This window comes from Azospirillum sp. B4 (assembly GCF_000333275.1).
GTDB lineage: Bacteria > Pseudomonadota > Alphaproteobacteria > Azospirillales > Azospirillaceae > Nitrospirillum.
The window spans coordinates 1-40,974 of record NZ_BACU01000023.1; the positions used below are offsets into that span (position 1 = coordinate 1).

Sequence of the window (40,974 nt, forward strand, 5' to 3'; positions counted from 1 at the left end):
CAGCAGCAGGGACCCCATGCCCAGGATGAAGGTGTCGACCGGATGCACGTGCCGCTTCTCCCCCCGGGGTGGCCTCGCCAAGGACGCCCCACCCCACGCCGTTAAACGCATGGGCAGAGGCTTACCCCAGCCCCAAGCCCCTGGACTAGCTGTCCGTTGGACCAGCGTTCCTTTTTGGGTTCCCATGCGCTGGCCTGGCTTGTCTTGTCGCCGCCCATTGTGTCCGCCGTGCGGCGGCGGCCTGTTAAATTGCGGGCGGATGCCTTTCCACGCCTAGAAGGCGGCATCCACCATCAGATGATGGACGCCGAATCCCCAGCCCGCCGCCATGTCGGCGGCCACGCGGGAGCGGTGGCAGATGTGCGGATCCTCTTCCAGGCACAACAGGCAAGCGGGCCCTTGGTTCAACGCCGTGGCGGCGGCCACGCCCAGCTCATATTGCGCCTCCGGCCGGGCCAGCGCCGTGTCGACGATGGACCAGAACAGCGGCTGGTTGCCGGCCCGCCCGGCCATGCGCCCCTCCTTGGGCGTGCCCAGCGCCTTAAGGTGCAGGTACTCGATGCCGGCCTGGCGCAGGGCGGCCGACAGCGGCCCCTTGGAAAAACCGGCGCGGCGCGACAGCGGCAGCTCACGCACATCGATCAGGGTACGCACCCCTGCCCGCACCAGGCGCTCCACCAACGCCGGCTGGCCCGCCTTCTCATACCCTATGGTGTACAGCTCGGGCATGGACGGGTGCCTCCTCTTGCTGTCTGGATTGAGTCCGCTTGACGGACAGGAAAATGAATTTCTGGTTTGCATACCCACTACGATCGTCCGCTGGATTGCAGTCGCTGATCATGGCCAGATCTTGACATCGTATCTGAGCAGTCCACACTTAACGTATTAATTGTGCGCCCCGTTTCCAGAACAGACAACAGGGGCGCAATAGCCTTTAATGCATGCCTCACCAGCCATGAGTTAATACTCGCGATATGAAAAAAACCAAAGAACAACAGAGTATTATATGGGAATTCTACAAACCGCGCCAAGTCCACGCTTGGAACATGCTCGTCTTATCGTTGGACTCTCTGGAGCATCTTAGTCATGAGGATGAACGAGGGTTCGAAGCGGAGTACGCCTGGGAAAATGTTATTATCCGGCTGTGGCTCTACCGTACGACCGTTCAGACGTTAATCAAGATCGACAGGGTGGCAATCGACGCACAGCAGGCTGTGAAACGCTTCGATGCCAACTTTGACATAGGCGGACGCAACGGCCTGAAAGCCCTCCGCGATATGATCGAACATTTTAATGACTACGCAGCTGGGGCAGGTCACGGTCCCGCAAAAAGGGACATCGATCTTGATCCGTGGCGCACTTTCACGAAGGACTGCTACGAACGAGGCAGCTTCCGTTTGGAACGGATGAAATCGTTGGAAGCCGCGATTGCGCTGCAGGCGGACGCAAAGAAAGCTAGCGACGAATTCATAGCGTGGTTTCGCTCTTCCCCCCAATGACCATGGTCGTGGGACTGCATATGCATTTGATGTCCCGTCGGCGATAAACGCCTCACTTGGCTACCTCAAAATCAATCGAATCGTTCCCGCATCACCAGACCTACATATCTCCCTCCTTCTACCGCTTCCGTCCTTAATTCGGCCATTAACGGCCGCCCCGGAACCTGTCCATCAATCTCCGTTGACGATGGCTTTCCGATACAACGGCGTGTGTCTCAACGTCAGGCGTTTTCCAGAAATGGGCCCCAGCCCTGTGTCCGGCAAGGGGCGGAAGTGCCTGGAAATGAGTCATTCCGCCGCGCTCGGCCCTTGCCAGGCGTCGCATCCGCGTGTACAAACCGCGCTTCATTTTGGCGGCGAGGCCGGACCGAAAGGTCCAGGGCATGCCCACCCGCTCAAATGAGTCCACCGCCGTCCTTCGGGGCGGTTATTCTTTCGTGAGGAACCAAAATGCCCAAGCTGAAGAATCACAGCGGGACGAAGAAGCGGTTCAAGCTGACCGCCTCCGGTCTCGTTCGCGCCCAGGCCGCCGGCAAGCGCCACGGCATGCGCAAGCGTCCGCAGAAGATGAAGCGGAACGCCCGCGGCATGATGACCCTGTCCAAGCAGGACGGTATCATCATCACCAAGAATTTCATCCGGGTACCGTAAGGAGGGCTGATCCATGGCTCGCGTTAAGCGGGGCGTGACCACCCACGCCCGTCACAAGAAGATCCTGAAGCTGGCCAAGGGCTACCGGGGTCGTTCCAACAACTGCTTCCGTATCGCGATCGAGAAGGTCGAGAAGGCGCTGCGTTACGCCTACCGCGACCGCCGCGCCAAGAAGCGTAACTTCCGCGCCCTGTGGATCCAGCGCATCAACGCCGGTGCCCGCATCCACGGCCTGACCTACAGCCAGTTCATGCACGGCCTGAAGCGCGCCGCCATCGACGTTGACCGCAAGGTCCTCGCCGACATCGCCGCGCGCGAGCCGGAGGCGTTTAAGGTCCTGGTCGATCAAGCCCAGGCCGCTCTCAAGGCCGCTTGATCCTACCCGGATCAACGGCTACCGAAAGAAGGGGAGCAGGCACGGCGGGCCCGCTCCCCTTTTTATGTATTCTTATTCCGCTCAAGCAGCGGGTGCAGGCATCCGGCTTGTTGAATTCGTCGCTGCCACCTGCGGTATTCGCTGCCGGCTCGACGTTCGCCGGGCACAACGGCATGAGTCAAAGCCTGATGCCGTTGATAGTATCGCCCCGAGTTTGCCCCCACTGCCCCCGAGAAGACGGATCGTCGCGATGAACACCCTCGACAGCCTGAAGGCCGACCTGCTGGCCGCCGCTGCCGCCGCCCCCGACCTGGCCGCCCTGGAAGAGGTGCGGGTGGATGCCCTGGGCAAGAAGGGCCGCATCACCGGCCTGATGAAGGACATGGGATCGCTGACGCCGGATGAGCGGCGGGAACGCGGCCAAGCCCTGAACGCCGTGAAGGAAGAGATCAGCGCCGCGCTGGACGCCCGCCGCCAGGTGCTGAAGGCGGAAGCCCTGGCGCAAAAGCTGGAGGCCGAACGCATCGACGTCAGCCTGCCGGCCCGGCCAGAGGTGGAGGGCCGGGTCCACCCCATCAGCCAGACGGTGGAGGAGATGATCGCCATCTTCGCCGACATGGGCTTCACCGTGGCGGAAGGGCCGGACATCGAGACCGACTTCAACAACTTCACCGCCCTGAACATCCCGCCGGAGCATCCGGCGCGCCAGATGCACGACACCTTCTACCTACCCAACGGGCCGGACGGGGGCACCCGCGTGCTGCGCACCCACACCAGCCCGGTGCAGATCCGCACCATGCTGGCCGGCGAACCGCCCATCCGCATCATCGCGCCGGGCCGCACCTACCGCTCCGATTATGACCAGACCCATACGCCGATGTTCCACCAGATCGAAGGCCTGGTGATCGGCGAGAACATCCACATGGGCCACCTGAAAGGCACCCTGCTGGAATTCTGCCGGGCCTTCTTCCAGGTCGACGACCTGCCGCTGCGCTTCCGCCCCAGCTTCTTCCCCTTCACCGAACCGTCGGCGGAGGTGGACATCGGCTGCTCGCGCAAGGGCGGCGAGTTGAAGCTGGGCAACTACGGCGACTGGCTGGAGATCCTGGGCTGCGGCATGGTCCACCCCAAGGTGCTGGAGAACTGCGGCATCGACAGCACCCGCTGGCAGGGCTTCGCCTTCGGCATGGGCATCGAGCGCGTGGCCATGCTGAAGTACGGCATCCCCGACCTGCGCACCTTCTTCGAGGCCGACCTGCGCTGGCTGAAGCACTACGGCTTCGTGCCGCTGGACGTGCCCAGCCTGGCCCAAGGTCTGACCCGATAACCCACCCTTAAAGAGCGGCAGCCGGCCTTGAGGCCAGGCGCCCCACCCGAAGAACGGCAGGTAGCGATGAAGTTCACCCTTTCCTGGCTGAAGCAGCACCTTGAAACCGACGCCCCGCTGGACGTCATCACCGACAAGCTGACCGCCTTGGGCCTGGAGGTCGAAGGCGTGGAGGATACCGGCAAGGCGCTGGCGCCCTTCGTCATCGCCAAGGTGCTGTCGGCGGAGAAGCACCCCAACGCCGACAAGCTGCGCGTCGCCATGGTCGACACCGGCAAAGGCGAGCCCATCCAGGTGGTGTGCGGCGCCCCCAACTGCCGCGCCGACATCACCGTGGTGTTCGCCAGCCCCGGCGCCGTCATCCCGGCCACGGGCGACACCCTGAAGGTCGGCGCCATCCGCGGCGTGGAAAGCCGGGGCATGCTGTGCTCCGAGCGCGAACTGAACCTGTCGGATGAGCACAATGGCATCATCGAGCTGCCGGACGACGCCCCCGTGGGCACCGGCTTCGCCGCCTGGCGCAAGCTGGACGACGCCGTCATCGAGATCTCGCTGACGCCCGACCGCGTGGATTGCGCCGGCGTTCACGGCATCGCCCGTGACCTGGCCGCTGCCGGCGTCGGCACGCTGAAGCCGCTCAACACCGCCCCGGTACCGGGCGCCTTCCCCGCCCCGGTCAAGGTGGCGCTGGAAACGGCGGCCTGCCCGCAGTTCGCCGCCCGCGTGGTGCGCGGCGTGCGCAACGGCCCCAGCCCGCAGTGGCTGCAGGACAAGCTGACCGCCGTGGGCCTGCGCCCCATCTCCGCCCTGGTGGACATCACCAACCTGATGACCCTGGACCAGGTGCGCCCCCTGCACGTCTTCGACGCCGCCAAGGTCCAGGGCGACCTGACGGTGCGGGAGAGCAAGGCGGGCGAGACCCTGCTGGCCCTAAACGGCAAGGAATACACCCTGCCCGCCGGCCTGACCGTCATCGCCGACGCCAGCGGCGCCGTCCTGTCCCTGGGCGGCGTCATGGGTGGGGAGACCACCGGCGTGTCGGAAACGACCACCGACGTCATCATCGAATCCGCCCTGTTCGAGCCGGCCAAGGTGGCGGAAGCCGGCCGCGCCCTGCAGATCGACAGCGACGCCCGCTATCGCTTCGAGCGCGGGGTGGACCCCGCCAGCGTCGTCAGCGGCATTGAGCAGGCCACCCGGCTGGTGCTGGACCTGTGCGGCGGTGAGGCTGGGGAGCTGTTCGTGGCCGGTGCCGAGCCCGCCTGGCAGCGCCCCCTGACCCTGCGCCCCGCCCGCGTCGCCAACCTGGGTGGCGTGGATGTTCCCGAAGCCGATCAGGTGCGCATCCTGACCGCCCTGGGCTTCCAGGTCAGCCAGAAGGACGGCCTGATCCACGCCGTGCCGCCATCGTGGCGCGCTGACGTCCATGGCGAGGCCGACCTGGTGGAAGAGGTGCTGCGCATCCACGGGTTCGATGCCATCCCCACCACCAGCCTGCCGCGTGACGAGGGCCTGCCCAAGGTCGCGGTGACGCCCAAGCAGCGCCGCACCGCCACCGTGCGCCGCCTGCTGGCCGGCCGTGGCATGCTGGAGGCCATCACCTGGTCCTTCCTGGCGCCGGAGACGGCCAAGCTGTTCGGCGGGGCCCCGGATGAGTTGGCGCTGCTGAACCCCATCAGCGCCGATCTCGCCATCATGCGCCCCTCGGTGCTGGCCAACCTGGCGGCGGCCGCCGGCCGCAACGCCGCGCGCGGCTACGCCGACCTGGCGCTGTTCGAGGTGGGCCCGGCCTTCCGCGACGGCAGCGAGAAGGGCCAGGACCTGGTGGCGGCCGGCGTGCGCGCCGGCCTGGCCGTGGCCCGCCACTGGGCCAAGGGCACCCGCCCCGTGGACGCCTATGACGCCAAGGCCGACGCCATCGCCGCGCTGGAGGCCGCCGGCGCCCCCACCGCCAATCTGGTCGTGTCCACCGACGCGCCCGGCTGGTACCACCCGGGCCGTTCCGGCTGCCTGCGGCTGGGCCCCACCGTGCTGGCCCGCTTCGGCGAGTTGCATCCGGCGGTTCTGGAGGCCTTGGGCCTGACCGGTCCCCTGGTGGCGTTCGAGGTGTTTCTGGACCTGATCCCCACCCCGAAGAAGAAGGGCGGGACGGAGAAGCCGAAGCTGGAGCTGTCGGCCTTCCAGCCCATCAGCCGCGACTTCGCCTTCGTGGTCGAGGCGGGCGTGGAGGCCGACCGCCTGATGCGGGCGGCCAAGGGTGCGGACAAGGCGCTGATCACCGGCGTCCAGCTGTTCGACGTCTACCAGGGCCCCGGAGTCGAAACGGGTTTCAAATCGCTGGCCCTGTCGGTGACTTTGCAACCGGTGGACAAGACCCTGACGGACGCGGAAATCGAAGCCGTGGCCGCCAAAGTCGTCGCCGCCGTCACCAAAGCGACGGGCGCCGTGTTGCGCGGCTGACACAGAGGCTTCAAGCCCGCAGTAGGCGCCCCTTGGCTTTCAGGGGGCGCCCTTATCTTTAACCAATTTATTGTGAATTTTAGACTACGTTAACCACTTGCACAGCCTGTGCCCCCGCCCCTTACTATCTTTGCAAAGATAAAAAGCGGAGACTGATGCCTGCACTTATGGGCGTCACCCGTTGGGGAGGACAGACGGCATGAAGTTTTTCCGTAATCTGCCCATCATCCAGAAGCTGCTGCTGCCCTTGATCCTGATGGGTCTGGTGACGCTTGGCACCTCCCTTTACACACTGTCGCAGATGAACACGGGCGCGGTCGAATACCAGCACCTGCTGCGCGGCGAGGCGGAAGCCCTGAAGGCGATCGATCGCGCCAATGGCGCCGCCGCCAACATCGGCCGCATCAGCTACATGATGCTGGCCGAGACCGACAAATTCATCATCGACAGCATGAAGGATGAGATCGGGCAGCAGGCGGCGGACCTGGGCAGGTACCTGGACGCGGTGGCGCGGCTGAACCCCGGCACCAAGGACGACCTGGCCATGGCCAGGGATGAGTTCAAAGCCATGATGAAGTTCGCGGAACAGGCGCGCGAACAGATGCTGGCCGGTAACACCAAGGCCGGGGCGGCCACCCTGACCGACGAATTCGACATCAAGCTGTCCAAACTGCTGGACCGCCTGACCGTGATCACCAAGGCGGTGGACGAGAGCCTGAGCAAGGGCGAGGCCGCGGCCAAGGCCCGCAATGAGCGCACGTATTGGGTGACCCTGGCCGGCGGCCTGTCGGGCGCCGTGCTGGTGATGGCGCTGGCGCTGTGGATCGCCTGGGCCTCCGTGTCGCGCCCGCTGAAGCGCATCGTCGACACCATGACCGCCCTGGCGGATGGTGACCGGACCGTCGAGATCAAGGCCACGGAGCGCAAGGATGAGATCGGCGCCACCGTGCGCGCGCTGCGCATCTTCCAACACACCATGGATGAGGCCGACACGCTGCGCCATGAGCAGGAAACGCTGAAGGCCCAGGCGCAGGCGGAGCGCCAGGCGGCGCTGGCCAGGCTGGCCGACGAGTTCGAGGCCAGCATGAACCAGGTGGTGGAAGGGGTGGCCGGGGCCGCCGACCGCATGCAGGGCAACGCCAAGGGCCTGTCCGCCATCGCGGAACAGACCAACCACCAGACCCTGGCGGTGGCGGGGGCGGCGGAGGCGGCCGCCGGCAACGTCAACACGGTTGCGGCAGCGGCCGAGCAGTTGTCGGCCAGCATCCAGGAGATCGGCCGGCGGGTGGAGGAATCCTCGCAGATCGCGCAGAACGCGGTGGTGGAGGCGGAGCGCAGCAACCACACCGTCAGCGGCCTGGTCGAGGCGGCGCGCAAGATCGGCGACGTGGTGCGCCTGATCAGCGACATCGCCAGCCAGACCAACCTGCTGGCGCTGAACGCCACCATCGAGGCGGCGCGCGCGGGCGAAGCCGGCAAGGGTTTCGCCGTGGTGGCCAGCGAGGTGAAGACCCTGGCGACCCAGACCGCCAAGGCGACAGAGGAGATCAGCGCCCAGATCGGTGAGATCCAGTCGGTGGCGGGCAACGCCGCCGGCGCCATCCACGGCGTCAGCGGCACCATCGGCCGCATCAGCGACATCGTCACCACCATCGCCGCCGCGGTGGAGCAGCAGGGTGCGGCCACCAACGAGATCGCCAGCAGCGTGGCCCAGGCCGCCGCCGGCACCTCCGACGTGTCCAGCACCATCGGCCAGGTCACCCGGGCCGCGAGCGAGACCGGCACCATGGCGACCGACGTGCTGCATGCCGCGCAGGACCTGGTCAACCAGTCCGACCGCCTGCGCCATCAGGTGGCGGGATTCGTCACCAAGGTGCGGGCGGGGTAGGATTGGACCCGATGCCGGCACACCGGTGAAGGGGAGGGTTCAATGGCGGTGACACTGGCCTTTGACGTCTATGGCACGCTGATCGACACCCAGGGGCTGGTGGCGATGCTGCGCGCCATCGTGGGTGACCGGGCGCCAGACTTCTCCCGCGCGTGGCGGGAAAGGCAACTTGAATACACCTTCCGCCGCGCCCTGATGCAGAACTACGTCCCCTTCGCCGTCTGCACGGCCCAGGCGCTGGACCACACCTGCGACCGTTTCAAGGCCCCGCTGACGGCTGAGCAGCGGGCCGCTGTGCTGGAAGCCTATCGCACCCTGCCGGCGTTCGACGACGCGGCGGACGGGCTGGCGCGGCTGCGCGCGGCGGGCTTCCGCCTGTACGCCTTTTCCAACGGCACGGCCGAGGCGGTACGCACCCTGCTGGACGCCGCCGGAATCGCCGAGCTGTTCCTGGGCATCGTCAGCACCGACGACCTGCGCTCCTACAAGCCCAATCCCGCCGTCTACAGCCATTTCCTGCGGGCGGCGGGCGCCGCTGGCGCGGAGACCTGGCTGGTGTCCAGCAACCCCTTCGACATCATCGGCGCCCTGTCCTCCGGCTGGCGCGCCGCCTGGGTGCGACGCTCCCCCGACGCGCCGTTCGACCCCTGGGGCATCCAGCCGACGGTGACCGTTCCGGGCCTACGCGATCTGGCGGCGGCCATCGCCGGATAGCACATGCCGGATAGCACATGAACGCCCCGCCAACCCCGCGGTTGCGCCAGAACGCCGGGCATCCTATGGTCGCGGGACTTTTTCCAGACCGGCCCGTCATGACCGACCTTTCGCACATCCGCAATTTCTCCATCATCGCCCACATCGACCACGGCAAGTCGACCCTGGCCGATCGCCTGATCCAGTATTGCGGCGGCCTGGACGCCCGCGAGATGCGCGAGCAGGTGCTCGACAGCATGGATATCGAGCGCGAGCGCGGCATCACCATCAAGGCGCAGACTGTCCGCCTGAACTACAAGGCCGACGACGGGAAGACCTATCAGCTGAACCTGATGGACACGCCCGGCCATGTCGACTTCGCCTATGAGGTCTCACGCTCGCTGGCGGCCTGCGAAGGCTCGCTGCTGGTGGTCGACGCCTCGCAGGGGGTGGAGGCGCAGACGCTGGCCAACGTCTACCAGGCCATCGACCACAACCATGAGATCGTCCCCGTCCTGAACAAGATCGACCTGCCGGCGGCCGAACCCGACCGCATCAAGCAGCAGATCGAGGATGTCATCGGCCTGGACGCCAGCAACGCCGTCATGATCTCGGCCAAGACCGGCCTGAACATCAAGGATGTGCTGGAGGCCATCGTCACCCGCCTGCCGCCGCCCAAGGGCGACCTGGACGCACCGCTGAAGGCCCTGGTTGTCGACAGCTGGTACGATCCCTACCTGGGCGTGGTCATCCTGGTGCGCGTCGTCGATGGCGAACTGAAGGTGGGCCAGAAGATCCGCATGATGGCCACGGGGGCGGCAAAGGAAGCCGACCGCGTCGGTCACTTCACGCCCAAGGCCGTGCAGTCCGGCCGCCTGGGCCCGGGCGAGATGGGCTTCATCACCGCCGGCATCAAGGACATCCGCGAAACCAAGGTCGGCGACACCATCACCGAGGAGCGCCGCCCGGCGACCGAGCCGCTGGAAGGCTTCAAGCCCAGCGTGCCCGTGGTGTTCTGCGGCCTGTTCCCCACCGACGCCGCCGAATTCGAGCATTTGCGCGAAAGCCTGGGCAAGCTGGCCCTGAACGATGCCAGCTTCCAGTTCGAGGCGGAGACGTCGGCGGCGCTGGGCTTCGGCTTCCGCTGCGGTTTCCTGGGCCTGCTGCACCTGGAAATCATCCAGGAACGGCTGGAGCGCGAGTTCAACCTGGACCTGATCACGACGGCGCCCAGCGTCATCTACAAGGTTCACATGACCGACAAGTCGGTCATCGACATGCACAATCCGGCCGACATGCCGGACCCCATCCGCATCGATCACATCGACGAGCCGTGGATTCGCGCCACCATCATGCTGCCCGACGAATACCTGGGCGGCATCCTGGCGCTGTGCACAGAGCGGCGCGGCCAGCAGATCGACCTGACCTATGTCGGCGGCCGGGCCATGCTGGTCTACAAGCTGCCACTGAACGAAGTGGTGTTCGACTTCTATGACCGGCTGAAGTCCATCAGCCGCGGCTATGCCAGCTTCGATTACCAGATGGACGGGTATGAGACCGGCGACCTGGTGAAGATGTCCATCCTGGTGAACGCGGAGCCGGTGGACGCCCTGTCGACCATCGTCCATCGCAGCCAGGCCGAGCACCGCGGCCGCCTGCTGTGCGAGCGGTTGAAGGAGCTGATCCCCCGCCAGCTGTTCAAGATCGCCGTGCAGGCCGCCATCGGCAGCCGCGTCATCGCCCGCGAGACCATCAGCGCCATGCGCAAGGACGTGCTGGCCAAGTGCTACGGCGGCGACATCAGCCGCAAGCGCAAGCTGCTGGACAAGCAGAAGGAAGGCAAGAAGCGCATGCGGCAGTTCGGCGAGGTCGAAATCCCGCAGAGCGCCTTCATCGCCGCCCTGAAGATGGGTGATGGCTGAATGGGTAACGGCTGACAGCCAGCCTCAAAGCTCAAGTACGGCACCGGCCGCCCCACCAGGGCGGCCGGTTCGCGTTTCAGGGGGTGTCGTCGTCTGACGGAATATGTTGTTCCAATTCCATCGCATCGTGAAGAACGCGCACGATGCCAACAAAACTGGGGCCAACCCCATTGGGTTCCAGCCGATAGAGCAATAGATGACGGGGGTTGTGAACGGCTTCGCCAGCCACACGCGCCCGCTCCCGACTGTAGCGCAAATGATAGGTCCAGCCGCGCAGCTCCGGTCGCTCAACACTGCCGAACCGATGCGGTGCCGCGGCAATGTCGCGAATGGCCTGGACGATAAGCGCCTCATAGCGCTGCCGCGCAAAACTTCCAAATGCCTGATTTGAATGGGTCAGAATGGCACGGATATCCGCGCGGGCCAGTGGCGCGATCCGATAGCGCAGCATGTCGTCAGCGTCCGCCAGCCGCTTCCCTGCCAAGCGCGGCGACGTATTCTTCTAAATCGTCGTCCGTGACCTCATCGAACCGTCCTTCATCCAGCTCGCGGTGGCCAGCTTCTGCCGCTTCCCGCAACGCCTTCAGCTTGGCGTCATGCTGCGCCTCCTCGCGCTCGACAAGCCGCAACCCCGCCCGCAAGACTTCGCTGGCGTTTTGATATCGGCCGGACCGCACCAAGTCTTCGATGACCTGTTCATGATGATCGGTCAGCACCACGTTGCGTGTCGGCATCGGCGCTCTCCAGCGACTGGTTCGAGATCTGAAGCCTAACGCTGATTGGCATACTATGCCAATGCCGAATCCGCTAACCCAGCGGAAACCGCAAGGTGAAGCGCGTGCCGGGCTGAGTCGCCTCATAGCTGTAGCGGCCGCGCAGTTGGCGGGTGAAGGCATCGATCAGCAGCAGGCCCAGGCTCTGGCGGCTGGGAATCGTCCCCGCGTCTGGCATGCCCACGCCATCGTCGGCGACGGTCAGCACGCCGTCGTCCCCCTCCCGCCACAGGGAAACGGACAGCGTACCCGTACGGCCGTCCGGGTAGGCGTGCTTGAAGGCGTTGGACAGCACCTCGTTCAGCACCAGGGTCACCGGCACCGAAGCCGTCAGGTCGGTTTCCACCGGCTGGGCGTCCAGCGCCATGGCCACGGGGCGGGGCCGCCCCGCTTCGGCCTGGGCGTCATCGCCCTGGTGGATGTTGTCGATCTCCCGCGCCAGGGCGGTGATCACCCGGTCCAACTGCACCACATCGACATTCGACGCGCGATGCAGCTGTTCGTGCAGCAGGCCCATGGCCTGTATGCGCCGCAAGGCGTCGCCCAGCAGGGGCCGCAAGGGGGGGTGCATGCCGCTTTGCAGCTGCAACAGGCTGGAGACGACCTGCAGGTTGTTCTTCACCCGGTGGTGGGTGTCGCGCAGCAGGACCTCCCGCTCGGCCAGGGCGCGGTCCAGGTGGCGGGTACGGTCGGCCACCCGCGCCTCCAGCAGGGTGTTGGCGTGGCGCAGAATCCGGTCGGCGCGGGCCAATTCGCGGGAGCGGCGGAAAGCGATCCCCGCCACCAGCATCAGCGCCAGGGAGGCCGGCCCGGCCACGGCGGCATAGACCAGGGTCCGGTTCCGCCAGTCGCGGACGATACTGCCGGTGTCGATGCCATAAACGACGAACAGGGGCAGGTCGGGCACCTTGCGCCGGGCATAGAGACGCTCCACCCCATCGACAGGCGAGGTCAGGATGAAGGTGCCGGTGGCGTCCGCCGGCGTGCGCAGCAATTCCGGGTACGAGCCCTGCTGCAGGCCATCGGATGCTGCCGGTTCGCGCAGCAGCAGGGCGCCGTCCTCCCGTATCAGCATCATGGTCTTCGGATCGGCCGAAAACAGCGAACGATAGAAGGCGATGAAGTAGTCGGGCTTCAGCGACAGCTGGGCCACGCCGTTGAAATGGCCGTCCAGGGTTTCCATGCGCTGGCTGACGGGCAGGAAGGGGGCGCCGGACAGGCGGCCGCGCAACTGCTGGCCGATGTAGATGCCGGTGCCGGGGTTGAGATGGACCCGGAAATATTCCCGGTCGCTGACGTCCAGCACCGGTGCCGGCCATTGCATCGTGTTCACCCGGACGATGCCGCCGGGGTCCACCACCCACACGCCCTCCAGCTCCGGCGAGGCCTGCCAGATCTCGCGCAGGCGGTCGTAGAAGCGGCGATCGCCTGCGATCTCCTTCCAGCCGGCGTCATCCACCAGGCGCTCCACATAACGCAGGCTGGCGGCGTGGATGCTGAAGATCTTGCCCGCATGCTCCTCCAGCACGTGGGTCACATCCACCACCTGGTCGCGGGCGTCGTCCCAGACGCGGCGGTGGTGGTCCCAGGCGGCCCAGCCGAAGACCAGCAGGGTCAGCACCAGGCTCATGACCAGCAGGGCCGCCACGGGGCGGCCAGCGGAGGGAATCAGGGGGACGGATGCCGCATCATGGACGACATCGCCCGGCGCGGGTGCCGTCCCGGCGAGGACCGTGGAAGAAACGGCGCCTGCCGGTGCGGCATGGTCTGGCGCGGAGGCGGTCATGCGGGCAACGATTCCTTATTGGCCCGGGCAATTCCCCCACGAATCCCCGGGCATACCCCTCAGGTCACCGCCACCCCCGGCCTCGGATGAGGCATGCGCCGGGGATGGCCTGATCCCTTGATACGGATCATCCCCGGCGTTCCTTCACCCGTCAGTGACGGAAATGACGCATCCCGGTAAATACCATGGCCAGGCCACGCTCGTCCGCAGCGTCGATCACCTCCTGGTCGCGCATGGAACCGCCGGGCTGGATCACGGCGGTGACGCCGGCCTCCGCCGCCGCGATCAGGCCGTCGGCGAAGGGGAAGAAGGCGTCGGACGCCACCACGCTGCCCTTGGTTCCCGGCTCGGCCAGGCCCGCGGCCTCCGCTGCCTCGCGGCTCTTGATGGCGGCGATGCGGCTGCTGTCGACCCGGCTCATCTGGCCGGCGCCGATGCCAACGGTGGCCAGGTCCTTGGCATAGACGATGGCGTTGGACTTCACGTGCTTGCCGACGCGGAAAGCGAACAGCAGGTCGGCCAGTTCCTTGGGCGTGGGGCCGCGCTTGGTCACCACCTTCAGGTTGGCCGGCTGGACGCGGCCATCGTCCCGACTCTGCGCCAGGAAGCCTCCGGCCACGGTCTTGATCAGGGTGCCGGCCTGGGCCGGGTTGGGCAGGTCGCCGGTCAGCAGCACGCGCAGGTTCTTCTTGGACGCCAGCACGGCGCGGGCGGCCTCATCCGCGTCCGGGGCGATCACCACCTCGGCGAAGAGCTTGGCGATGGCCTCGGCCGTCGCGGCGTCCAGGGTGCGGTTGGCGGCGATGATGCCGCCGAAGGCGGAGACGGGGTCGCAGGCCAGCGCGCGGGCATAGGCCGCCGGCAGGTCGTCGCCCTCGGCCACGCCGCAGGGGTTGGCATGCTTGATGATGGCGATGGCCGGACGCTCGAACTCCGCCACCAGCTCGAACGCCGCGTCGGTGTCGTTCAGGTTGTTGTACGACAGTTCCTTGCCCTGCAGCTGGGTGGCGGTGGCGATGCCGGGGCGGCGCTCCCCCGTCACGTAGAAGGCGGCGGTCTGGTGCGGATTCTCGCCATAGCGCAGGGTCTGGCGCAGGGTGCCGGAGAGGGTCACGCTTTCCGGCCAGGTCTGGCCCAGGCGGTTGGCGAACCAGGCGCCGATGGCGGCGTCGTAGGCGCCGGTGCGGGCATAGGCCTTGGCGGCCAGGCGGCGGCGCAGATCCAGCGTGGTCTGGCCATCGTGGGCGGCCAGCTCGGCCAGCAGCGGGGCGTAATCGGACGGGTCGGTCACCACGGCCACGAAGTCGTGGTTCTTGGCGGCGCCCCGGATCAGGCTGGGGCCGCCGATGTCGATATTCTCGATGCAGGTCTCGAAGTCCGCCCCCTTCGCCACCGTGGCCTCGAAGGGGTAGAGGTTCACCACCACCAGGTCGATGCCGGGAATGTCGTGGGCGTTCATGGCGGCGACATGGCCCTCGTCATCGCGGCGGGCCAGGATGCCGCCGTGGATGCGCGGGTGCAGGGTCTTCACCCGGCCGTCCATCATCTCGGGGAAGCCGGTGTGGTCACCCACCTCCGTCACGGGCACGCCGGCCTCGGCCAGGCGCTGGGCGGAACCGCCGGTGGACAGGATGTGCACGCCGCGCGCGGCCAGGGCCTGGCCCAGCTCGATCAGGCCGGTCTTGTCGGACACGGAGATGAGGGCGCGGCGCAGGGGAACGAGATCGGGGCTGGTCATGATGGCAATCCGGCTTCGGTGGGATTTGGGAATGAGAAAGCCCGGCAAGATGCCGGGCTCAAGGGAAACTTGGGGTCACGGGTGGGTCAGGGGTCGGCGCCCTCGGCCTTCTTCTCGCGGCGCAGGGCCCATTTCACGGTGGCGCCGCCCGGGGCGGTCTCCCCACGCACGGTGACCTGCAGGGTGCCGCGCGGCTCGGGCCCGTCGCCCAGGTAGACGCTTTCCTCCAGCCCCACCGTGCCGCCCGACAGGCGCAGGCGCCAGCCCGCGCCGGACGGCAGGCGCAGCAGGACGCCGTCACCGCCCTGGGACAGGCTGGCGTGCACGCCCGGGTGCAGATGGAACCGCAGGGTGTAGGTGTGGCCGCCGGCCCCGCCCTCCAGCCGGTCCTCGCCGCGCATATCCTCGCCGCTCTCGGCCAGGTAGAGGCGGCGGTGGTGGATCAGGCCGAACGTGTCGCGGTAGCCGTCATGCGCGGCCTCGACCAGGACGGCACCGCCCGTCTCCCGCCGCTTGGCCTCCACCGGATGCGGGCGGCGGCCCAGGCCACCATCCTCGCGCACGGAGGCGGAGTTGGTGTCGGCCACCACCAGGGTGGAATGCGCGGCGGTGGAGGCCAGGGCCCCACGCCAGGCGCCGGTTTCCGATGGATGGCTGCCGCAGTTCACGATTAGGCGCTCCCGCCCCACGCTCATCTCGAACGACAGGGTGCCGGCATGCGCCCGGGCATCCAGGCCGGCGGGCGGTGGGGCGCCGGCGTCCAGCAGCACGCAGGTGCGGCCCGCCGCCAGCCGCTCGAACCCGACATGGGGGGCGGAGCGCAGGGGCCGGCCCCGGGCGTCCGCCTGGCTCAGCACCGTATCGATGAAGGCGGGGTCTTCGGCCCAGCCGCCATTGAACAGGGCTAGGCCGCCATCGCCATGGCGGAAAAAGCGCAGGGTGGGCGTCAGCCGGTCGATGGTGTGCTGCAGGGCGTCCGGCATGTCGGCCTTCGCCGCGCGCAGCACGCCACGGATGTCGATCAGGTGGCGCAGGGCCTGCAATTGCAGCGACGGGCTGCGTTGAACATGGCCGCCGTCGGGCGTGACCTGCCGGGCCAGTTCGCGGTTCAGCAGCCACAGGGCCCGCTGGGCCGCGCGCTCCCGTCCGGCCAGGCAATACCCACCGTAGACCAGACCCTTGATGCCCAGCAGCAGGTCCACACCACGCAGGCGGCCGGGAACCAGGCGGGCCAAGTGGCGGATCTGGCGGGCGAGGCTGTCGAAGACACGGGCGCGGAGGCCGTCGTCGGCGCTGGCCAGGAAGAAGTCGTGCGCGCCGATCCAGGCGACGATGCGCTGGGCCGTCACCTCCGGCGCCCACGCCACGGCATGCCAGGAGGAAAAGCCGTCCAGCCAGCTGGTGACCAGCACGCGGGCCTGGCGGCGGGCGGCATCGCCCCCGGCTGCCTTCAGGTGGCGCAGCCAATCAAAGCCATGCAGGGCCGTCAGCCAGGCCGACCCGGCGCTGAGGTCCAGCCAGGGCGGCAGGTCCGCCTGGCGCTCCTCGCCGGCGAAGCGGAAGCGGCCTTCCAGCAGCGCCTGGCCCTGGCGGGTGTCGCCCGGCCACGGGTCGACGGGCACGACGCCCAGCGCCTGGGGCGCGCGCCCCTTCAGCAGCACGCCGTAGAGCGGCGTCCGGTAGACCAGCGCGCCGGGGCCGGCGCGGAACCGTCTCATGCCGGATGTGACACGGGCCATGCGCCGTTCGATCCCTTAGACCAGCGGGCCGCGCAGGCGGCGGATGTTGTCGGCGTAGGCGTCCGGGCCGCCCTGGAAGGTGGCGGTGCCGGCCACCAGCACGTCGGCGCCCGCAGCGATGGCCACCGGCGCCAGCTCGGCGTTGATGCCGCCGTCGACCTCCAGATCGATGACGCGGTCCGTCCCGGCGGTCATGGCGTCGATGCGCTGGCGGATGGCCCGGATCTTTTCCTTCTGGCTGTTGATGAAGGACTGGCCGCCGAAGCCGGGATTGACCGACATGACCAGGATCATGTCGACGTCATCCATGATGTAGTCCAACACCGAGACGGGGGTGGCGGGGTTCAGCGCCACGCCGGCCTTCTTCCCAAGGCTGCGGATCAGCTGCAGCGTGCGGTGGGTATGGGCGCCGGCCTCGGGATGCACGGTGATGATATCGGCGCCGGCCTTGGCGAAGGCGGCGATGAAGTTGTCGACCGGCGAAATCATTAGGTGCACATCGAACACCTTGGCCGAATGCGGGCGCAGCGCCTGCACGACCATGGGGCCGATGGTCAGGTTGGGCACGAAATGCCCATCCATGACGTCGATGTGGATGTAGTCGGCGCCGGCGGCGTCCACCGCCCGCACCTCCGCGCCCAGGTTGGCGAAGTCGGCCGACAGGATGGAGGGGGCGATGCGTACCGGCTGCTGCATGATGACTTGGTTCCTATCAACTCGAACGCGCTTTGCCAACCGCGAGGCGTCGACCGCTAGGCGGTGCGGCGCAGGCGGGTCATGAAAAATCCGTCAAGGCCGCCCAACCCGGCCCAGTGGCCGGGCGTCGTGCGCACGTCGCCGCTGTCGGTCACCAGCGGCGCCAGCGATGTCACGTCGGCATCCGGATCGTAAGCGAGGTCCACGGGGATGACGGGTTCCACCATCACGTCCAGACGGCGGGACAGCAGCTTGGACAACTGCTCCTCCCCCTCCTCCGGCTGCAGGGAGCAGGTGCAGTACACCACCAAGCCGCCGGGCTTCACCATGTCGATGGCGCGATCCAGCAGTCGGCGCTGTACGCCGGACAGGCGGCCCACATCCTCCGCCGTCTTCAGGCGCGCAACGTCGGGATGGCGGCGGATGGTGCCGGTGGCGCTGCACGGCGCGTCCAGCAGCACGGCGTCCACCAGCGCGTCCGGCGTCCACTTGGTGGCGTCGGCCACGACGGTGGTCGCCGACAGGCCCAGCCGTTCCATGTTGCGCGACAGCCGCTCCAGCCGGGGGGCGGAACGGTCGACCGCCGTCACCTTGGCGCCGGCGGCGGCCAGCTGGGCGGTCTTGCCACCAGGGGCGGCGCACAGGTCGATGACGTCCAGGCCGGCGACATCACCCAGCAGGCGCGCGGGCAAGGCGGCGGCCGCGTCCTGCACCCACCAGGCGCCCTCCTCGAAGCCCGGCAGCTCGGTGACCGAACCGCCGGGGGCGCGGCGCAGGGTGCCGGTGGGCAGCACGGTGGCCTCCAGCCGTTCCGCCCAGGCGTGCGGGTCGCCCTTCACGCTGATGTCCAGCGGCGCCTCGACCAGGTGGGCATCAACGATGGCGCGGGTATGGCCGGTGCCGTAGTGCTGGCGCCAGGCCAGCCACAGCCAGTCCGGCGTGTTCAGGCGGCCGGCGTCCTGGGCGGCCAGCAGCTCCGCCCCCTCGCGCGCCACGCGGCGCAGCACGGCATTGATCAGGCCCTTCATGCCGGCCAGGCCCTTGGCCACGGCCAGCTCCACGCCCGTGTCCACGGCGGCGTGGGCGGGGGTGCCCAGGAACAGCAACTGGGCGGCGGAGACGCGCAGGATGTCCAGCACGCCGCCCTTGGGCAGGTCGGGCCGAGTCAGCAGCGACATCACCACCGCGTCGATCTGGCCCAGACGGCGGATGACGGTGGCGGTCAGCAGGCGGGCGAAGGCGCGGTCGCGCGGCTCCAGCCCCGGCAGTCCCCGGTGCTGGTCCAGCGCGTCATCCAGCGGCACGCGGCGGCGCAGCACGCTTTCCAGAAGGTCCAGGGCCACCCGGCGGGCGGCCAGCGTTTCGGTGTTCATGGGGGCGGGGTGTACCCCGGAAAAGCCGCGCTGTCATCGGCCCCTTTCGGCCACCCGCCCCCCGTTTCCGGCATGGATTCGCGGGGGTGGCGTAAAACCCCTTGGCGGCGGCTGGCAGCGGCGCCAATTATAACCTTATGAGCAAGCTGCCCCCCCTGCCCCAGCCCAAGGCCCCCGTGTTCAAAAGCCACGTGGCACCCACGGCCCCCGAGTCCAAGACCGACACCGTGGCCCCCAAGGCCGAAGCGGCCAAACCCGAAACGGTGCGTGAGATCGGCGGCCCCGCCGGCCCCGAACCCACCCGCTACGGCGACTGGGAACGCAAGGGCCGCTGCAGCGATTTTTGAGGCGAGCAACACGGCGACCGGCGTACCAATGCCCCTGCGCCCATGGGCGTTCGTTGGCGCCTACCTCGCTCTGGCGCTGGTTTCCCTGCTGCTCCCCTCAGGGGATTTCCCTGTGACCCGCGGCCTTGCCCTCTGCGCAGCGGGCGTCCTGGTACATTTGGTCTGGATTTACCGGTTCGCCGTCCAGGTTCGGAACCGACGTTCGACAGATACGGCCGATGCCCGGGCTGATGTCTCAAGGATCAGGCGAACCGCCCAGGGCTTGGCTCTGCTATGGGCCGTGACCGTCGGCCTGGCCCTGGCCGCCAACCAGGAGCAGACCAGCCTCTATGCAGTCGTAGGCAAGGTCGCCCTAATGGCCATCGTCGCGACCTATGCTCGGCTTTTCCACATAACGGCCCGATTGCTGGTCAGCACGGAGGCCGCCCACAAAGGCGCGCCTTCCAGCATGCCGGCCCTAAGGGTACTCGACACCGTCGTCACCCTGCTTTTCCTGCCCGTGTCGTCTTTCCTACTCTACCGCCGGATGGAACGACTGTCGGCCACCGAATAAAGCGCCAACCGCCACACCACCGGAGGAGCGTCGGCGACGACTAGCCCGCGACTGCGGGCGCCGGAGCCTTTTGGGGAGCGAAGCGGACTGAAAGGCGAGGATAGCCAAGGGGCCGGATGCCCGCGCCCGGCGCTTGAGGGAACCCCCGGAAACTCAAGTCCTCGGCGCGTGCTTGTTCAGGATCCGCTGCAGGGTGCGGCGGTGCATCTTCAGGCGGCGCGCGGTTTCCGAGACGTTGCGGTCGCACTGCTCGAACACCCGCTGGATGTGTTCCCAGCGCACGCGGTCGGCGGACATGGGGTGTTCCGGCGGCGGTGGCAGGGGGCCGTCGGTCAGCAGGGCCGCCTCCACCGCGTCGGCGTCCGCCGGCTTGGGCAGGTAATCGACGGCGCCGGCCTTCACGGCGGCCACGGCGGTGGCGATGTTGCCATAACCTGTCAGCATGACGATGCGGGCTTCCGGCCGGGCGTCGCGCAGGGCCTTCACCACGTCCAGGCCGCTGCCGTCAGCCAGGCGCAGGTCGACCACGGCATAGCGGGGGGCCGCCTCCTGCGCCACGTCCACGCCCAGCGCCACGCTGTCCACCGCCACCACGTCGAAGCCGCGCTTCTCCAGCGCGCGGGCCAGGCGGATGCGGAAGGGGGCGTCGTCATCCACCACCAGCAGGCTGCGCGAGGCGTCCCCGGTGAAACCGAGGCGCATGGGATCGATCACGTCGGCGGTCTCAATAGTCATCTCTGGAAAACCCCTTCATTCCCGGCCAGTGGGCGCCAAGACGGTCGCAAACTTGTGAACGACCTTCTTACGCCCCTGTAGCGGCATTCCTGGTGGTCGCGACACGCGGCAAAAGGACGCCCCTTCCAAATAGACATGGGCGGGACCCCGGCCAAGGGGCGCCGCCGTTATACAAGGGCGGCATAATGCCGCCCTCCATCATGCCAGGATTTCGCCGTGCCGGTGTCATGGCGATGGCGGCGGGCCACTCCACCGCACCATGACACGCGCGCCGGTGCCCAATGGCGTGCTGCCCGGCGGGCCGTTGGCATAGGTGACGGTGGCGCCGGTACGCTCCAGCAGGATCTGGGCGATGAACAGACCCAGGCCCATGGTGCCACCGCCCCCGGCCCGCACCGGCACCTGCTCCAGCCGTTCATCCCGGTCCGAGACATAGGGTTCGCCCAGTCGTTCCAGCAGGCTGACGGGGAAGCCGGGGCCGTCGTCCGCCACAGTCATCATCAGGGCGGCGCTGTCGCAGTGCAGGCTGACATCCACCCGGCTGTGGGCGAACTGCATGGCGTTCTGGAGAATGTTGCCCAGGCCGTGCTGCAACTCCGGCGTCAGCGGCAGGGGGGAGGGCGCGCCCTCCTCCGCCCCGGTCACGGCGACCTCCAGCGCCACCTCCGCCCGGCGGTGGGGGGCGGCCACCGCCTCCACCACCTGCACCGGCCCTAAGGGGGCGTAGGGCTCCATCTCCCCCTCCGCGTCCGGGCGGCGGGCTAGGTCGGCCAGGATGTCGCGGCAGCGGGCGGACTGGCTCTGCAGCAGCTGGATGTCCTCCGCCCAGGGGCTGTCGGGCGGCAGGTCGCGGGCCAGTTCCTTGGCCACCACGGCGATGGTGCCCAAGGGGCTGCCCAGCTCATGCGCCGCCGCCGCCGCCAGGGCCCCCAGGGCGGATGCCTTCTGCGCGCGGGCCAGCGACACTTGGCTGGCGATCAGCGCCTGCGACAGGTCGCGGCCTGACTGCGCCACCTTGTAGACGTAGGTGGCGATGAAGATGGCCGACAAGGTCAGGGCCGCCCAGATGCCGTCCAGGTAATAGGGCGGCAGGGTGACGCCGTAGCTGGCTGGCCAGGACAGCGGCATGGCCAGCATCCACACCAGGGTGAGGCAGGCGGCGGTCAGCGCCGTCAGCCCCGTCACCAGCCGGCGGCCCAGCATGCTGGCCCCCACCATCAGCGGCGCCAGCACCAGCACGGCGAACGGATTCTCCAGCCCGCCGGTCAGCATCAGCAACACGGTCAGTTGCACCGTGTCGTAGGCCAGGAAGATGGCGGCACCCCGTTCCGTCAGGAAGGGGCTGCGCCGCCGGCGGGAAATGGCGTAGAGGTTGATCAGCAGCGAGACCGCCGTGACCGCCAGGGCCGGCAGCAGGGGAATGTCGATGCCGACCAGATCCTCCACCGTCAGCAGGGTGATGGCCTGGCCGGCGATGGCGATCCAGCGGATGGTGTTGAGGGTGCGCAGGTTGACGCGGGCACCCGCCCAGCGCTCCCCGCCAAGCCGGGCGCCATCGGGCCGCGTACCGCCCGGCCGTGCGCCGGGGCCATCCCCGTCTCCGCCCCAGGGGCTGGGTTCCGCGTCCGCCGCCCTCGTCCACGCCTGCCGCGCCATCGCCCTGACAACCCCATCTTAGATGGCCCGATAAGATCAGCGGTACCGTCCCGGCTTCAAGCTATAGCGCACGGGGCACGGCGTCGCACCTGTCCGCTGGATGGGCGCGCGCCAGCCCCTTGCCCCCGGACGCGCGGCGCTGATAATTACCCTTGCCCTATGCGGTTGGGCCCTACGCCGGTGGAGAACAATCCGTGGAAAGCCAGCGCAAATTCGCGGTGCAGAAGCCCCAGGGCAAGAAGTGGGAGACGCTGGCCCTTGTCGACAACCTGTCGGCCGGCAAGCGCGAGTTCAGCGAGGCGGTGCGCACCCACGGCCGGGGCTATGTCCGGCTGATCCAGGTGGATTTCGAGAATGAGGAGGCGCTGTCCAACTACGACTGGCGCCTGGTGGAACTGCACGACCCCTACAAGGGCAGCGGCCGGCCCAAGCCCACGGTGGTGGCGGGCTCGGAACGCCCGATGAAACCGAAGAAGGGCAAGAGCCCGGGCGAGAAGGTGCCGGTGCCGCTGAAGACCTGGATGCTGGCCTGCCTGGTCGCCGTGGCCGTGGGCATCACCTGGGTGCTGACGTATCACCGGCCCTAACGGGCCTGTTTGTCTGTTTGTTCGCCTCAAGCGCCGGCGGGCCATCCGGCCCTTGGCTATCCTCGATTTCCAGTCCGCTGACGCTCCCCGGAGATCTCCGGCGGCCGCGGTCGCGGCCTAGCCCAGTTCCGCCAGAACTGGGCCTTGGCGCGTTTTGACTAGGCTGCGACCACAGCCGCCGGAGCGAGCACCGCAGGGCGGAGCGAGGAAGCCAAGCCGCCGGATGGCCGCGCCCGGCACCTGAGGGGAAATCGAGATCAGTGCGTAGCGCGCCCCTCGGCCCCGCGCCTGGACACGCCGGCCTCCGCGAACGTCGCCATGCCGGTGTGGCAGGCGACGGCGGCCTGTAGGATGGGCAGGGCCAGGGCGGCGCCGGAGCCCTCACCCAGGCGCATGCCGAAGCTCAGCAGCGGTTCCTGCTTGATATGGTCCAGCAGGCGGCGGTGCGCCGGCTCGGCCGACAGGTGGCCGACGATGCAATGGTCCAGGGCGCGGGGATCGGCCTTGAACAGCACGGCGGCGGCGGCGGTGCAGGCGTAGCCGTCCAGCACCACGGGCGTGCGGGCCATGCGGGCCGCCATGATGGCGCCGACGATGGCCGCCAGTTCATACCCGCCCACGGCGCGCAGCACGTGGAAGGGCTCGGACAGCAGGTCGGCGTTGGCGGCCACGCCGGCGGCGACCACCGCCGCCTTGCGCGCCATGCCCTCGGCATCCAGGCCGGTGCCGGGGCCGACCCAGTCCTCCGGCTGGCCACCGAACAGCGCCAGGCACAGCGCGGCGGCGGATGTCGAATTGCCGATGCCCATCTCCCCCAGGCACAGCACGTCGATGCCGGTTTCCACCGCCATCATGCCGTAGGCCATGGCCCGGGCGCAGGCCTCCTCGCTCATGGCGGGGCCGTGGGTGAAGTCGGCGGTGGGGTTGTCCAGGTCCAGCTCATAGACCCGCAGGTCGGCGTCGGCCTGGCCGCACAGCTGGTTCACGGCGGCACCGCCCTGGGTGAAGTTGTGCACCATCTGCGCCGTCACCGCCGATGGATAGGCAGACACGCCCAGGGCCGCCACGCCGTGGTTGCCGGCGAACACCGCCACACGCGGATGCTGCACCCGGGGGGGCGTGCGGCCCTGCCAGGTGGCCAGCCATTCGGTCAGGCTCTCCAGCCGGCCCAGGGCGCCGCGCGGCTTGGTCAGTTGCACCTCGCGCTGCATGACGGTGGTGGCGGCCTCCAGATCCGGGCCCGGCAGGTCGGCCAGAACGCGGCGGAATTCGTCGAAGGAGGGGATGTCGCTCATGATGCTCCGGCCCGATAATGGGACCCGCGATCAGGCGCCGGAGTGGCGCTGGCGGGCGGACGGGACTTCCCGTATACCGGAACCATGACTGATGCAACGGGGCCGCGCCTGGGCGGTGTCTTCGCCGAATTCATAGCCGCCGTGATCTTTTTGACACGGCTGCCCATCCGTTGGCGCGGGGCCTGGCCGCAGGACCTGGATTCCCGGGCGCTGACCTGGTTCCCCATCGTCGGCACGCTGATTGGCGCGCTGGGCGGCCTGGTCTATTGGGGCCTCAGTTCCGTCAACGTGCCGCCCCTGCTGGCGGCCCTGCTGACGGTGGGCGCGCTGATGGGCCTGACCGGCGCCCTGCACGAGGACGGGCTGGCCGACGTGGCCGACGGCTTCGGCGGCGGGCGCGACCGCGAGGCCAAGCTGACCATCATGAAGGACAGCCGGGTGGGCACCTACGGCGCCGTGGCCCTGGTGCTGAGCGTCGCCGCCCGCACCATGGCGCTGGCCGCCATCGGCAGCCCCCACCACGTGGCCGTGGCCTTGATGGGCGCGCACGCCTATGCCCGCTGCTTCCTGCCGGGGATGAAACTGCTGTTGCCGGAGGCGCGGCTGGTGGGCCACAGCGCCGGGGTGGGGAAGCCCAACAGCGCCCGCGCCCTGGCGGCCCTGCTGGCCGGCTTCGTCCTGGCCGCCACCACCCTGACCAAGCTGCCGCTGGACAGCGGCCTGACCCGCCTGGCCATCCTGCTGGTGGCGGGCGGCGGCATGATCGTCGTCGCCCTGCTGGCCCGCCGCCAGGTGGGCGGCGTCACCGGCGACGTGTTGGGCGCGGCGGAGCAGGTGAGCGAAATCCTGTTCCTGGTGGCCGTGACCGGCGCCCTGGGCGGCGCCGTCCCCATGCCATGAGCGCCATCGCTGCCACGACGCGCTGGTGGTGGGTGCGCCATGCACCCCTGGCCCAGCCGCATCAGATCGCCGGCCAGGCGGACGTAGACCTCGCCCCCTGGCCGGAAGCACAGGCCCACCTGACGGCCGCCCGCCTGCCCGCCCGCGCCCTGTGGCTGGCCAGCCCCCTTTCCCGCACCCGGCAGACGGCCGAACGCCTGGCGGCCCTGGTACCGGATGGCGCGACGGCACCGGAGGCCGACCCCCGGCTGATGGAACAGCATTTCGGCGCCTGGCAAGGCCACAGCTATGCCGGACTGGAGGAGGCGGGCGACCCGCACCTACCCCCCTTCTGGGCCGACCCCGCCGGCACCGCCCCGCCGGAGGGTGAGAGCTTCGTCGCTCTGTGCCACCGCGTGGCCGAGGCGGTGGACGACTGGAGCCCGCGGGCGGAGGGGGGCGACATCATCTGCGTCAGTCACGCCGGGCCGATCCGCGCCGCCGTGGCCCTGGCGCTGGACCTGACACCGGCCAAGGCCCTGGCCCTGGACGTGGCGCCCCTTTCGCTGACCCGCCTGGACCGTATCGCCACCGATGCCGGCCCGGTGTGGGCGGTGCGGTGGGTCAACCGCACGCCATAAGCAATATTGCCGCACGGCCGCCTTACTTTCCCTTTAGGGTCACCCCCAAAGGGCCGCCCGGCCTTGGACCCCAGGGGCCACACTCCTCTGGACCGTGGGCGGCGGCACCCAGATATGGTAGGAATTCTGCCAACAACCTCAAAGGATGGCTCGGCTGGGCGATACGCCCCCGAGGGATGACAGAAGGATGGAGACGATGATGGATCGGCGGCAGGTGTTGGCGGGCGCGGCGGCGGGCCTGGCGCTGGGCGCGGCCGTGCCGGCGCGGGCGGAGGTGACGGAGGCGCAACTGATGGTGGAGCGCGCGCGCCTGACCGCCATGACCCTGCTGGGTGACCCGCAATACGCGCCGCTGAAGAACCTGTTGGGCCGGGCCAAGGGCGTGCTGATCCTGCCCAACGTCATCCAGGCCGGCTTTTTCCTGGGCGGGGGGGGCGGCACCGGCGTGCTGGTGGCCAAGGGCAGCGACGGGTCGTGGAGCGGCCCCGCCTTCTACACCATGGCCGAGGCCAGCTTCGGCCTGCAGTTCGGCGGCCAGCAGGCGCAGATGATGCTGGTGATCATGACCGACAAGGGCCTGAACGCCGTCATGGACCGCAGCGTGAAACTGGGCGCCGACGCCAAGGTGGCGGTGGGCGAGCTGGGCACCCAGGTGGGTGCCGGCTATGGCGTGGGCATGGACGCCGACATGTACGTCTATGCCAAGACCAGCGGCCTGTTCGGCGGCCTGGCCGTCGACGGCTCCGTCATCACGCCGCGCAAGGAATGGAACGACATCTTCTACGGCCAGCAGACGACGCCCGAGCAAATCCTGCTGGACCGCGCCTTCTTCCGACCGGAAGCGCAGGCGCTGGCGGCTGTTCTCAGCCAGTAGACCCCTCAAAGTCTGGGTATATGGTGCCGTCTTCGATCCGCACGGCCACGGGGCTCAGGCTGCGGCCGGCGCAAGGGCCGTGGATGCAGAAGCCGTCCTCCACCCGGAACAGGGCGCCGTGGGTGGCGCACTGCAGGTGCCTGCCGTCGGCGCTCATGAACCGGTCGGGTGTCCAGTCCAGGGTGGTGCCGACATGGGGGCAACGGTTGCGGTAGGCGAAGGCCGCGTCGCCCCGCCGGGCCACCAGGATATCCTCCCGCGCCGGGCCGGCGCCCCAGCTGATCCCCTTGGCCTGGCCGTCGGGGATGTCGCTGAGACGGCACAGGGGCGCGGGGGACTGGTCAGGCATCGACGCCCATGCGTTCACAGGCGCCCTTCCATTCCGCGTCCGTGATGGGGCAGACGGACAGGCGGGACTGGCGGACCAGCGCCATGCTGGACAGGTCGGGGTCCGCCTTGATGTCCTTCAGGGTGAGGGGCGTCTTCACCGGCGCCACCGGCTTCAGGTCCACCATGACGAAGCGGCCGCTCTCATCCGATGGGTCGGGGTAGGCCTCGCGCACCACCTCGGCGATGCCCACGATCTCCAGCCCCTCGTTGGAGTGATAGAAGAAAGCGCGGTCGCCCACCTTCATGGCCTTCAGATTGTTGGCCGCCTGGTAGTTGCGCACGCCGTCCCAATGGGTGCGGCCATCGGCCACGAACTTGTCCCAGGAATATTTGAAGGGTTCCGACTTCACCAGCCAGTAGGACATGTTTGGTTCCTTGATCGTGTTCCCTCAGGCGCCGGGCGCGGCCATCCGGCCGCTTGGCTTGTCCTCGATTTCCAGTCCGCCTTCGGCTCCCCAGAAATCTCCGGCGCCCGCAGTCGCGGGCTAAAAAACGGGGAGGTTGACGGCGCGGGTGTCAGGCCTTCGGGTAGACGACGCGGAAGGGCTTGATCGTTACGGATTCGAATAGACCGGCCTGAGTGTATGGGTCGGCGTCGGCGAAGGCCTGGGCGGCGGTCTCGTCGGGGAATTCCACGACCAGCAGGCTGCCCGTGGGCTTGCCCTCGACGTCCAGCAGGGGGCCGGCGACGACGATGTGGTCAACCTGGGTGTCCAGGTATTCCAGGTGGCGCGGGCGGGTGGCCAGGCGCAGATCCAGGTGGCCGGGCTTGTCGGTGCAGGTGATGGCGAAGTGCATGGGAAACGGCTCTCCGGTGAAAGGTCACACGCCCTCGGGCTTGAGGGGGCGTGACAGCAGGGACTGGATGGTGGCGTTGACGTCGGCGCCCTGGTTCAGGATGGCGTCCACCGCCTGGCAGATGGGCATGTCCACGCCGCGCCGCGCCGCCAGGCGCACCACGGCCTCGGCGGTGTAGACACCTTCCGCCACGGAGTTGCGGCCGGCCAGGATGGTGGCCAGGGGCTGCCCCTGGCCCAGGGCGTGGCCCAGCGACATGTTGCGCGACTGCAGGCTGCCGCAGGTCAAGGTCAGGTCCCCCAGTCCGGACAGGCCCATGAAGGTCTCCGGCCGGGCGCCCAGCGACTGGCCCAGGCGGGCGATCTCCGCCAGGCCGCGGGTGATCAGGGCGGCGCGGGCGTTGTCGCCCAGGGCGCGACCAGCGACGATGCCGCAGGCGATGGCCAGCACGTTCTTCACCGCCCCGCCGATCTCCGCCCCCACCAGGTCGTCGCTGGCATAGGGGCGGAAGGTCAGGCTGCCCAGGGCCTGGGCCAGGCGCTGGCCGATATCGGCATCGCGGCAGGCCAGGGTGACGGCGGTGGGCAGGCCCCGCGCCACCTCCGCCGCGAAGGTGGGACCGGACAGCACGGCCAGCGGCGTGTCCGGCAGTTCACCCGCCGCCACCTCGGTCATCAGGCCGCCGGTGGCGATCTCGATGCCCTTGGCGCACAGCACAACGGGCGTGCCGGCGGCCAGCAGGGGCTTCAGCCTCGCCGTGGTGGCACGGATGTGCTGCGCCGGCGTCACCAGCAGCACGGCGTCGGCCGCCGCCGCCTCGCCCAAGTCGCCGGTGGCGCGGATGGCGGGGTCCAAGGGGACACCCGCCAGGAAGGGCGTGTTCTCGTGGCCACCGTTGATGGCGGCCACCACCTCGGGCTCACGCGCCCACAGGGTCACGTCGCGCCCGGCGCGCCGGGCGGCCATGGCCAGCGCCGTGCCCCAGGCGCCCGCGCCGATGACACCGATCCGCCGCATTGCCATTCCCCTCACCGTTTGCCCATACCCGTCACCAGGGCTTTGGCTTACCCCGGATGCCCTGCGGTCCGCAACGGTCCGGTGGCGGCGGGCGGGGGGCGATGGTACGGTTGCGGCAAGCCGTCGGGCCTGTGACCGGCGGAAGAACAGGGACATGCTTTCAGAATAAGGGGATGCCGAAATGGCTGTTGGTTTCTCGATGACGGCGGGTCGCCGTACCCGTCGCGCTGTCCATTCCTTTGCCCTGCTGGCCGGCTGCGCGCTGGCCCCTCTCGCCGCCCAGGCGCAGGACGCGGCACCGGCGGCCAAGCCCGTGGTGCTGCACTGCCCGGCGCTGCTGGATTCGGTGGCCGGCAAGATGCTGGGCCAGAGCAGCGTGGTCGTCCAAGGTGACCGCGTGACCGAGGTGGCCGCCGGCTATGTCACCCGGCCGGATGCCGAGGTGGTGGAACTGCCGGCGGGCGACACTTGCCTGCCCGGCCTGATCGACGCCCATGTCCACATCAGCATGGAATTCACGCCCACCATCTATAGCGACATGCTGCATTTCAACCAGGCGGACTGGGTGGTGCGCAGCACCGTGTGGGCCAAGCGCACCCTGCTGGGCGGCTTCACCACCGTCCGCAACCTGGGCGACAGCCATTATGAGACGGTGGCCCTGCGCGACCAGATCACCAAGGGTTGGGTCGCCGGCCCGCGCATCCTGACGGCCGGCCCGGCCATCGGCTCCACCGGCGGCCATGCCGACGATGGGGACGGCCTGCGCATGGACCTGCAGCCGGATGTCGGCGCGCACGACAGCATCATCAACGGCACGGCCGACGCCTGGAAGGCGGTGCGGGAGCATTACAAGCAGAACGTCGACACCATCAAGATCATGACCACCGGCGGCGTGCTGGATCTGTCGGGCAGCGTCGACAACAGCCAGTTGACGGAGGAGGAGACCAAGGCTCTGGTCGCCGCCGCGCATGAGTACGGCTACATCGTCGGCGTCCATGCCCACGGAGCGGAGGGCATCCGCCGCGCCGTCGTCGCCGGCGCCGACAGCATCGAGCATGGCACCTTCATGGACGCCCAGGACATGAAGCTGATGAAGGAGCACGGCACCTATTACGTGCCCACCATCTATACCGGCACCTATGTGACGGAGAAGGCCAAGGGCAACCCCCACGCCTATCCGCCGGCGGTTCAGGCCAAGGCCCTGATGGTCGGGCCGCAGCTGATGAAAACGGTGGGCGACGCCTACAAGGCCGGGGTCAAGTTCGCCTACGGCACCGATGCCGGCGTCTTCCCGCACGGGACAACTGGAAGGACTTCCCCTGCTGGTCCAGTGGGGCATGCCGGCGATGTACACCCTGCAGATGGCCACCATCAACGCGGCCACCCTGCTGAAGAAGGACAAGGACATCGGCAGCATCGCCGCCCGGAAATACGCCGACATCGTCGCCGTGCCCGGCGATCCGACCAAGGACATCACCTGATGGGCAAGGTCGACTTCGTGATGAAGGGCGGCGTCGTCTTCAAGAAGGGCGGGGCAGAACAGGTGTTCACCAGCACGGCGCATTGAGGCGCATGGCCCCTGGCTGGAGACGGGCGGGGGCGTCTCGTACCGCGGAGCCCCCGCTCTAATGGGACTCCGCTTCGGGCCAGAACTGGGTGTCCATGATCTGCTCGAACGTCCAGGGGCACGTCGTGGGAAACGTCGTTTCCGGTAAACCCGTTTCCAGGCTGGCTTCACCAATGGCCTTGCGGTAAGCGCGGGTCATGGCTTCGGGCAGATGCGCTTTCAGGCTGGGGTTATCGGCCAGGTGGTCCGTAATGTCGAGGCGCTGGTTGCGGATCGTTGTGCGCCATGATGCGCCCTGAAGCAGAGGCTGGAACCGCCACTTCAGCAGATGCAGGAGCAGGACCGTAAGCCGGCTGACGAGCTCACGCTTTTCGGTCTTGCCCATGCTCTCGATCTCCTCGGCGATATGCGCGATGTCGGCCGCCGCCAGCTTACCGGCACGGAGCAAGGCCGCCTGCTCATTGGCCCAGGCGTAAAAATCTCGATCGTACAGGCTGGAATCGCTCATGGTTATGCCTTCTCAAGGCGGCAAGCTTCAGAGGTCCGGATATTAGACACTCAAGCCCGCTGAGCCGCAACCTTGGGCGCCGAGCGACCCTTCACGCCTTAACCCCCGCGAACTTCATCGGCTTCGCGTTGGGGTCCAGCGGCCAACGGGGGCGGGGGGCGAAGTCCAGGCCGTCGGTCTGGCCCAGACGGAAGCGCTCCAGCCCCGCCCAGGCGATCATGGCGGCGTTGTCGGTGCATAGCGCCAGGGGCGGGGCGGTGAAGATCAGGCCGCGCTTGGCGGCCAGCTTGGCCAATTGCTCCCGCAGGTATGTGTTGGCGGCGACACCGCCGGCCACCACCAGGTGCCTGCCCCCACCGTGTTCATTGGCCGGATGCCGCTCCTTGAAGGCCTTGATGGCGCGGTCGCAGCGGTCCAGCAGCGACTGGCCCACGGCGTGGTGGAAGGCGGCGGCGAGGTCCGCCACATCCGCCGGCGTGGGCGCGCCCAGCTGTTCCACATGCCGGCGCACGGCGGTCTTGAGGCCGGAGAAGGAGAAGTCGCAGTCCGGCCGCCCCTTCATCGGCGCCGGCAGGTCGAACCGGCCGGGGTTGGTGGCACCTTGCGCCGCCTTTTCCAGCAGCGGGCCGCCGGGATAGCCCAGGCCCAGCAGCTTGGCCGTCTTGTCGAAGGCTTCGCCCACCGCGTCGTCGATGGTGGTGCCCAGGCGGCGGTACTGGCCCACACCCTCCACCTCCAGCAACTGGCAATGCCCGCCCGACACCAGCAACAGTAGATAGGGGAAGGCCACGTCGTCGGTCAGGCGCGCCGTCAGGGCGTGGCCTTCCAGGTGGTTCACGGCGACGAAGGGCAGGCCGCGCGCCGCCGCCATGGCCTTGGCCGTCATGACACCGACGATGACACCGCCGATCAGGCCGGGACCGCCGGTGGCGGCGATGGCGTCGACCTGGCCCAGATCCAGTTGGGCCTCCTCCAGCGCCTGGCGGATCAGGCCGTCCAGGTAATGCAGGTGGGCGCGGGCCGCCACCTCCGGCACCACGCCGCCATAGGGGCGGTGCTCATCCAGCTGCGACAGCACGACGTTGGCGCGGATGGTCCGCGCGTCATCGACGATGGCGCAGGCGGTTTCATCACAGCTGGTCTCGATACCCAGGACGATCATCACTCAAAACCTTCGGGCCAATTCCGGCGGTGGCCGGGCTTAAGCCATATCAAATCGGCATCATTTCCGCCGTTGTCACCGACCGGGCCCTTTCCCGCAACCGCAAAGGGGGATAGACAGGCAGGCATGACGACCGCGACGCCCTCCCATACTTCCATTGCTCCCCTGCGTATTGGTACCCGGGGCAGCCCCTTGGCCTTGGCCCAGGCGCATGAGACGCGCGACCGGCTGGGCGCGGCCCACCCGCACCTGGCCGAACCGGGCGCCATCGAGATCGTCGTCATCAAGACGACGGGCGACCGCATCCTGGACCGCACCCTGGCGGAGGCCGGCGGCAAGGGCCTGTTCACCAAGGAGATCGAGGACGCCTTGTTGGCGGGTGAGGTCGACCTGGCCGTCCATTCCATGAAGGACGTGCCCACGGTGCTGCCCGACGGCCTGGGCATCACCTGCCTGCTGCCGCGCGAGGATCCGCGCGACGCCTGGTTCAGCCGCTCCGGCGCCGGCCTGCTGGACCTTCCCGCCGGCGCCGTCGTCGGCACCGCCAGCCTGCGCCGCCAGGCTCAGGTCCTGGCCCGCCGTCCGGACCTGACCGTGGTGCCCCTGCGCGGCAATGTCCAGACCCGCCTGCGCAAACTGGCGGAGGGGGAGGTGGACGCGACCCTTCTGGCCATGGCCGGCCTGCGCCGCCTGGATCTGGCCGACCGGGTGACGGCGGTGCTGGAGGCCGAAATGATGCTGCCCGCCGTGGCCCAGGGCGCCATCGGCATCGAGACGCGGCTGGACGATGACGTCACCCGCGCCCTGCTGGCGCCGCTGAACTGCGCTGAGACCGCGTTGCGCGTGACGGCGGAGCGCGGGGTGCTGACGGCGCTGGACGGCTCCTGCCGCACCCCCATCGCCGCGCTTGCCCGCGTGCTGCCCGATGGTGAGATGGATTTGGAAGCGATGGCGCTCAGCCCCGATGGGCGCACCATCGTCACCACCAGCCGCCGGTTCCCGGCGGCGCAGGCGCTGGCCGCCGGGCTGGACGCGGGCCAGGAACTGAAAGATCGCCTGCCCGCCGGCATCTTCACCGTTTCTTGAAGCGGGAGGCGGGCGCCACCCATGGCCACCGTCCTCGTCACCCGCCCGCAGCCGGAGGCCGACCGCACGGCGGCGGCCGTCGCCGCGTTGGGCCATGACGTCCTGGTCGATCCGCTGATGACCATCCAGGACCTGGACGTCGCCTTGCCGCCGCCGCAGGCGGTGCAGGCCATCCTGGTCACCAGTGTCAACGGCGTACGGGCGCTGACGCGGCTTGGTGGTGACCGTACGCTTCCCCCATATGCATGTCCCCTGTACGCGGTCGGGGACCGCACGGCCGCCGCCGCGCGGGATCTGGGCTTCATCCAGGTGCGCTCGGCCGCCGGTGACGTCGGGGATCTGGTTCGGCTGGTGGCGGCCGAGGCCCAGGTGGATGGCGGCCTGCTGCTGCACGCGGCTGGGGAGGATGTGGCTGGCGATCCGGCGGGCGCGTTGGCGGCCCAGGGCTTCGCCACGCGGCGCCTGGCGCTCTACCGCGCCGTGGCGGCGGACGCCCTGCTGCCCGGCATCCGTGATGCTCTGGCGGCGGGGACGGTCAGCCATGTCCTGCTTTTTTCTCCCCGGTCGGCACGTACGTTTGTTAACCTTGCGGTACGGAACGGCATCGATTTGACCGCCGTTTCAGCCCTGTGCCTCAGCCCGGCGGTGGCGGGCGCCCTGGGCGAGGGTGACGGCGGAAGTCCCTTCCGCCACGTGGCAGTCGCCGCCCACCCGGATCAGGCGGCCCTTCTGGACCTGCTGGCGCTGGCGCCCGGTGTCTAGCGGGCCGGCAAGACGCGTTATCAAGGATGAAAGGATCGCCGTATGAGCGGTGAAGGTTCGGACGCGACGTCCCCCCAGGCGGGCTCGGGCCCCAATCCGCAGGTGGACGCCATCGTCGAACGGTTCGGCGGCATCCGCCCCATGGCGGCCAAGCTGGGCATTCCCGTGACCACGGTGCAGGGCTGGAAGAAGCGGGGGCACATCCCGCCCAACCGCCGCGCCGACCTGGAGGCCGCGGCGTCCCGACTGGGCATCCCGCTGGCGGCGACGGACCTGGACGCCGTGATGGGGGTGCCGGAAGGGCCGGCGACGCCGCCGCCTCCCGCCGTCATCATTCTGCCCGGTCCGGACGCGCGCGTCGCGGCGGCGCCCGGCCCCGCTGGTGAGCCGTCCCTGGACAGGGAACCTGCGGCACCAGCCAGCAGCTATCGCCTGGGCGCCCGGCCCGAGGACGCGGCGACGCCCCTTCCGCCGGAACCGCCGAAGGCCGATGCCTTCCGGGCGGAGCGGCCGCGCATGGAATTGCCGAGAGCGGAGCCGTCCAAGGGGGAAGCCCCGCGCCTGGACGCCGCCAAGCCTGATTCCCTCCGCCGCGATGCCCCCCGCCCGGCGGCCCCGCCGCCGCGCAAAGGGGGTGGTGCAGTGTCGGCCCTGGCCCTGCTCCTGTCGCTGGCGGCCCTGGGCGCCGGCGGTTACAGCCTCTACCGCGCCGGCGCCCTGGACCTGTGGCTGACCCGCGCCGGCCTGCCGGCCGCCAGCCCGCCCTTCCCCAGTCCGCAGGCGGCCGCGCCGATGCAGTCGGCGGAGCAGGCCGGGACGGAGGCGACGCTGGCGGAAATGGCCCGTCGGCTGAACACCGCCGGCCAGCGCCAGCAGGCGCTGGAGCAGGAGGTGGCGGACCTGAAGGCCAAGCTGGCCGCAGTTCCCGCCGTGACCCCCGACGGCACCGCCACGCCGGTGGCGGCCGACCCGGCCCTGGCCGCGCGGTTGGAGCAGATGACGGACCAGTTCAACCGCCTGACCGACCGCCAGCGCGCGCTGGAGCAGGCGCTGGCCCAGTCGGCACAGCAGCGGGAGGAACTCAGCGGCCGCCTGGCGGCACAGACCGCGTCGGCCGGGCGCGGCCAGGCCCTGCTGGTGGCGACCAACCAGTTGCAGGCGGCCCTGCTGTCAGGCCGGCCCTACGGGGTTGAGCTGTCGGCGGTGCGGGGCCTGGCGCCGGAAGACGACGCCCTGCGCCAGGCCCTGGACCGGCTGGCGCAAAGCCAGGCCACCGGCCTGACCGGCCCGGTGGCGCTGCGCGAAGGCTTCGACCGCGCCGCGGCGGCGGCCCAGCAGGCGGCACAGGTGCCGGAGGGGGCCGACTGGCTGGAGCGGCTGTGGGGCCGGATCAAGGCCCTGGTCACCATCCGGCGCAAGGACGGCCGCATGGAGGGCAACGCCCCCGACGCGGTGGTGTCGCGGGCCGGCGCCGCGCTGGACCGGGGCGACATCGGCACGGCGGTGGCGGAAATGACCGCCCTGTCCGGCCCGCCGGCGGCGACGCCCGAGGTCCAGGCCTGGCTGCGCGACGCCCAGGCGCGCCTCAGCGCCGACGATGCCATGGCCCGGCTGTCGCGCCGCGCCGTCAGTGACGTGCAGGCCGGCCTGCCCCCGCCCAAGGAGAAGCCGGCGGTACAGGCGGACAAGCCCGCCGAAAGCCCTGTCGCCCCCCCTGGGCCGCCGCCTGGGCCGCCGCCTGGGCCGCCCAGGGGGCCGGCTGACGCGGGCAAGGACGGCGGCGCCAAGCCGGAGGATGCGAAGCCGGTTGAACCCAGCCAACCCGACGCCGCCGCGCAGCCGGTGGAGGGGGGACGTCCATGAGACGGATTCTCTGGTTCCTGCTGCGGCTGGGCGTGGTCATCGCGCTGGCCGTCTGGGTGGCGCAGCGGCCGGGCACCGTCCGGTTGGACTGGCAAGGCTACATCATCCAGACGGAGGTCGGCGTGGTCGCCCTGGCGCTGCTGGCGGTGGGCGTGGTCGCCTACATGCTGGTGCGCCTGCTCCTGTTGCTGTGGCGCAGTCCCCGGCGGCTGGGCGCGGGGCGCAGGACCGGCCGCCGGACGCGGGGGTACCAGGCGCTGAGCCAGGGCCTGCTGGCCGTGGCGGCCGGGGATGGTCCCGCCGCCACGCGGCTGGCCGGCAAGGCCGACGGCCTGCTGAACGAACCGGCGCTGACCCTGCTGCTGTCCGCCCAGGCCGCCCAACTGGCGGGGGACGAGGCGCAGGCCGCCACCCACTTCGCCGCCATGCGCGACCGGGGGGCCACGCTAAAGCGGCCGGACATGGCCTTCGTCGGCGTGCGCGGCTTGGCGCTGCAGGCCCTGGCCACCGGCGACACCCAGCGCGCACTGACCCTGGCCCAGGAAGCCAGCACCCTGCGGCCCAAGGCGCGCTGGCCGCTGCTGACCCAGTTCGACCTGCAGGCGCGGGCCGGGGACTGGACGGCGGCGGCGGCCACACTGGACGCCTTGACCTCGGCCAAGGCGCTGCCGGTTGAAACCCTGCGCCGCCACCGCGCCGCCCTGCTGGTGGAACGCAGCCGCGTGGCGGAGGCCGAGGGCAATGAGGACCAGGCCCTGTCCCTGGCGCGCAAGGCCCATGACCTGGCGCCCGGTTTCGTGCCGGCGGCGGTGCAGGCTTCCCGCCTGCTGGCGGCCAGCGGCTCCGCCCGCGCCGCCACCCGCGCGCTGGAGCAGGCCTGGCGGTTGACGCCCCATCCGGCCCTGGCCGCCGCCTGGGGCTTGGCCGGAGAAAAGCCGGGTGACGCCGCCGACCCGCTGGCCCGGGTGAAGCGGTTGGAGGCCCTGGTGGCCCTGGACCCTGGCGTGCCCGAGGCCCACGCGGCCCTGGCCCAAGCCGCCGCCGAGGCCCGCCTGTGGGGCTTGGCGCGCGGTCACCTGACCCGCGCCCTGACGCTGCGCCCCAGTGCCCGCGTCTATCGCCAGCTGGCGGCGGTGGCGGTGGCCGAGCATGGCCCCGGCCCGGAGGAGCGCGGCCACCTGGCCAGCGCCGCCAAGGCGCCGGCCGACCCGGCCTGGGTGTGCGGCGCCTGCGGCGGGGTCAATCCCGCCTGGGGTGCCCGATGTGGCCATTGCGGCGGCTTCGACACCCTGGTGTGGCGCCTGCCCGGCGGCGCCACCGCCAGCCCGGCGGTGGACACGCTGGGCTTCCTGCCGCCGCCGGAACCGCCGGCGAAAGGGCCGGCGGAGGGGGATGATGACGGGGCGCAGCGCCGCCTGCCCACCTTCACGCTGGCCAGCCTGCGGCCTGGCAGGCGCTCCCCATGATCCCCCTGCCGTTCGCGCCGCCACGGGCGGAGTCGCTGCTGCTGCTGGCCCTGGCGCTGGTGCTGAACGCCTTCATCGCCGGCTTTCCGGCGGCGGACCGCTGGCTGCTGACGCCCCAGGGACAGATCGCCTTGGCCGTGCGCTGGGCGGACAAGCGGCTGAACCGCATCGAGCGGCTGGACAGCGTGCGCTTGGCGCGCGGCGCCCTGCTGGTCATCGTGCTGTGCGGTGGCATTGGCCTGGCGGCCCTGGTGCTGACCATCGCCGCCGTGCACCTGCGCGTGGCCTGGCTGCTGTCGCTGCTGCTGGTGACGCGGGCGCTGGTGTTCGGCCGCCTGCTGGTCACCATGCGCGGCCTGCTGGCGGCGGCGCCGGTGGCGGATGAGGAGGTGCTGCGCCAGGCGGTTGCGCCCCTGACGCACAAGCCCGTCTGGTCCATGGACCGCCACGCCGTGCTGCGCGCGGGCATGGAGGCGCTGGTGGGCCAGGTCGGCCGAGGTTTGGTGGCGCCCCTGTTCTGGTTCGTGCTGTTCGACCTGCCCGGCCTGATGATCTGGGTGGCGGTGGAGACGGTGGCCGTGACCGTGGGCCACACCTCCCCGCGCTACGCCGCCTTCGGCCGGCCGGCCCGCCGCGCCATGGCGATCATGGATTGGGTGCCCGCGCGCCTGACGGTGCTGTTCCTGACGGCGGGTTGCCTGTTCGTGCCTGGCAGCCGCCCCGGCACGGCCCTGGGCGCGCTGGGCACCCGGCACATCCAGGGCACGGCCGCCCTGCCGGTGGCCGCCGTCGCCCGGGCCCTGAACCTGGCCCTGGCCGGCCCGCGCAAGGAAGGGGAGCTGGTGGTTTACGAGGACTGGCTGGGCACCGGCCGGGCCCGCGTCGACGTCTCCGACCTGCGTGCCGTGATTGCCCTGACCGCCGCCGCCGGCCTGCTGGCCGTCTTCCTGGCGCTGCTGGCGCTTGTCTGGGCTTGATTGGTTATAATTAAGCCGACCGCGTCTTCATGGTGGCGGCGAAGTCCTCGGTGGTGGTGACCATGCGGCGGGCGATCACCCCCACCTCCCGCGCCACGTCGGTGAGGGTGGAGGCGGAAGGGTCGCCAACCACGGCCGCCGGCTGGGCCGACCCACCCTCGCCGGTCGCCAGGCCGGCCCCCGGCCGGGTCACGGCGGGATGGGCCAGCGCGCGCAGCACGCTGTCGATGGCCATCAGGCTGGTTCGGCTGCTGATCTGGCTCAGGCGGCCGATCAGATCCGTGGTGTCCAGTCCCGAACCTTTGTCCCCCGCACCCGTGTTCATGGGCGTCCCATCAGCGCCGGTCGGGCGCTGTCCCGCATGGTGGCAATATGCCGCTACCAATAACACAAGATGAACACAGGGCGCAGCAACGCCAAGGGGGTGCGACACGCAAAAATGTGCCCCCTTTCGCGTCACCCTGAACGGTTGGCGGGGTGATCCATATCATGGCGGCCGACGGGAACGCGCATAAGGATATACACGCGCAGACAAGGTCGGAAATATCGGCAAGCCCGTGAATTGCCGCGAATTTGCCGGTTGCGCGACGGTCCCGCGCTTGTGGAAAGCGGAGCCGCGAGGGATACTTGGCCTGGCAAGCGATGGCGATCGCCGCCAGGCCCAATTCGGCCCCGTGCGGGCTAGAGGACCGGTCAGGGCCCCCCGGAGCGGAGGGGCCGGGCCGGACACGGGCGGTGGCTTCAGGACGGGACCCCCGGGCCCCCTGAAGCCCCGGCCGGCGACAACACATCAGGGAAGGAAACCAAGGTCCCATGAGCAACAACACCCTGTTCCCCGTTCCCGACGCGGTGGCCGCCGACGCCTGGGTCGACGCCACCAAGTATCAGCAGATGTACGACCGCTCCATCAGCGACCCGGACGGATTCTGGGGGGAGCATGGCCGGCGGCTGGACTGGATCACGCCCTATACCAAGGTGAAGAACACCAGCTTCACCGGCGACGTCTCCATTCGCTGGTATGAGGACGGGGTGCTGAACGCCTGCGCCAACTGCGTGGACCGCCATCTGCCCGCACGCGCCGACCAGACCGCCATCCTGTGGGAGGGCGACAGCCCGTCCGAGCACAAGCACATCACCTATTCCGAGTTGTACGACAACGTCACCCGCCTGGCGAACGTGCTGAAGGCGCGCGGCGTGAAGAAGGGCGACCGGGTCACCATCTACCTGCCCATGATCCCGGAGGCGGCCTACGCCATGCTGGCCTGCGCCCGCATCGGCGCCGTCCATTCCGTGGTGTTCGGCGGCTTTTCCCCCGACAGCCTGAAGGATCGCGTGCAGGACTGCGGCAGCACCGTGGTCATCACCGCCGACGAGGGCCTGCGCGGTGGCCGCAAGGTGGGGCTGAAGATCAATGCCGACCAGGCGCTGAAGTCCTGCCCGGGTGTCGACACGGTCATCGTCGTGCGCCGCACCGGCGGGGCCGTGAACTGGGTCGAAGGCCGGGACATTTGGTATCACGAGGCGGTGGCCGCCGCCTCCCCCGACTGCCCGCCGGAGCCGATGAGCGCGGAAGACCCGCTGTTCATCCTCTACACCTCGGGATCGACCGGCAAGCCCAAGGGCGTGCTGCACACCACCGGCGGCTATCTGGTGTACGCCAGCATGACGCACCAGTACGTCTTCGATTACCACGAGGGCGACGTCTACTGGTGCACGGCCGACGTGGGCTGGGTCACCGGCCATAGCTACATCCTGTACGGGCCGCTGGCCAACGGCGCCGTCACCCTGATGTTCGAGGGCGTGCCGAACTATCCGGACAGCGGCCGGTTCTGGGAAGTCATCGACAAGCACAAGGTCAACATCTTCTACACAGCCCCCACCGCCATCCGCGCGCTGATGCGCGAGGGCGAGGGGCCGGTGAAGCGTCATAGCCGCAAGAGTCTGCGCCTGCTGGGTTCGGTGGGGGAGCCCATCAACCCCGAGGCCTGGCTGTGGTACCACTCCGTGGTGGGTGATGAGCGCTGCCCTATCGTCGACACCTGGTGGCAGACGGAAACGGGCGGCATCCTGATCACCCCGCTGCCCGGCGCCACCGCCACGAAGCCGGGATCGGCCACCCGCCCCTTCTTCGGCGTGAAGCCGGTCATCGTCGATAACGAAGGCCACATGCTGGAAGGCGCCACCGAGGGCAACCTCTGCATCGCCGACAGCTGGCCCGGCCAGATGCGCACCGTGTTCGGCGACCACGAGCGCTTCAAGCAGACCTATTTCTCCACCTTCGCCGGCAAGTATTTCACTGGCGACGGCTGCCGCCGGGACGAGGATGGCTATTACTGGATCACCGGCCGCGTGGACGACGTCATCAACGTCTCCGGCCATCGCCTGGGCACGGCCGAGGTGGAAAGCGCGCTGGTCGCCCACCCCAAGGTGGCCGAGGCCGCCGTGGTCGGTTACCCCCACGACATCAAGGGCCAGGGCATCTACGCCTACGTGACGCTGAACGCCGGGGAAAACCCGACGGAGGAATTGCGCAAGGAACTGGTGGCCTGGGTGCGCAAGGAGATCGGGCCCATCGCCACACCCGACCTGATCCAATGGGCGCCGGGCCTGCCCAAGACCCGCTCCGGCAAGATCATGCGCCGCATCCTGCGCAAGATCGCCGCCAACGAGCATGAGGCCCTGGGCGACACCTCCACCCTGGCCGACCCCACCGTGGTCACCGACCTGGTGGACAGCCGCATGAACCGGGGCTGAGTCGCCGGTTCATTTGCATCAACGAGAAAAGCTGGCCGAGGCGACTTGGCCGGCTTTTTTTGTGCCCGTCGGCCAGATGCTTTTGTCCCCCTGCCAGATGGTGGCTACCTATGGTGGTTATTTTTTTATAAAATAC

Annotated in this window: 39 protein-coding genes and 1 pseudogene; 22 read left to right on the forward strand and 18 right to left on the reverse strand. The window is 69.2% G+C overall.

Annotated features, from left to right (window positions below; translation table 11 throughout):
* Positions 1-273: 273 nt before the first annotated feature.
* Positions 274-729, reverse strand: coding sequence for a DUF488 family protein (locus I55_RS00710; protein WP_044558502.1), 456 nt, complete (start codon positions 727-729; stop codon positions 274-276).
* 245 nt (positions 730-974) lie between these two features.
* Between I55_RS00710 and I55_RS00715 the strand changes: the two genes are divergently transcribed.
* The 8 genes from I55_RS00715 (at position 975) to lepA (ending at position 10,816) form a co-directional block, all read left to right on the forward strand.
* Complete coding sequence (locus I55_RS00715) at positions 975-1,499, forward strand: hypothetical protein (protein ID WP_085939908.1); 525 nt, start codon at positions 975-977, stop codon at positions 1,497-1,499.
* Positions 1,500-1,949: 450 nt separating this feature from the next.
* Positions 1,950-2,150, forward strand: a complete 201-nt coding sequence (rpmI, locus tag I55_RS00720; RefSeq protein WP_004271784.1) for a 50S ribosomal protein L35 — start codon at positions 1,950-1,952, stop codon at positions 2,148-2,150.
* A 13-nt stretch (positions 2,151-2,163) separates the two neighbouring features.
* The gene (rplT, locus tag I55_RS00725) at positions 2,164-2,526 is read left to right on the forward strand and encodes a 50S ribosomal protein L20 (protein ID WP_040843389.1); all 363 of its coding nucleotides are present in this window, start codon (positions 2,164-2,166) and stop codon (positions 2,524-2,526) included.
* A gap of 250 nt (positions 2,527-2,776) precedes the next feature.
* Positions 2,777-3,853 carry a phenylalanine--tRNA ligase subunit alpha gene (gene pheS / locus I55_RS00730; RefSeq protein WP_044558506.1) on the forward strand — a complete coding sequence of 359 codons (1,077 nt, stop codon included), beginning with the start codon at positions 2,777-2,779 and terminating at the stop codon, positions 3,851-3,853.
* Between the two features lie 66 nt (positions 3,854-3,919).
* Positions 3,920-6,313: a phenylalanine--tRNA ligase subunit beta gene (pheT, locus tag I55_RS00735; protein WP_044558507.1), complete on the forward strand. Its 2,394-nt coding sequence runs from the start codon at positions 3,920-3,922 to the stop codon at positions 6,311-6,313.
* 199 nt (positions 6,314-6,512) lie between these two features.
* Entirely contained in the window at positions 6,513-8,201 is a 1,689-nt protein-coding gene (locus tag I55_RS00740) for a methyl-accepting chemotaxis protein (protein WP_044558508.1), read from the forward strand.
* Between the two features lie 42 nt (positions 8,202-8,243).
* Positions 8,244-8,915, forward strand: a complete 672-nt coding sequence (locus I55_RS00745; protein WP_044558509.1) for a haloacid dehalogenase type II — start codon at positions 8,244-8,246, stop codon at positions 8,913-8,915.
* Between the two features lie 98 nt (positions 8,916-9,013).
* Positions 9,014-10,816 (forward strand): translation elongation factor 4, encoded by a 1,803-nt coding sequence (gene lepA / locus I55_RS00750; protein ID WP_044558510.1) that lies wholly within the window; start codon positions 9,014-9,016, stop codon positions 10,814-10,816.
* Between the two features lie 76 nt (positions 10,817-10,892).
* Here lepA and I55_RS33950 read toward each other — a convergent pair whose 3' ends face one another.
* From I55_RS33950 to I55_RS00780, 7 genes are all read right to left on the reverse strand, one after another.
* Positions 10,893-11,267 (reverse strand): type II toxin-antitoxin system RelE/ParE family toxin, encoded by a 375-nt coding sequence (locus I55_RS33950; protein WP_083900733.1) that lies wholly within the window; start codon positions 11,265-11,267, stop codon positions 10,893-10,895.
* Positions 11,268-11,271: 4 nt separating this feature from the next.
* The gene (locus I55_RS00755; RefSeq protein ID WP_044558511.1) at positions 11,272-11,550 is read right to left on the reverse strand and encodes a type II toxin-antitoxin system ParD family antitoxin; all 279 of its coding nucleotides are present in this window, start codon (positions 11,548-11,550) and stop codon (positions 11,272-11,274) included.
* Positions 11,551-11,623: 73 nt separating this feature from the next.
* Positions 11,624-13,375 carry a sensor histidine kinase gene (locus I55_RS00760; protein ID WP_044558512.1) on the reverse strand — a complete coding sequence of 584 codons (1,752 nt, stop codon included), beginning with the start codon at positions 13,373-13,375 and terminating at the stop codon, positions 11,624-11,626.
* Between the two features lie 151 nt (positions 13,376-13,526).
* On the reverse strand, positions 13,527-15,113 hold the full coding sequence (purH, locus tag I55_RS00765) for a bifunctional phosphoribosylaminoimidazolecarboxamide formyltransferase/IMP cyclohydrolase (RefSeq protein ID WP_044558513.1): 1,587 nt from the start codon (positions 15,111-15,113) through the stop codon (positions 13,527-13,529).
* Positions 15,114-15,199: 86 nt separating this feature from the next.
* Entirely contained in the window at positions 15,200-16,852 is a 1,653-nt protein-coding gene (locus I55_RS00770; protein WP_252180967.1) for a heparinase II/III family protein, read from the reverse strand.
* A gap of 15 nt (positions 16,853-16,867) precedes the next feature.
* A complete protein-coding gene (gene rpe / locus I55_RS00775; RefSeq protein WP_044558514.1) occupies positions 16,868-17,548 on the reverse strand; it encodes a ribulose-phosphate 3-epimerase in 681 nt (226 codons plus the stop codon).
* A 56-nt stretch (positions 17,549-17,604) separates the two neighbouring features.
* Entirely contained in the window at positions 17,605-18,921 is a 1,317-nt protein-coding gene (locus tag I55_RS00780) for an RsmB/NOP family class I SAM-dependent RNA methyltransferase (RefSeq protein WP_044558515.1), read from the reverse strand.
* A 137-nt stretch (positions 18,922-19,058) separates the two neighbouring features.
* On the opposite strand from I55_RS00780, the gene I55_RS38090 reads away from it, so the two are divergent.
* Positions 19,059-19,268, forward strand: coding sequence for a succinate dehydrogenase assembly factor 4 (locus I55_RS38090; protein ID WP_044558535.1), 210 nt, complete (start codon positions 19,059-19,061; stop codon positions 19,266-19,268).
* 262 nt (positions 19,269-19,530) lie between these two features.
* A complete protein-coding gene (locus tag I55_RS35610; protein ID WP_148293509.1) occupies positions 19,531-19,821 on the forward strand; it encodes a hypothetical protein in 291 nt (96 codons plus the stop codon).
* 153 nt (positions 19,822-19,974) lie between these two features.
* On the opposite strand, the gene I55_RS00795 is transcribed toward I55_RS35610, so the two are convergent.
* Complete coding sequence (locus I55_RS00795; protein WP_040843394.1) at positions 19,975-20,523, reverse strand: ActR/PrrA/RegA family redox response regulator transcription factor; 549 nt, start codon at positions 20,521-20,523, stop codon at positions 19,975-19,977.
* 258 nt (positions 20,524-20,781) lie between these two features.
* A complete protein-coding gene (locus I55_RS00800; protein ID WP_083900731.1) occupies positions 20,782-22,212 on the reverse strand; it encodes an ActS/PrrB/RegB family redox-sensitive histidine kinase in 1,431 nt (476 codons plus the stop codon).
* 194 nt (positions 22,213-22,406) lie between these two features.
* On the opposite strand from I55_RS00800, the gene I55_RS00805 reads away from it, so the two are divergent.
* Positions 22,407-22,799 carry a hypothetical protein gene (locus tag I55_RS00805; RefSeq protein WP_148293510.1) on the forward strand — a complete coding sequence of 131 codons (393 nt, stop codon included), beginning with the start codon at positions 22,407-22,409 and terminating at the stop codon, positions 22,797-22,799.
* Between the two features lie 257 nt (positions 22,800-23,056).
* Here I55_RS00805 and cobT read toward each other — a convergent pair whose 3' ends face one another.
* Positions 23,057-24,094 carry a nicotinate-nucleotide--dimethylbenzimidazole phosphoribosyltransferase gene (cobT, locus tag I55_RS00810; protein ID WP_044558519.1) on the reverse strand — a complete coding sequence of 346 codons (1,038 nt, stop codon included), beginning with the start codon at positions 24,092-24,094 and terminating at the stop codon, positions 23,057-23,059.
* 84 nt (positions 24,095-24,178) lie between these two features.
* Between cobT and cobS the strand changes: the two genes are divergently transcribed.
* From cobS to I55_RS00825, 3 genes are all read left to right on the forward strand, one after another.
* Positions 24,179-24,994, forward strand: coding sequence for an adenosylcobinamide-GDP ribazoletransferase (cobS, locus tag I55_RS00815; protein WP_083900734.1), 816 nt, complete (start codon positions 24,179-24,181; stop codon positions 24,992-24,994).
* The gene (locus I55_RS00820) at positions 24,991-25,614 is read left to right on the forward strand and encodes a histidine phosphatase family protein (protein WP_044558520.1); all 624 of its coding nucleotides are present in this window, start codon (positions 24,991-24,993) and stop codon (positions 25,612-25,614) included. The genes cobS and I55_RS00820 overlap by 4 nt, the downstream gene beginning before the upstream one ends.
* Before the next feature lie 196 nt (positions 25,615-25,810).
* Positions 25,811-26,488 carry a lipid-binding SYLF domain-containing protein gene (locus I55_RS00825; protein WP_148293511.1) on the forward strand — a complete coding sequence of 226 codons (678 nt, stop codon included), beginning with the start codon at positions 25,811-25,813 and terminating at the stop codon, positions 26,486-26,488.
* Here I55_RS00825 and I55_RS00830 read toward each other — a convergent pair.
* From I55_RS00830 to I55_RS00845, 4 genes are all read right to left on the reverse strand, one after another.
* A complete protein-coding gene (locus tag I55_RS00830; protein ID WP_044558522.1) occupies positions 26,478-26,837 on the reverse strand; it encodes a Rieske (2Fe-2S) protein in 360 nt (119 codons plus the stop codon). The genes I55_RS00825 and I55_RS00830 overlap by 11 nt on opposite strands.
* On the reverse strand, positions 26,830-27,243 hold the full coding sequence (locus I55_RS00835; protein WP_044558523.1) for an EVE domain-containing protein: 414 nt from the start codon (positions 27,241-27,243) through the stop codon (positions 26,830-26,832). The genes I55_RS00830 and I55_RS00835 overlap by 8 nt, the downstream gene beginning before the upstream one ends.
* Positions 27,244-27,394: 151 nt before the next feature.
* Entirely contained in the window at positions 27,395-27,676 is a 282-nt protein-coding gene (locus tag I55_RS00840) for a YciI family protein (RefSeq protein WP_044558524.1), read from the reverse strand.
* Between the two features lie 24 nt (positions 27,677-27,700).
* Positions 27,701-28,693 (reverse strand): NAD(P)H-dependent glycerol-3-phosphate dehydrogenase, encoded by a 993-nt coding sequence (locus I55_RS00845; protein ID WP_083900732.1) that lies wholly within the window; start codon positions 28,691-28,693, stop codon positions 27,701-27,703.
* A 358-nt stretch (positions 28,694-29,051) separates the two neighbouring features.
* Here I55_RS00845 and I55_RS00850 point away from each other — a divergent pair.
* Together I55_RS00850 and I55_RS39435 are read left to right on the forward strand one after the other, a co-directional pair.
* Positions 29,052-29,966, forward strand: a pseudogene (locus I55_RS00850) (amidohydrolase family protein); the annotation flags it as partial.
* A gap of 88 nt (positions 29,967-30,054) precedes the next feature.
* Positions 30,055-30,174: an amidohydrolase family protein gene (locus I55_RS39435; protein ID WP_376739159.1), complete on the forward strand. Its 120-nt coding sequence runs from the start codon at positions 30,055-30,057 to the stop codon at positions 30,172-30,174.
* A 144-nt stretch (positions 30,175-30,318) separates the two neighbouring features.
* On the opposite strand, the gene I55_RS00855 is transcribed toward I55_RS39435, so the two are convergent.
* Positions 30,319-30,768, reverse strand: coding sequence for a DUF29 domain-containing protein (locus I55_RS00855; protein WP_044558526.1), 450 nt, complete (start codon positions 30,766-30,768; stop codon positions 30,319-30,321).
* Positions 30,769-30,859: 91 nt separating this feature from the next.
* Positions 30,860-31,930, reverse strand: coding sequence for a tRNA (adenosine(37)-N6)-threonylcarbamoyltransferase complex transferase subunit TsaD (gene tsaD / locus I55_RS00860; RefSeq protein WP_044558527.1), 1,071 nt, complete (start codon positions 31,928-31,930; stop codon positions 30,860-30,862).
* A 126-nt stretch (positions 31,931-32,056) separates the two neighbouring features.
* Between tsaD and hemC the strand changes: the two genes are divergently transcribed.
* The 5 genes from hemC to I55_RS00885 are packed head-to-tail and all read left to right on the forward strand — an operon-like array spanning position 32,057 to position 38,084.
* The gene (gene hemC, locus I55_RS00865) at positions 32,057-33,016 is read left to right on the forward strand and encodes a hydroxymethylbilane synthase (RefSeq protein WP_044558528.1); all 960 of its coding nucleotides are present in this window, start codon (positions 32,057-32,059) and stop codon (positions 33,014-33,016) included.
* A gap of 21 nt (positions 33,017-33,037) precedes the next feature.
* Complete coding sequence (locus I55_RS00870; protein WP_044558529.1) at positions 33,038-33,778, forward strand: uroporphyrinogen-III synthase; 741 nt, start codon at positions 33,038-33,040, stop codon at positions 33,776-33,778.
* A gap of 42 nt (positions 33,779-33,820) precedes the next feature.
* Positions 33,821-35,641: a COG4223 family protein gene (locus tag I55_RS00875; RefSeq protein ID WP_049973710.1), complete on the forward strand. Its 1,821-nt coding sequence runs from the start codon at positions 33,821-33,823 to the stop codon at positions 35,639-35,641.
* On the forward strand, positions 35,638-37,107 hold the full coding sequence (locus I55_RS00880) for a heme biosynthesis protein HemY (protein ID WP_049973711.1): 1,470 nt from the start codon (positions 35,638-35,640) through the stop codon (positions 37,105-37,107). Before I55_RS00875 ends, I55_RS00880 begins: the two co-directional genes overlap by 4 nt.
* Positions 37,104-38,084, forward strand: coding sequence for a cobalamin biosynthesis protein (locus I55_RS00885; protein ID WP_044558531.1), 981 nt, complete (start codon positions 37,104-37,106; stop codon positions 38,082-38,084). The genes I55_RS00880 and I55_RS00885 overlap by 4 nt, the downstream gene beginning before the upstream one ends.
* 10 nt (positions 38,085-38,094) lie before the next feature.
* Here the strand turns inward: I55_RS00885 and I55_RS00890 are convergent, their stop codons facing one another.
* A complete protein-coding gene (locus tag I55_RS00890; protein WP_044558532.1) occupies positions 38,095-38,409 on the reverse strand; it encodes a hypothetical protein in 315 nt (104 codons plus the stop codon).
* 488 nt (positions 38,410-38,897) lie between these two features.
* Between I55_RS00890 and acs the strand changes: the two genes are divergently transcribed.
* Complete coding sequence (gene acs, locus I55_RS00895) at positions 38,898-40,838, forward strand: acetate--CoA ligase (protein ID WP_044558533.1); 1,941 nt, start codon at positions 38,898-38,900, stop codon at positions 40,836-40,838.
* The last annotated feature ends 136 nt before the right edge of the window (positions 40,839-40,974 follow it).

Coding starts and splice junctions, on each gene's coding strand:
- I55_RS00710 (WP_044558502.1), bottom strand. CDS start 729: ATGCCCGAGCTGTACACCATAGGGTATGAGAAGGCGGGCCAGCCGGCG.
- I55_RS00715 (WP_085939908.1), top strand. CDS start 975: ATGAAAAAAACCAAAGAACAACAGAGTATTATATGGGAATTCTACAAA.
- rpmI (WP_004271784.1), top strand. CDS start 1,950: ATGCCCAAGCTGAAGAATCACAGCGGGACGAAGAAGCGGTTCAAGCTG.
- rplT (WP_040843389.1), top strand. CDS start 2,164: ATGGCTCGCGTTAAGCGGGGCGTGACCACCCACGCCCGTCACAAGAAG.
- pheS (WP_044558506.1), top strand. CDS start 2,777: ATGAACACCCTCGACAGCCTGAAGGCCGACCTGCTGGCCGCCGCTGCC.
- pheT (WP_044558507.1), top strand. CDS start 3,920: ATGAAGTTCACCCTTTCCTGGCTGAAGCAGCACCTTGAAACCGACGCC.
- I55_RS00740 (WP_044558508.1), top strand. CDS start 6,513: ATGAAGTTTTTCCGTAATCTGCCCATCATCCAGAAGCTGCTGCTGCCC.
- I55_RS00745 (WP_044558509.1), top strand. CDS start 8,244: ATGGCGGTGACACTGGCCTTTGACGTCTATGGCACGCTGATCGACACC.
- lepA (WP_044558510.1), top strand. CDS start 9,014: ATGACCGACCTTTCGCACATCCGCAATTTCTCCATCATCGCCCACATC.
- I55_RS33950 (WP_083900733.1), bottom strand. CDS start 11,267: ATGCTGCGCTATCGGATCGCGCCACTGGCCCGCGCGGATATCCGTGCC.
- I55_RS00755 (WP_044558511.1), bottom strand. CDS start 11,550: ATGCCGACACGCAACGTGGTGCTGACCGATCATCATGAACAGGTCATC.
- I55_RS00760 (WP_044558512.1), bottom strand. CDS start 13,375: ATGACCGCCTCCGCGCCAGACCATGCCGCACCGGCAGGCGCCGTTTCT.
- purH (WP_044558513.1), bottom strand. CDS start 15,113: ATGACCAGCCCCGATCTCGTTCCCCTGCGCCGCGCCCTCATCTCCGTG.
- I55_RS00770 (WP_252180967.1), bottom strand. CDS start 16,852: ATGGCCCGTGTCACATCCGGCATGAGACGGTTCCGCGCCGGCCCCGGC.
- rpe (WP_044558514.1), bottom strand. CDS start 17,548: ATGCAGCAGCCGGTACGCATCGCCCCCTCCATCCTGTCGGCCGACTTC.
- I55_RS00780 (WP_044558515.1), bottom strand. CDS start 18,921: ATGAACACCGAAACGCTGGCCGCCCGCCGGGTGGCCCTGGACCTTCTG.
- I55_RS38090 (WP_044558535.1), top strand. CDS start 19,059: ATGAGCAAGCTGCCCCCCCTGCCCCAGCCCAAGGCCCCCGTGTTCAAA.
- I55_RS00795 (WP_040843394.1), bottom strand. CDS start 20,523: ATGCGCCTCGGTTTCACCGGGGACGCCTCGCGCAGCCTGCTGGTGGTG.
- I55_RS00800 (WP_083900731.1), bottom strand. CDS start 22,212: ATGGCGCGGCAGGCGTGGACGAGGGCGGCGGACGCGGAACCCAGCCCC.
- cobT (WP_044558519.1), bottom strand. CDS start 24,094: ATGAGCGACATCCCCTCCTTCGACGAATTCCGCCGCGTTCTGGCCGAC.
- cobS (WP_083900734.1), top strand. CDS start 24,179: ATGACTGATGCAACGGGGCCGCGCCTGGGCGGTGTCTTCGCCGAATTC.
- I55_RS00820 (WP_044558520.1), top strand. CDS start 24,991: ATGAGCGCCATCGCTGCCACGACGCGCTGGTGGTGGGTGCGCCATGCA.
- I55_RS00825 (WP_148293511.1), top strand. CDS start 25,811: ATGATGGATCGGCGGCAGGTGTTGGCGGGCGCGGCGGCGGGCCTGGCG.
- I55_RS00830 (WP_044558522.1), bottom strand. CDS start 26,837: ATGCCTGACCAGTCCCCCGCGCCCCTGTGCCGTCTCAGCGACATCCCC.
- I55_RS00835 (WP_044558523.1), bottom strand. CDS start 27,243: ATGTCCTACTGGCTGGTGAAGTCGGAACCCTTCAAATATTCCTGGGAC.
- I55_RS00840 (WP_044558524.1), bottom strand. CDS start 27,676: ATGCACTTCGCCATCACCTGCACCGACAAGCCCGGCCACCTGGATCTG.
- I55_RS00845 (WP_083900732.1), bottom strand. CDS start 28,693: ATGCGGCGGATCGGTGTCATCGGCGCGGGCGCCTGGGGCACGGCGCTG.
- I55_RS39435 (WP_376739159.1), top strand. CDS start 30,055: ATGGCCACCATCAACGCGGCCACCCTGCTGAAGAAGGACAAGGACATC.
- I55_RS00855 (WP_044558526.1), bottom strand. CDS start 30,768: ATGAGCGATTCCAGCCTGTACGATCGAGATTTTTACGCCTGGGCCAAT.
- tsaD (WP_044558527.1), bottom strand. CDS start 31,930: ATGATCGTCCTGGGTATCGAGACCAGCTGTGATGAAACCGCCTGCGCC.
- hemC (WP_044558528.1), top strand. CDS start 32,057: ATGACGACCGCGACGCCCTCCCATACTTCCATTGCTCCCCTGCGTATT.
- I55_RS00870 (WP_044558529.1), top strand. CDS start 33,038: ATGGCCACCGTCCTCGTCACCCGCCCGCAGCCGGAGGCCGACCGCACG.
- I55_RS00875 (WP_049973710.1), top strand. CDS start 33,821: ATGAGCGGTGAAGGTTCGGACGCGACGTCCCCCCAGGCGGGCTCGGGC.
- I55_RS00880 (WP_049973711.1), top strand. CDS start 35,638: ATGAGACGGATTCTCTGGTTCCTGCTGCGGCTGGGCGTGGTCATCGCG.
- I55_RS00885 (WP_044558531.1), top strand. CDS start 37,104: ATGATCCCCCTGCCGTTCGCGCCGCCACGGGCGGAGTCGCTGCTGCTG.
- I55_RS00890 (WP_044558532.1), bottom strand. CDS start 38,409: ATGAACACGGGTGCGGGGGACAAAGGTTCGGGACTGGACACCACGGAT.
- acs (WP_044558533.1), top strand. CDS start 38,898: ATGAGCAACAACACCCTGTTCCCCGTTCCCGACGCGGTGGCCGCCGAC.